The following is a 53,742-nucleotide window of genomic DNA, read 5'->3' as shown; positions in this document are numbered from 1 at the left end:
TGTTCAGCAGCCCGGACACCACGCCCTGGTCCTCGGCCGCGATACCGCTGGTCGCCACGATGCTGGAGCCGACGAACGCCGCCCCGAGCCCGGCGCCGAAGAGGAGGTAGCCGGGAAGGATGTCCGTCGCGTACGAACTGGCCGGGGTGATCTGGGCCAGCAGCGCCTCCGCGACGCCGACCACCACCAAGGCGCCCGCCGCGATGACGCGGGGCTGCACCCGCCCGGCCAGCCTCGTGGCCAGCGCGCTGCCGGCGATCGCCATGAGGCTCGACGGGAAGACGGCCAGACCCGTCTGGAGCGGCGAGTAACCCAGGATCCCCTGCATGAACAGCATCATGAAGAAGCCCTGGGCGCCCATCACGGCGGTCAGCGCGAGGATCGCCGTGTTCGCGCCCGTCACCGCCCGGTGCGACAGGATGCGCGGCGGGACGAGCGGGCTCCGGGAACGCCGCTGGACCAGCACGAAGACGATCAGCAGTACGGCCGCGGCAATCAGGATGAGCAGGGCGGCCGGTGAGGTGAACCCTTCCTGCTGCCCCCGGGTGAGCCCATAGATCAGCAGGCCGATGCCCGCCGTGGCACTCACCGCTCCGGGAAGGTCGAGCGAGCCGCCCCTGCCAGACGCGCCACGCCACGGTGCCGGGTTCTGGTCCGGTGGCAGGATTCGGGTCCAGGCCAGGGCGGCGAGGCCGATGGGGACGTTGACGAGGAAGACCCAGGGCCAGCCGAGCGCGTCGGTGAGCAGGCCGCCGAGAATGAGGCCCGCCCCGGCGCCGGTGGCTCCCAGGGCGCTCCACACGCCCAGCGCGCGGTTACGCCGGTCCCCCTCGTCGTAGATCGCCAGGAGGAGGCCGAGCGCGGTGGCGGAGATCAGGGCGGCGCCCAGGCCCTGCGCCGTACGCGCCGCCAGGAGGAGTGCGGGCGTGGTGGACAGGCCGCACGCGGCGGACGCGGTCACGAACAGCGCCGTCCCCCCGACGAACAGGCGGCGCCGTCCCAGCAGGTCGCCGGCACGCCCGGCGAGGATGAGGCAGCCGCCGAACGTCACCGCGTACAGGGTGATCACGTACTGCAGAGACGAGTCGGCCAGTTCCAGGGCACGGCCGATGGCGGGCAGGGCGACGTTGGCGATCGTGGTGTCGAGGATGACCATGAACTGGACGGCGCACAGGGGGGTCAGGACGCCGCCCCGCCGTACGGGTGCGCGGGTCGTCATGCCGTCAGGCCGCCGTCGAGCAGGATGCGCGTGCCGTGCAGATAGTCCGAGCCCGGCCCGGCCAGGAAGACCGCGGTGTCGGCCACGTCCCGCACCGTGCACAGGCGGCGGGCCGGGACACTGGGCAGGACGTGGGCCTCGACGTCCACCTGGGCGAGTACGGTGGCCGACATCGGGGCGTCCACGACGATGCTGGGGCTGATCACGTTCACGTTGACGCCCCGGGGGCCGTATTCGATGGCCCACGTGCGGGTGAGGTTCTCCAGGGCCGCCTTGGAGGAGTTGTAGACCGAGGCGCCCGCCCAGCTCTTGACCGCGCCGAGCGTGCCGATGTTCACGATCTTGCTGGTCTGGTTCGCGAGGAGGTACGGCAGCGCCGCCTTGGTCACGAAGAACGGGGCCCGGTAGTTCAGGACCGCGATCCGGTCGAAGTCGTCCTCCGTGACGGCGTCCGCCGGTCCGGCTCCGAAGGCGGCGGCGTTGTTGACCAGCACGTGCAGGCCCCCGAACGCCTCCGACGCGGACTTCACGACGCGCTCCGGCGCGCCCGGCTCCGTGAGGTCGGCCGCCAGGAACGCGGCCCTGGCGCCCTTCGCCCTGATCTGCTCGGCCACGCTCTGGCCCAGTTCGGCCCGCCGGCCGGTGAGGATCACGCTCGCTCCCTCGCGCGCGTACGCCCGGGCGATGGCCTCGCCGATCCCCGAGGTGGCGCCAGTGATGAGGGCGATCTTTCCGGCGAGTTGCCCGGCGGGCGTTGAGCGCCGCCGTACCAGGCTCAGTGATGCGGGCCTGGCGTTCCTGGAGGAGGCCCGGCGCACCCTGGCGCAGGCGGAGCGGGCGCGGTCGGTCGCCCGCCGCGCGGGCCAGGGCGACCTCGGCAGGCTCCGCGTCGGATACGTGCCGACCACGTCGTCCGCGCCGTTCCTGACCTCGCTGGCCACGTTCCAGCGCGACCACCCGGACGTCGAGGTGGACCTGCGTGAGCTCCCGCTCGGCACGCCGGTCGGGCTGCTGCGCGAGCAGGACGTGGACGTCGCGTTCATCGCCCGGCTGGGCCCGCTCGACGAATGCGTGGCGGACGGCATCGTGCTGCGCGAGCTGTCCATCGAGCGCTTCGTGGCGGCCGTCTCGGCGGGTCATCCGCTGGCGGGCCGCCCGGCCGTCGAGCCGTCGGAACTGGCGGGAGAGAGCTTCGTCCTGCTGGACCCGGAGATCTGCCAGGAATGGGACGAGACGGTGCACGGCATCTGCGCGTCAGGCGGGTTCACGCCCCGGGTGAGCCATCATGTGCGCGAGATCTCCACGCAGCTCCTCGTCGTCGCGGCCGGGCTGGCGGTGGCGCTGGTGCCAGCCTCGGCACAGGCACTGCGCGGCGAGGGGGTGGCCTTCGTGCCGCTCGACGGCCTGACCCCGCCCATCACGTCCGCCTTGATGTGGCGCGCGGACGACCGGTCCCCGGTGCTGCGGAGGTTCGTCGAATCCGGCACCCGGCACCCGGAGACGTCGTCCTGACACATCACGACATGTCATGATGCTCGGTGCGACCCGGGGGCGCCATCGGTCCGGCTCAGCCGGCGTCCCCCAGAACCACCCGGGAGGCGGGTGGGTGGGTCAGGTGTGGGCGCGCACCAGGGGGAGGAAGACCTGGTCGACGATCTCGGCGAGGATGTCCTCCGGGACGGTGGCCACGCCGTTGATGGCGTACTCGTTGCGGAGCAGATCGACCGCGACGGTGGCCACGCGGGGCGTCAGCGCCGCCGGGCCCGCCTCGCCGCGGGCGGCGGCGCGCGCCAGGATGGTCAGCCACGGCCCGGTGTTCCCCCGGACGAGTTGTTCGCGGAACTCCCGCACCCGCTCGGGGTCGCTCTGGATGTCGGCCAGCAGCTCGCGCAGGATCTTGCCCATCGGTGACGACATCCGGTCGTTGCCGCGGCGGAGCATGGCGAGCGCGTCCGAGCGGAGGTCGCCGGTGTCGGGGATGTCCTCGGGGGCGGCCGGGAGCATCCGCCGGTAGGCGGCGACGCACAGCGCGGCGCGGCTCGGCCAGCGCCGGTAGATGACGTTCTTGGCGGTGCCGGCGCGGGCGGCGACGCCGTCCATGGTCAGGCTCGGGTAGCCGACCTCGTCCAGCTCCTCGATCGCCGCACGCAGGATCGCCTCCTCCAGCGCGGCGCCGCGCCGCCGGGTCGCCCTGGCCGGCGCCTCCCCGCTCGCGGCGCCGGGTCCGCCGTCGTGCTCAACAGTCACGGGACCTCCATTTTGGATACCAGCAGTATTCCATAACGCAATCGTCTTCCAGGCAAAGAAGGCATATAGACTACTGCCAGTATCTTATTTTCGAGGCCGGCGGAGGTCGCCGGCCAAGGAGGCTTCCGCCATGGACAAGCGTGCGCTCCTCATGGGGCTGCTGTGGGACATCGGGCTGCCCGCGGCGGCCTACTACGCCTGCCGGGGACTGGGGGCCGAGGCCTGGCTCGCCCTGGTCGCCGGTGGGGCGGTGGCCCTGGCGCGGGTCGCCTGCATCGCGGTCACCCGGCGCCGGCTCGACGGGGTGGCCGCGATCGTGGCGGTCACTTTCGTGCTGCTGCTGGCCATGTCGGCGCTCACCGGCGACCCCCGCATCCTGCTGGCCAGGGAGTCGCTCCTGTCCGGCGCGCTCGGCCTGCTGCTGCTGGGCTCGTGCGCGGTCGGCCGGCCGGTCCTGTACGGCCTGGTGCGGCGCCTCAACTCCGGCAACCAGGAGCTGCTCGCCCGCTGGGACGAGCTGTGGCCGGCCCAGCCGTCGTTCCGCCGGGTCTTCGTCCTGCTCAGCCTCGTGTGGGGCACCGGGCTGCTGGCCGAGGCGGTCGTCCGCATCCCGCTGATCTACCTGCTGCCCGTGGACGCGGCGGCGGGCGTTTCGACCTTGCTCCAGCTCGGCACGATCGCGCTGCTGGTGGGCTGGTCCGTGTGGTACCGCGGCCGGCGGCTGCGCGCCGCGGCGGCCGCCTCGCACGACATGGCGGGCTCTCATGCGCGGTAAGGGGATCAACTACGACACCGGGGCCCGCGTACCGGCCGGGTGGACCCGGGAGGAGTTCGACGCCGCGGTGGTGCGGCGCGAGATGCGGGTCATCGCGGACGAGCTGCACTGCACCGCGGTACGCGTCTCCGGCAGCGACCCGGACCGGCTGGCGGTCGCGGCCGAGCAGGCGGCCGAGGCCGGGCTCGAGGTGTGGTTCGCCCCGTTCCCGTGCGACCTGACCACCGAGCGGTTGCTGGCGCTGTTCGCCGACTGCGCCGCCCGCGCCGAGAGCCTCCGCCGGAAGGGCGCCGACGTCGTCCTGGTCACCGGCGGCGAGCTGAGCATCTTCGCGCATGGTTTCCTGCCCGGCGACGACCTCCTCGCGCGTCTGGCACTCTTCGCCACCCCGGGGCCGGAGCTGCGGAGCCTGCTCAGCGCCGTTCCGGCCCGGCTCAACGCCTTTCTGGCCGAGGTCGTCCGCACGGTACGGCCCGCGTTCGGGGGCAAGGTCACCTATGCCGCGCTACCGGTCGAACGCGTGGACTGGACGCCCTTCGACTACGTCGCGGTGGACGCCTACCGCGGGGCGCACAACGCCGCCACCTTCCGCGAGGAGATCCGCGAACTGCACCGCCATGGCCTGCCGGTGGTGGTGACCGAGTTCGGCTGCTGCTCCTACCGCGGCGCCGCGGACCGGGGCGGGCGCGGCTGGATGATCGTGGACCGCGACCGCGAGCCCTGGCGGCTGGACGGCGACTACGTGCGGGACGAGGAGGAGCAGGCGTCCTACCTCCGCGACCTGCTGCGCGTCTTCGAGCAGGAGAACGTGGACAGCGCCTTCTGGTTCACCTTCGCCGGCTACAACCATCCCCACCACCCCGACCCCCGCTATGACCTCGACCTGGCCTCCTACGGGGTCGTCAAGATCCACCCGGACCTGAGCTGGGAGCCCAAGTCCGCCTTCCACGCCCTCGCCGCCGCGTACGGCAAGGGCGGCGCGTACTAGAGATCGGAGAACCCATGGTTGTGCGCCTGGCTGTCATCGGTGTGGCCCGGACGGCCCGCGGGCCGTCCGGGGTGCGGGCCATCAGGCGCAGGTGTAGCCGGATGGGAGGGCGGCGTCGCCGTTCGGGCGGCTCACCTGGAAGCCGACGCCGGTGGTGGCGGCTCCGGGGGCGAGGGTGCCGTTGTGGCCGACGTTCCTGATGGTCACGTTCTGGCCGCTGACGGTGCTGGTGCCGTTCCACGAGCCGGTCATGGTGTGACCGGCCGGCAGGGTGAAGGTGACCGTCCAGCCGGTGATCGTCGAGGTGCCGGTGTTGGTGATGGTCAGAGGCTGGATGACGTACCCGGTGGCCCATTGGGTCTGCACGGTCGGGGCGGCCGCGCACGCTCCGGTGGACGTGCCGGGCGAGGTCGTGACCGCCGCGGTGTCCGAGACCGGCGAGGCGTTGCCCGCGGCGTCCCGCGCCCTGACCTGGTAGCGGTAGGTGGTGCTCGGGGTCAGGCCCGTGTCGCTGTAGGAGGTCGTGGCCGAGGTGCCGACCTGGGTGAACGTGCCGCCGCTCGCGCCGGGCGCGCGCAGGATGTCGTAGCCGGTGACGCCGGTGTCGTCCGTCGAGGCCGTCCAGCTCAGGGTGGTGCCCGTGGCCGTCGTGCCCGAGGCGGCCAGGCCGGCCGGGGCCGTGGGCGGCGAGGTGTCGCCACCGCCGGTGGTCGTGGTGAACGTGACCGGTGACGAGTTGCCGGACAGGTTGCCGGCGCCGTCCCGCGCCCGCACGTACACCTGATACTGGGTGTTCGCGGTCAGGCCGGTCAGGGTGATCGAGTTGGTGGCGGACTGGCCGAGTTGCGGGTCGGTGGCGCCCTGCTCCCGGTAGACGTTGTAGCCGGCCAGGCCGGAACCGCCCTGGTCTGTGGAGGCGGCCCAGGTCAGTGTGGCGCCGGTGGCGGTCACGCCGGTCGCGGCCGGGGCGCCCGGCGTGCTCGGCGGCGTGGTGTCACCGCCGCCGTCGCCGAGGACCGGCGTCTGCCAGTCCCGCCATTCGGCCAGGTTGCCGGAGGCCCTGGACGAGATCCGGATCGCGCCGGCGGCGTTGCCCGTCTTGAGCAGGAACTTCTGGATGTTCTGCTGCAGCGGGGTCCGCCATTCGGCCCTGTTGGCGCAGTGGTTGCCGTCCTGGACGTCGGACCAGTAGGTGATGTTCTCCCCCGCGCCGAGCGCCTTGTAGACCTCCGCCCCGCCCAGGGCGGCCACGCTCGCGGACCTCGGGCCCAGGTTGGTGATGTGCGGGTTGTCCATGATGAATAGCCCGCGCGGCGCGACCATGGCCACCATCTCATGCGTGTCCACCGGCAGCCTGCCCGGGCTGCTCGTGAAGGAGCCGAACGCGTCGCCCAGCCATGGCTGCTCTCCATACGCGCTGCTCAGGCTCTGGGCGCCCTCCCCGGGAATCCCGCGGAAGATGGGAACCCCGGCGCTGCCCGACTCGATCGGCATGGTCAGCGCGATGCGCTGGTCGAACACCCCGGTCACGAAGGCGCCCTTGCCGAACCGCGAGCATCCCGTGACGCCGGTCGCGTCCGCTCTGAGGATGCTGCCGTCCGACTGCTCGATGACGTCGATGATCCGGCTCACGCCCCACCCCCAGGCGAGGAGCAGCCCGGTGCTGCTCGATGAGCCGTAGATGCTGTAGAACGCGCCCTGCTTGTTGTTGCGTGGCGTGCCCTCCCGGCCGACCACGTAGGGGTCGTAGCTGATGACGGCGGCACCGGCCGCCCTGATGGCGGCCGTGTCCGCACCGAACCCGCCCAGCACGACGACGGCCGGGAACGGCCCGGACCCGCTCGGCAGCGAGACGCCGGCCGAGAAACTGGAGCTCCTGCCGTTGTGGTTCACGTTCACCGTGATGCCGGTTCGCGTGACCGTCCCCGTGACGCTCGCCGGCTTCACCGGCTTCTCGCCGTAGACGAACCGCTCGGCCAGCCGTTTGATCTCCTCACGCCGGCATCGCCACTCGGACCTGGTGGTGATGCGCGTGCCGTCCAGCTTCCTGAAGGGGTCGGGCAGCCTGGAGTTGGTGGGCAGGGAGCCCGCGTCGGGCAGGCCGGTCACGACGCAGTCGGCGCCCTCGTTCTCCACGCCGGGGGCCGCGACGGCCTCGGTGGGTGTGAACGTCACCGCTCCGGCGGCCGAGAGCGTCGCCACCACCGCCAGCGCGACGACCTTCGAGCGGAGCTGCGAGCGGCCCAAGCCGGTGATCACCAGGGCTCTCCCTTCCGGATGGGGTGTTGGCGATCAGTTTGAGAACCCAGTCGAAACGTGTCAATAATCAGCCGAAATATTTCATAGCAAGGTCCGTCGATAGTGATTTCACCTGCAATGACGTGGCCCTACTTCACGAAACTTTCGGATATCAGCTGAAGACCCTGCTCTATTGCCTTCTTGGCTCAGGCGATGTCGAAAATTTCAGAGCCGGTGGCGGGCGTCAGGCGATCCAGTGGGGTCGCCGGGTGGCCGACCGCAGGGGGAGTCCGTCGGCCAGGGCGGCGAGCATGCGCTGCACGGCCTCGCGCAACGTGCCGGCGGAGGTGGTGTACGGGATGCGCAGCCGCTGCTCGAAGACGCCCGGGTCGGCGGCGAAGTGGCCACCGCCCTCGATCCGTACGCCATAGTCGAGGGCGCGCTCGGCGAAGGCCGAGGCGATCGGCTCACCGAGGTCCACCCACAGCGACAGCCCGCCGGGCGGCTGCCGCCAGGTCCACTGCGGGAGGTGCGCGGACAGCGCCTCCGACAGGGCCGCGCGCTGCTCGCGCAGGCGTTCCAGGCGGAGTGGCAGCAGCTCAGCGCTTCTGGCCAGCAGGGCCAGGGCCAGGAGTTGGTCCAGCACCGAACCGCCCAGGTCGTTGGCGATCCGCTGTCCGGCGAGCTCGGTCACGAGGCGCGCCGGGGCGCGCAGCCACCCGATGCGCAGTCCTCCCCAGTAGCTCTTGCTCATCGAGCCGATGGTGATGACCTGGCCGATCCCGCCGGGAGTGGCATGGGAGGCGAACGGCGGCGGGGCCGGGACGTCGAGGGCGAGGTCGGCCAGGGTCTCGTCGATGACCAGCCAGGTGCCGGCCCGCCGGGCGGCGCGCAGGACGCGTACGCGCTCCTCGACCGGCATGAGAAGCCCGGCCGGGTTGTGGAAGTCGGGGATCAGGAAGGCCAGTTTCGGCACCGCCTGCCGCAGGGTGGACTCGATGATCTCGACGTCCCAGCCGCTGTCGGTCACCGGCACCGAGACCGGGCGTAGCCGGGCGCGGCGCATGGCCTCCAGCGCGTTCGGGTAGGACGGGCTCTCCACCATGACCCGGTCGCCGGGCTCGCACAGGAGCCCCAGAACCAGCGTGAGCGCGTGCTGGGCGCCGGAGGTCACCAGGACCTGGTCGGGCACGGTTGCCAGGCCCCGCCGGGTGAACCGCTCGGCGACGGCGGCACGCAGCTCCGGCAGGCCGTAGGGGTGGTAGCCGGGAGTGTGCGCGTGCTCGGTCAAGCGCGGTCCGGCGCGGTCGAGAGCCTCGGCGAGCACCTGTTCCGGCAGCCCGGGGGCGGCCCTGGCCAGGTCGATCGCCGCGTCCGGGGGCGCCAGGGCGCGTGCGACGCCGCTGGGGCGGGCGCCCTCGGGCAGGGCCGTCCAGGTCCCGGCGCCCTGGCGGCTGTGCGCGTAACCGCTCTCGCGCAGCAGGTCATAGGCGGCCGTGACGGTCGGCCTGCTGATCTCCAGCGCGACGGCGAGGTCGCGTTCGGCGGGGAGCCGGACGTGCAACGCGATGCGCCCGTCCAGGATGAGCGCGCTGATCGCCTGGGCCAGGTGGCGGTAGACGGGCCTGGTCGTCCCCGGGTCGGGCAGCATGGCGGCCAGCCGCCGGCCCCCCAGCGTCCGCTCGACGCGGCCCACCCTGTCCACGGGCCGGAACGACGGCGAGCCTGCCATGCCACTCCCCCGTAATTGGTCATGCTCTTGCCGCCGATAACTGTACAAACTCTCCGCCAGTGGCATTGACGACGAGCATCGGTGGAGGGCACTGGCATGGCGCGGGGGATCACGGATCGCGGCGAGCGCGAACGCCGGCACGGTCATGTGGCGGGCGCCGCGGGCGACCCGCGGGCGGCTCCCGGCGCCCGGGTGAGGATCGCGCTCATGGACGCCGGCATCGGGCTGCTGGCGGCCGCCGCCGCGGTACGCCGCCTGCGGCCCGACGCCGACCTCGTGCTCGCCTCGGACCCCGACGGCATGCCCTGGGGGCCGCGTACCCCCGCCGACATCACCGCCCGCGCCCTGGCCGTCGCCGAAGCGGCCGCCGCGCACCACCCGGACGCGCTGATCGTCGCCTGCAACACCGCCACCGTGCACGCGCTGCCGGCGTTGCGGGCCCGGCTGGAACCCGGCCTGCCGGTCATCGGGACGGTCCCGGCGATCAAACCGGCGGCCGCGGGTGGCGGGCCGGTCGCCGTCTGGGCCACTCCCGCCACCGTCGGCAGCCCCTGCCAGCGCGGTCTCATCGACCGGTTCGCCGAGGGCGTGCGGGTCACCGAAGTGCCGTGCCCCGGACTGTCCGACGCGGTCGAGGCGGCGGACGGGGCGGCCGTCGGGCTCGCGGTGACCGCCGCGGCCGAGCTCACCCCGGACGACGTGCGGGCCGTGGTCCTGGGGTGCACCCATTACGAGCTCGTCGCCGGACGTATCGGCGCGGCCGTGCGCCGGCCCGGCCTGCCGCCGCCCGCGCTGCACGGCTCGGCCGGCGCGGTCGCCGCCCAGGCGCTGCGCCGCATCGGCGCGCGGCCCGCCCCGCAGGCGCCTGCCATGGGCACCCTGACCGTGATCCGCAGCGGGCGCGCGGCCGAGCTCCCGCCGGCGGCGCTGGCGTACGGCGAAGGCCGGCTGCTGCAGAGCACCGGAGCAGTGCTGGGGGGCCGTCCGTGAGCCGCGACGCGACGCGGCGCCGTGCTCGCGGCCTGGGGCATCGCGCCGTGGCGGTGCTCGCGGGCGGCAGCCGCCGCCCCACGCCCCACCTCGGCTACGTCTCCCTGCGCGAGCATCCGCTGAGACGCCTCCCCCAGTTGTTCGCCGGCCTCGCCCTCTACGGGCTCAGCCTCTCGGCGATGGTGCGGGCCGCGCTGGGCGTCAACCCCTGGAGCGTCCTGTACGAAGGGCTGGAACGCCACACGTCCCTCAGCTTCGGCACGATCAGCGCCGTCGTCGGCGTGCTGGTGCTCCTGCTGTGGATCCCCCTCAAGCAGGTACCGACGCTCGGCACCCTCGCCAACGTCGTCGTCCTGGCGGGCTCGTCCGATCTCGGCCTCCTGCTCATCCCCGAGCATCTCGGCCTCCCTGCCCGGATCGGCCTGCTGGCCGGAGGTGTCCTCCTCAACGGACTGTCCGTCGCCGTCTACGTCGGCGCACGCTTCGGACCCGGTCCCCGGGACGGGCTGATGACCGGCGCGTCCGCCGTGACCGGGCTCTCCATCCGGCTCATCCGCACCCTCATCGAGATCACCGTACTCGCCGCGGGCTGGCTGCTCGGCGGGAGCGTGGGGGCGGGCACCGTGCTGTACGCCCTCGCCGTCGGCCCGATCACCCAGCTCTTCCTGCCCTGGTTCGCCTACCACGGCAGCGCCGGGCCTCGGCACCCGTGACCGGGGCAGGCGGGCGTTCAGAAGACCAGGGTGCCTCCCCGCGTGCCGGTCTCCGCCAGACGCTCGATCCGCAGGGCGTCGATGTCGATGCTGTGCGCCCGCCCGTCCACCGCCTCCTCGGCGATCAGCCGGCCCACCGCCGGTGCCTGCATGACGCCGTGGCCGGAGAAGCCGCACGCGTTGATCCAGCCCGGCGCGCCCGGCATGGCCCCCAGGAAGGGCAGGTGGTCGGGCGTGATCTCGTACGTGCCCGCCCAGGACGCCGTCGGGTCGATCGGCACCTCGGCCAGCCACGGGAAGCGCCGCACGCCGGAGGCCAGCACGTGCTCCAGCCAGTCCCAGTCGATCCGGGTCGTGTATCCCGGCGCCTCGGCGGGATTGGCCCGCCCGAGCAGCAGGCGGGCCCCCTCGCCGCGCAGGAAGAAGCCGCTCGCCACGTCGATCGTCATCGGTGACGGCCGCTCGACGGCGCCCTGGGCGCCGGCGAACACCATCCGCCTGACGTGCCGCACCGGCACCCGCAACCCGGCCAGCGCCGCCAGCTCGCCGGCCCAGCCCCCGGCCGCGTTGACGACCTGCCGGGCGCGCACCCTCCCCTGCGCCGTGGCCAGCTCCCAGCGGCCGTCCCGCCGGTCGACGGAGACGACCTCCCGCCGGTAGGACACGCTCGCGCCGAGGTCGCGGGCCATCGCCAGGTACGTCGCCGTCACCAGGTGCGGGTCCACCACCCCGTCGCCGGGCCCCCAGGTGCACCCGCCGATCCCATCGGGGACGAAGCTCGCGTGCCGCTGCGCCTCCTCCGGCGAGAGCACCTCCACCGCCACCCCCAGCGAGCGTTGCAGCTCGACGGCCGCGAGCTGGGCCGCCCAGCGGTCCTCGGGGACGAGCAGCAGGTAGCCCAGCGGCCGGTAGCCGGCGTCCACGCCGTGCAGGGTGGCGAAGTCCCGGTAGGTCTGGATGCCGGCCCAGGACAGGCGGATGTTGACCGGATCCGTCCACTGGGCGCGCACCCCCGCGAACGAGCGGCCCGAGCTGCCCATCGCCGGTCCCTCGTAGGACTCCAGCACGGCCACCCGCACGCCGCGCCGGGCGAGGTGGAACGCGCAGCTCGCGCCGATGATGCCGGCGCCGACGACGGCGACGTCCACCGTCTGTGGGGTCTTGGCCAAGCTGTTGCCTGTCATGCGTCACCTCACGCTCAGGGGAACGGCCGACGGGCTCAGAATCTCACCTCGACGGGACGCACGAAAAGTCATGCATGAGTTATCGTGGAAGCGTGGCTGATGAATTTCTCGACCTGGCGATGGCCAAGGCGCTGGCCAATCCGGTGCGGCAGCGTATCCTGCGCGAGCTGGAGATCCTGGGCGAGGCCACCTCCACGGTGCTCGCGGACCGGCTCGACGTCACCACCGGAGGCACGAGCTACAACCTGCGGGTCCTGGCGGAGCACGGCTTCGTCGAGGAGATCCCGGAGCGGGCCCGCGGCAGGGAGCGCTGGTGGCGGCTGACCCGGAAGAGCGTCCTCTTCCCTCTCCCCAGCCGGCAGAGCCCGGAGTTGCAGGCGGCGATCGAGGAGCTCAACCGGCTGTGGCTGGCCGAGGACGCGGAGATCCTCGCCCGATTCCAGCACGTTCGCGGGCGGATGGGGCCGTGGGCGGACGCCGTGCCGTATTCGCGGGGTTCCATCCGGCTGACCCTGGACGAGCTGGCCACCTTCTTCAAGGACTACCTGGCACTGCTGGAGAGATACCAGCGTCCGGCCGAGGAGACGCCGCCGGAGGCCCGTACTGTCCTGACCCGTTTCGTCGCCTTCCCCGAGCCCGAGGAGGAGCCCACCTGACCCCTGACTGATCCTGGGCCGTCGAGCGGCCACTCGACGGCCCAGGGAGGCGGAAGCCATGACACCTCGCCTGCCGGCGAGGTCTTGATGCGTGTTGACCTCCGAGCAAAGGAGAGCACTTCGTGCTGCCCCGACGCAAATCCCGTACGTCAGGCCGCTGGATCGCGGCCCTGCTACTCATCCTGTCCCCGCTGCTGCCCCCGGCCGCGCCCGCGGCGGCGGCCGATGATCTCGTCGGCACCGAGGTCACCTTCCACAACGGCGCCGTGCGCCTGCACGGGACGGTGCTCGCGCCCGCCGCCGCGGGCGGCAGGCGCCCCGGGCTGGTGCTCATCGCGGGAGCCGGTAGCCGGTCCCGCGAGTCCTACCGCGCCGAGGCGGAGGCCTTCGCCAGGTCCGGGGTCGTGGTGCTGATCTACGACAAGCGGTCCGGCTACTCCCGGGCCACCAGCTCCTTCGCGGACCTGGCCGACGACGCCGTCGCCGGAGTCCGGCTGCTGCGGGCCCGCCCGGAGGTGAAGCCGTCGCTGGTCGGCGTCTGGGGCCACAGCGAGGGCGGCTGGGTGGCCCCGCTCGCCGCGGTCCGCTCCGCCGACGTCGGGTTCGTGATCACCGCGGGGGCCGGTGCGCTGCCCTCCGACAGGACGCAGCTCTGGAGCAACCGTACGTACCTGTCGCATGCGGGAGTGACCCGGTCCCTGCTGGAGCCGATCGGGGCGAACCTCAGCCGGATGCTGGTGGCCGCGGGCCTGTTCGGGGACACCGGCCATGATCCGGTGGCGACCCTGCGGCAGGTCAGGCAGCCCCTGCTGGCGGTCTTCGCCGAGCACGACCGCTCGACCGTGCCGGGAGAGAGCGTGCGCCTGTTCAAGCAGGCACTGGACCAGGGCGGCAACTCGCACTACGCGCTGCGGGTGATCCGCGGCGCCGACCACAACCTGCGGCGCAGCGCCGACGGATTCGCCCCCGCCCGGCCCATCGAGTTCGCGCCCGGTTACCTGGAGCTCCTCACGTCGTGGATCGCCTCCCTCGGCGGCGGCGCGCCCCGGGCGAGCGCGGACGCCCCGCCCGCCCAGGAGCTCGCGAGCGCGCCGGTCCGGGCGCCGGCCTGGTACGAGGCGGGCGCCCTGCAGGTCATGGTGGTGGCCGTCATGCTGATCGCGTTCCTCGGTTACCCGGTCGGCGCGCTGTTCCGCCGGAGGGCGCGCGGCAACCCGCCCGCCGCCGGGAGGTGGGCCGGCCGGTTGCTGGCCACGGGCGGGCTGGTGTGCGTGGTGCGGCGTCGTCGTCCGCTGGCTGCTCGGGCTGGTGGGCGCCGTGCCGCGGCAGCCGCTCGACGCGCCCGCCGGCCTGCTCCTGTCGCTCCAGGTCTGGTGGCTCAGGGGTTGACGCCGGGTGAGGGGTGGGTGCCCTCCTCCACCGCGCGCCGCACGGCCGCGCCGAGCCACATGGCGTTCTCGGTGAGACCGGTGATCACCACGACCCGGCGCCCGCCGGCGGCGGATCGCCGCCCGCCTGCTCGCGTGACGGTCATGTGTCAGGCTTCCCGCGGGGCGCGTTCGTCGCGCCGGGCCAGCCCCGGGATGAGGACGGCGCCGACGACCAGGTGCAGCAGGACCAGCACCAGCGTCGCGGCGGGACCGGCGGCGCTGCCGACCGGGCCGAGCAGGGACAGGACGAGCACGACCAGGGCGACGATCCTCCAGATCCGGCCGGGCCGGGCGGCCAACCGCTCCAGAACGGCCAGCAGCCCCCAGCCCGCCAGCCCGGCCAGCAGGCTCGTCACCACGACCAACACCGGCCCCACCGCCTGCGTGCCGCCGCCCATCCGCACGGTCAGCGTCGTCCCGGCCATCGGCACCGCCAGGGCCCAGACTGCCAGGGCGGCCGCGGGGGAGCCGATCACGGTGAGCAGAAGTCTTCTGATGGAGGTGTTCATGCCGGTCATCCTCACCTGCCGGCCCGGCCCGCCGCATCGGGCGGGCGGTCGCGCCCTGCCCTCCCCCGGAGGGGTACGGGTCCTACTTTGGTAGGTGATGGCGCCGCCGTACCGGCCACTACCCTGAGCCGGTGAGCGAGTTCAGAGGCCCGCATCCGGCCGCGGTGGCCATCGTGGTCGTCGGAGTGAGCGGGCTGGCCGCCGTGACGCTGTGGAGCCTGGCCGGCCAGCCTACCTGGGGACTGGACGTCGTGGTCGCGGCGATGAGCCTGGTCGCCGCGCTCGCCCAGCTCTGGTGGCCGGTGCCCGGGGCGCTGGCCGCCACCCTCCTGGCCACGCTCTCCCCGCTGGCCACACCGGCGGCGACGATGGGGGCGCTTCAGGTGGCCCAGCGCAGGCGCTTCCCCGTCGCGGTGGCGGTGGCGGTGGCGGGCGTCGCGGCCCATGTGATCCAGGGGCAGTGGCGGCCGAACTCCGGCATCTCCCAGCAGTGGTGGCTGCTGCTGATCTGCGCCTCCTACGGCGCGCTGCTCGGCTGGGGCGCGCTGGCCCGCTCCCGCCGCGCCCTGCTCATGTCGCTGCGCGAACGCGCCCGCCGCGCCGAGACCGAGCAGGGCAGGCGGGTCGCCGAGGCCCGCATGGCCGAACGCCGCCGGCTCGCCAGAGAGATGCACGACGTGCTGGCCCACCGCCTGTCGCTGGTGGCCACCCACGCCGGGGCGCTGGAATACCGCCCGGACTCCTCCCCCGACCAGATCGCCCGCGCTGCCGGAGTGGTGCGCGCCGGGGTCCACCAGGCGCTGGAGGAGCTACGCCAGGTGATCGGCCTGCTCCGGGAGCAGGACGACCAGCTCGACGACCTGGAGACCCGGCCGGGGCTGGCCGACCTGCCCGGCCTGATCGCCGACGCACACCAGGCCGGCCAGCCGGTACGGCTCCAGGAGGAGGTCGCCGACACCGGCACCCTGCCGGCGGCCACGGCCCTGACCGCGTACCGGGTCGTGCAGGAGGGGCTGACCAACGCCCGCAAGCACGCCCCGGGCCGGCCGGTCGAGGTGCTGCTGCGCGGCGCTCCCGGCACGCCCCTGCTGATCGACGTGCGCAACCCGCTGCCGCCGGCGGGCGCGGACCCGATCGCGCCGGGCAGCGGGCTCGGCCTGGTCGGGCTCACCGAGCGGGTACGCCTGGCCGGCGGGCAACTGGACCACCACAGCACCGGAGGGGAGTTCCGGCTCCAGGCCCGGCTACCATGGCCGGCGTGATCCGCGTGCTGCTGGTCGATGACGATGCCCTGGTCCGCGCCGGACTGTCCATGATGCTCGACGGTGCCGCCGGGATCGCCGTGGTCGCCGAGGCGTCCGACGGACAGGAGGCCGTCACGGCCGCCGACGCCCACTCCCCCGACGTCGTCCTGATGGACCTGCGTATGCCACGCGTGGACGGCATCACCGCCACCCGCCGGCTCCGCGCCCGTGCCCGGCCGCCCGAGGTGATCGTGCTGACCACGTTCGACACCGACGAGAACGTCCTGGGCGCGCTCCGCGCCGGTGCCGCCGGGTTCCTGCTGAAGGACACCTCGCCACCGCGGATCGTGGAGGCGATCACCCGGGTCGCCGCGGGCGACCCGATCCTGTCCCCGCGCATCACCCGGCGGCTGATGGAGCGCACGGTCGCCCAGGCCGGGGCCTACGAGCGGGCCCGCGCCGCGCTGGCCGGCCTCACCCCGCGCGAGCGCGAGGTGGCCCTGGCGATCGCGCGGGGCAGGACGAACGCCGACATCGCCGCCGATCTCACCATGGGGATCACGACGGTGAAGGCCCACGTCTCCAGTATCCTGACCAAGATCGGCCTGGACAACCGCACCCAGATCGCGCTCCTCGCCCACGACGCGGGCCTTGCCTGACCGGCATCCTCCCGCGGTCGACGGCCTGAGCGCGCGGCCGGGTCGCGGCCGGTCGGCGGCCGCACAGCGCGCGGGCGAACAGTGCCCGCCGCTCCGGCCGGTGGCCTCAGAGCGCGCGGGTGAACAACGCCCGCAGCGCGGTGAAGTGACGCTCGCAGCCGGCTTCGTCGTACATCGACGTGTCCGACATCGTGTAGCCGTGCGGCGCCCCGGCGTACACCTCGTTGACGGCCGTCAGCCCGGCGTCCTTCAGGGCCTGGCCGAGCCGCTCGATCGCGTCCGGCCCCATCGACGAGTCGTTGTCGGCGTGGCCGAAGACGAACTCCGCGCGTGCCGTGGCCAGGCTCAGGTGCGGGCTGGCGGGCTCCTCGGTGACCAGGCCGCCGCCGTGGAAGCCGCCGACGGCGGCGATCACGCCGGGGTGCGCGCCGGCCACCTGGACGGCGAGCCGGGCCCCCATGCAGTAGCCGACCGCCCCCACGGGCCCGTCGGCGACGCCGTCCAGGGCACGCAGGGTCCTCACGTAGCTCTCGTTGTCGGCCCGCACGCGCTCCGGCGTCATCGAGCCGATCCGGGGCCCGATGCCGGCGAAGAAGCTCTCCCTCTCGCCGGGCTGGCGCAGGTCGCCCTTCGGGGCCAGGTCCTCGACGGAGCCGTCGCGGTAGAAGAGGTTGGGCGCGAGCACCACGTACCCCCAGCTCGCGATCCGGTCGGCCATCTCCTGGATGCGCGGGCGCAGCCCGATCGCGTCCATGTAGAGCAACACCCCGGGATGGCCGGCGGAGTCGTCGGGGCGGGCGAGGATGGCTTCCGCCGTGCCGTCGGGGACTGAGATCTCGATCATCGTTTCCCGTTTCGTAAGCAAATGGCTTCACAAATAGTGGGCCGTGGGTCGACTCCCCCCGGCCTGCCGACCGCGGCGACGCCGGGACGAACGGGTCACGGTCAGCACGCCTCAGCCTAGCCCGGCGCCACTGTCACCCAGGCCCCCGCCCTGAGCGCGGTGGCGAACCGGAAGGCGTCCGCGGTCCTCGGCGGGCGGGCCCGCCGTGGACCGCGGGCGGGGATCAGCCCAGGTGCCGGGTGAAGAAGCGCAGCGTGTCCTCGGCCTCGGACCGCGGCAGGTCGCCGTGCTTGCCGGGGCTGGCGTGCATCGTCTTCTCCGCCGAGGCGAAGGCTTCGAACAGCGCCAGGCTGTGGGCCCGCGGCACCCGCTCATCGTCCCACTGGACCAGGAACCGCACCGGCACGGTGATCCGCGTGGCGGCCTCGGCCAGCGCGGGCGAGCCCTGCAGGCCCAGCACCGCGGCGCCGACCCGGGGCTCCGCGGCGACCAACGGGACGCCGAGCCCGCAGCCCATCGACACGCCCCAGTAGCCCACCGGGCCGGCGCCGACCTGGCCGAGCTCCTGGAGCGCGGTCAGGACCGCCTGCCATTCCGGGACGGCCTGCCTGGCCGCGAGCGCCTGCAGGGCGGCGACCAGCGTGGCCGTGTCCTCGCCGGCGGCGATCCGGGCCTGGTGCTCGGTCGCGATCCGGTCGAGTTCCTCGTTCTTCGGCCGCTCGCCGTGGTTGGGCGCGTCGATCGCGGCGACCGCGAAGCCGCCCTCGGTGACGAAGCGGTGGGCGCGGGCCAGGACGCCGGGGGCCTTCTTGTGCTGCCCGCCGCCGTGTCCCATCAGGATCAGGGGACGAGGACCGGGGGCGCCTTCCGGCGTCCACAGCACGCCGGGGATCTCGCCGAGGGTGAAGAGCTGTTCGGTGACGCCGTCCGACGACGTCAGGGAGGTGAAGCGCATGGCGTTTCAAGCCTTTCGGGATGCCTGCCGCGGGCGCTCCCTAGACCATGCACGGGAGGGAGCCCCGACCTGTCACAGCGTTGATCGGACTCACCTCCTCGGGTTCGCAGCGGTGCACGGCGCCGCCGAAGTTATCACAAAGGGCATCACGCGCGCCCCGCCGGGGCGAACGCCTCCGATGGGGTATTAGGGTTCGTCAACGTGCAGATCATCTCCCTGAACGCGTGGGGCGGAGCGATGTTCGACGAGCTCGCCCGCTGGCTCGACACCTGCGACAGCGACATCCTGTGCCTCCAGGAGGTCACCCGCACGCCTGCGGTCCACGGCTGGACCCGGTTCGACGACGCCGAGCGGTCGCTGCCGCAGCGGGCGAACCTGCTGGCCGACGTCCGCTCACGCCTCCCCCACCACCAGGACCTGTTCGCGGCCAGCGACTCCGGGCCGGTCCAGGCCCAGGACGGGGACCGCCGCTCGCACCGGCAGGACTTCGGGGTCGCCGCCTTCGTCGCCGAGCGGCTTCCCGTCGTCGGCATGCGGACCGCTTTCGTGCACGGGAGTTACGTCGAGCATCGCGACGAATGGCCGAGCGACGGACGCCCCCGCGCCGCCCTCGCCGTACGGGTCTTCGACCCGGAAGCGCAGCGGTTCGTCACCGTCGTCACCCTGCACGGCCTGCGGGACGCGAGCGGGAAGGCCGACACTCCGGCGCGCCGCGCACAGGCCGAGCGGCTCGCGGAGCTCGTCACCGGCGCCCGCGAGGACGGCGACCTGACCGTGGTGTGCGGCGACCTCAACCTGCTGCCCGGCAGCGAGACGTTCCGGATCCTCGGTGAGATCGGGCTGGTCGACCTGGTCCAGGAGGCCGACACCAGGACCTCCCGCTATCTCAAGCCCGTACGGCATGCGAGCTATCTGCTGGTTTCCGACCCCGCCGCCGTCAAGCGGTTCGAGGTCCTGGCGGCGCCAGAGGTCTCCGACCATCGCGCCTTGCTGCTCGACCTCCGGCCCTGAGCCCGCATGCCCCTTCGGAGACGTGCGGTGACACCCCTCGCGAATCGCGGCAGGTGGCAGGAAGCGGTCATCTGGCTGCACATTCCTGGCCGCTCGCGGGCCGATTCGGGAGACCTGCCCACCGCACGCTGTAAACACCGGAACATCTCCGATACCGAAGGGTGCGAATATGGCGGATGTTGCTTTTTCGGGTGCCCGCAAAACGGCGAATTGGCCACCACGCTGGCGGGAATTCGTTAATCACCGGGGCGGCAAAGCCGCCCACATCAAGTTGCGTTCGGACGAGCCGGGAATCCGCGGCCTGTTCCGCTACCGGCCGGACACGGCGGAGCCGCTGAACCTGCTCTCGGAGGTGCTCCTCCGTGGTGACGGCACGCTGAGCCGCGGGGAGCGCGAGCTGATCGCGGCCTATGTGTCGTCGCTCAACCGCTGCCGGTTCTGCTACCACACGCACGCGGCCTTCGCCGCCATCCGGGTCCCGGGCGGCATGACGCTGGTCGACCAGGTACGCGACGACCTGCCGAACGCCCCCGTCCCGGCCAAGCTCAAGGCACTGCTGGTGATCGCGGCAGCCGTGCAGCGCAGCGGCCAGGAGGTCACCGCCGAACTCGTGGAGACGGCCCGGCTGGAGGGGGCCACGGACGACGAGATCCACGACACGGTGCTGATCGCGGCGGCGTTCTGCATGTACAACCGCTACGTGGACGGGCTGGCCACGCTCGCCTGCGACGACCCCGAGCACTACGCCGAACGGGCCCGGCTGACCGGCGGATACGTGGCGACCTGGAAGGAGGCGCTGGACGAGGCCTGCTGAGCCGCGCCGAAGACCGCGGGGCCGCCCGCCCGGCCCCGTCCGGCGCCCCTGCCGCCCGTCAGGCGAAGAACTCGTCGACGGAGTAGGGATCGTACGGGAAGCTCGATCGTTCGCTGATCTTGCCGTCGCTCAGCCGGAAGAGCTGGAGGCCGTGGTCGTTGAGAGTGCGGCCGTCCCGCTCACCGTGGATCGTCAGGACGACGGCCACGCGGTCGGAGCCGGCCAGGTAGTCCTGCGGCTCCAGCCGCAGGGTGCTCGTCGTGGCCTCGGCCAGGTGCGAGAGGTAGCCGAGGACCGCTTCCTTGCCGCTGTAGTCCCGGGCCATCGGGCCGCGGCCGGGAACGTGGAAGACCACGTCGTCGGTGAGGAGGCCACGGAGGATGTCCAGGTCCCCCTTGGCGAGCGCATCGTAGAAACCGCTGGCGACAGAGATGTGGGGATTTTCGGTCATGGATTCCGTCCAGTCGGAAACAGGGCTTATAGCGCCGATCGCGACCTTACGCGGGGTAGATCCTTGATACAAGGAGGTGTCCAGCGGCACATGCGGGAAATGCGGAAGAGTCGGGGACGGCGTTGACAGTTGAGGAGCGGCGACCCGATCATGCAGGGGTCGGCCGACTCCATTAACTGAAAATGAGGAGCTTTGATGCCCCATGTCACCATCGATTCTGGTGAGCCCGGAATTCGGGGCCTCTTCGCCTTTCGCCCTGAGACCGCGGGGCCGCTGAACGCGCTGGCCGAGGTCCTGCTCCGCGGGGACAACACGCTGAGCCGCGGCGAGCGGGAGCTGATCGCGGCCTACGTGTCAGGGCTCAACGAGTGCCGCTACTGCACCGCCTCGCACTCCGCGTTCGCGGCCGCCCAGTTGCCCGAGGGCATGGACCTGGTCGACCGGGTACGCGCCGACGCGGCCGGCGCCGAGATCTCGCCGAAGCTCAGGGCGCTGCTGGCCATCGCGGCCGCCGTCCAGCGGGGCGGCCGCGAGGTCACCGGCGACCTGGTCGCCGCCGCCAGAGCGGAGGGAGCCACCGAGCTGGAGGTGCACGACACAGTGCTGATCGCGGCCGCGTTCTGCATGTTCAACCGGTACGTGGACGGCCTGGACACCCACGCTCCCGACGACCCGGCCGTCTACGCCGCGGCGGCCGAGCGCATCGTGACGCGGGGCTACGGCCACCCCGCCGCCGCCCGATCGACCGAGCAGGCGGGACACGGCGGGTGACGCACGACCACCGCTTCCTGGTCATCGGGGCCGGGCCGGGCGGACTCCAGCTCAGCTATTTCCTGCAGCGCGCCGGGGCCGACTACGTCACGCTGGAGCGGGAGGACACGCCCGGCGGCTTCTTCCGCCACTATCCGCGCCACCGGCGGCTGATCTCGCTGAACAAGGTGCACACCGGCGAGAAGGACCGCGAGATCCAGCTCCGCTGGGACTGGAACTCCCTGCTCAACGACGGCCCGGAGCTGATGTTCCCGAGCTATTCGCAGGAATACTTCCCGCACGCCGACGACCTGCTGCGCTACCTGGCGGACTTCCAGCGCGTGCACGGGCTGCGGGTGCGGTACGGCACGCCGGTGCTGCGGGTGGAGAGATCCGGGGGCCGGTTCGCCGTCCACACGGACGGCGAGGTCTACCGCGCCGACTGCGTGATCGTGGCGACCGGGTGGGGCGGCCCGTATGTGCCCGACATTCCGGGCATCGAACTGGCCACCGGCTATGAGGACGCGCCCGTCGGCGGGGAGGCGTACGCGGGGCAGCGGGTGCTCGTCCTCGGCAAGGGCAACTCGGCGTTCGAGACCGCCCAGGCGTTGCTGCCGTACGCGTCGGTGATCCATCTGGCCAGCCCCAGCCCCGTGCGGCTGACGTGGACCAGCAAGCATCCCGGGCACGTACGCGGCCAGTACGGCGCGCTGCTGGACAGCTACTGGTTCAAGACCCTGCACGCCGTCCTGGAGTGCACCGTGGACCGGATCTGGCGCGAGGACGGGGCCTATCGGGCCGCGATCACGTACACGCTGGCCGACGGCGAGCAGGCGGTGCTCGACTACGACGCCGTGCTGCGCTGCACCGGCTTCACCATGGACACCGGGCCGTTCGACGAGTCCTGCCGGCCCGAGCTGGCCCCGAACGGGCGCATCCCGGCCATCCGCCCCGACTTCCAGTCCGCCAACATCGACGGCCTCTACTTCGCGGGCACGCTCATGCAGGCCCGCGACTTCAAGCGCGCCTCCTCGGCGTTCATCGACGGCTTCCGCTACAACCTGCGCACGCTGGCCGCGCTGTTGCGCGAGCGCTACGACGGGGTGCCGCTGCGCTCGCAGGAGTTGCCCGCCGACCCCGGCCTGATCACGGAGCACGTGCTCGACCGCGTCAACTACAGCTCGGCGCTGTGGACCCAGTTCGAGTACCTGTCGGACGCGTACGTGATCGGCCGGTCGGCACGGCACTACGAGGACCTGCCGGAGGACTACGTCGTGTCCCGCTTCGGCCACGAGGACCTGCTGCTCACCGTCACCCTGCGCTGGGGGCGCCGCGACCACCCCGACGTGTTCGCCATCCAGCGGCACCCGACCCCCGAACGCGCCGACGAGTGCGCGTTCCTGCATCCCGTCGTACGGGTCTGGCGGCGCGGCGAGCCGGTCGCCGAGCGGCACCTGCTGGAGGACGTGCAGGCCCGCTGGCGGGACCCGGAACGCCACGTCACCCCGCTGCGCGCCTTCCTGTCCACCCACCTGCCCGGGCGGTGAGGCCCTGCCGGCGTGCCCTCAGGCGGGGAAGCGCACCACGAGATCGTCCACCACGCCCTCGAACGACCCGTGCGCCTTCAGGGCGGCGCGCTGCCGGGCGGCCCCGCTCCCGGCGGCACGCAGCCACCGCCAGCTCCGCAGGACCGCCTCCAGGTCGCCGGTGTCCTCCAGGGCCGGTCGGACGTGCTCCAGCAACCCCTCCACGACCTCCGCCGCCGGAACCTGCCGCCCGGTGTACGGATCGGCACCATACCCGTCGAGCCCGTCCCTGGCCGCCCGCCAGTACGCCACCCGCAGCAGCTCCTGCGGCGGCCGCGGCCCCGGGTCCCCGGCCTCCACCCGTCTCAGCGAGACCGTCACCAGCGCCCTGACCAGGAGCGCCAGGAGCACCGACTCCTCCACCGAGGCCGGCACGTCCGTCACCCGCACCTCCACGGTGGGCAGCCGCAACGACGGCCGCGCGTCCCAGAACATCGTCGCCGGGTCCACCAGCGCCCCGCTCGCGGTCAGCGCCGCGACCAGGCCCTCGAAGTGATCGAGGCTCTCCAGGTACGGGGGCGGCCCGGCGACCGGCCATTTGCTCCAGGACAGGATGCGCCAGCCCGCGTACCCGGTGTCGCGGCCCGTCCAGAACGGCGAGTTGGCCATGAGCGCGATCAGGGCGGGCAGCCAGGGCCGCAGGTGGTTGCAGACCAGCAGCGCCCGCTCCCGGTCGGGCAGGTGGACGTGGACGTGACCGGCGCAGATGGCCTGCTCGTCGTGGAGCGCCCGGTAGTTCTCGATGCCGAGGTCGTAACGCGGGTCCTCGGTGATGGGCGGCGGCACCGCGGGGCCCAGCACGGGGGTGCCCGAGGCGACCACGGCCAGCTCCTCGGCGCGCGCGGCGGCGGCGACCACGGCCCGCATCCGCCGCAGCTCCCGCTCCAGCTCGGCCGGCCCGGCGCAGGGCGACGTCTTGGCCTCCACCTGGAACCGCGTCAGCTCCGTACACACCCGGTCAGCGAGCTCGCCGGCGGCCTCCCGGACCACCACCCCGGCCCGCGGCGCCACCTCCCGGGTACGGGGATCGACGACCAAGTACTCCTCCTCGACCCCTACCAGCGGGCGGACGGGGTCGAACGACGTGGATGTCGCCGATGCGGCCGTCGAGGTCATGAGATCCCTTTCCCACACGGGACACGACATCTCCGATCTTGCCCGCCCAGCCCCCCACCCGGCACCCCTATCACCCAACCCGACACCACCCTGTCGCGTTGGGCGGACGCGGCCGGTGGGCGCGGTGCGTGGTGAGGGGCGGCGTCCCGCATAGCGGTGTAGTTGCCCACCCACTCAGCCACGGGCGGCCTCCGGCCGAGCAGACCGCCCTGGCCGAGACGGCGTCCCTTCGCCCCCGCACCAGCAGATCCGCCGCAACGTCGAGGATCGCCTCCGCTTATTCGGCCTGCACATGCATCGATGTTAACCGGTATTCGCCACAACCGATAATTGTTCCGCTAACTCCCTATTGTTATCGGTTTACGACAGTGATAACTTGCAAGTGTTAGCAGGCGAGCCAGGAGGTTGTTCATAACACCACATTGCCCTGACGAACGCCCGCCGCACCGGCGAATCCGGAGTGGCGATCAGACACACACCCAGGCATCTACGCCGATCGTCCCGTGGCCCCTTTCTGCCAGTTCCGTCCTTTCCTCGGCGGCCAGGAGGTAGCCGATTTGGACCAGGCGGCTGCGCACGCGCGCGGGGACTGCCGCAGGTCGCGGCAACCGTTCGGCGCCCAGTGAGATGTCGGCGGGGCAGCAACGCGGCTCCGCGACATATTCACCGAACTCATCAATGCAGATGCTTCCACTGCCACAATCCGCAGCAAAGGAGAACCTCCATGAAACGAATCGCCAAACGGGCGGTCCTGGCCGCCTTAGCGTCAATCGCGGCGACGGCCTCACTTACCGTCGCCACCTCGACGCCCGCGTACGCGATCAATGAAGTCCCATGCGCCGGCCGGACCGACTTCCTGCGCGCCACAATCCACCAGACCAACCACCGGTCAGCCGACTACTGTTACGCCAACGCCGGAACGGATTACTACGCCATGCCGCACTGGTGGGTCACCCGGATCTCGACTGGCAACAACCGCGTCCAGTGGCTCGGGGACGGAAGGTGGCAGCCTGATCAGCCGATCCCGCAGTACACCGTGTTCACCTGGCCGAACCACCCCGGCGGGGTCCGCATAGACGGGATCAGGATCCTCTGAACCACCGGAGACATCGGGGGCGGCGGTCCTGCCCGAGCCGCCGCCCCCGCCGCTCCTCCAAGTGCCCGCGCGGATGGTGATCTCGGCTGGGCGGAGACGGGCGCGGGTTGTGCTGATCTTCCTGGCTTCCTTGGTTTGAGTTAGTCAAACCACTGACTATGGACATGGCGGGTGCGGTAGGGTTCTCCCGTTAGAGCGAGTCAGCCAACTAACTATCAATGGAGACAGGCATGATTGTGGTGACGGGTGCCACGGGTAACGTCGGGCGGGCGCTGGTGCGGGTGCTGGCCGAGGCGGATGAGCCGGTGACGGCCGTGTCGCGGAAGATCACCGAGCACGACGTCCCGCAGGGCGTACGGGCCATCGCCGCCGACGTGGCCGACCCGGCGAGCCTGCGGCCCGCCCTCCACGGCGCCGCCGCGCTGTTCCTGCTGATCTCGGGGGATCTCGTGTCAGCGGTCGGCGACCCGGGCGGCGTCGTGCGGGACCTCCTCAAGGACGCGCAGACCGGCGGGGTGGCGCGGGTGGTGTTGTTGTCCTCCCAGGGAGTCGCGACCCGGCCGAACTCTCTCTCCCACGGGAGCCTGGGCGGGTCCGTCGAGGACGCGGTCCGGCAGTCGGGCCTGGAGTGGACGATCCTGCGGCCCGGCGGCTTCGACTCCAACACCTTCGCCTGGGCCGAGGAGATCCGTGCCCGGCGGGCCGTCGCCGCCCCGTTCGGTGACGTCGGCCTGCCGTTCATCGATCCGGCCGACATCGCCGAGGTCGCCGCCGTGACCCTGCGCGAGAGCGGGCACGCGGGGCAGACCTACGAGCTGACCGGGCCCGCCCTCGTCACGCCCCGGCAGCGGGCCGAGGCGATCGGGGACGCGCTCGGGGAGCCGATCCGGTTCGTCGAGCAGACCCGCGCGGAGGCGCGCGCGCAGATGTCGCGATTCATGCCCGAGTCCGTGGTCGAGACCACCCTGGCGATCATCGGCGAGCCCACCTCCGCCGAGCGCCGGATCAGTCCCGACGTGGAAAAGGTGCTCGGCCGCGCGCCCCGCACCTTCGCCGACTGGGCGCGGCGCCACCTCGCCGCCTTCCGGTAGGGGCCGTCACGGGCGGGCAGCGGGATAGCCTTGCGGCATTTGCCGCGCACTGTCGCCGGTCGAGGTGATACCGATGGCGATCGACCGCTCACCCTCCGCTCCACGAGGAGCACCGTCCGCCGCCAGGCCCGCAAATCCGACATGTCGGGCCATCTGCGGGCCGATTGGGGCCCCCGGCGGTAGAATGGTTGGGCGATGTAGGGTTCATCCGCTTCGGCGGAGATTCGCACCCGATGCTCATCGCCAATCAGCCTGGAAGGCAAGCTCATGGTCCGGCTCCAGCTGCACCTCAGCGATGGTCCAGGACGCTGCGACATTCTCCGCCTGGAGGGCGAGCTCGATCTCAGCACCGAGATCACCCTCGGGAAGGCCTGCGCCGACCTCTTGGAGCGCCGCCACTCCAAGATCGTCATAGACGCCAGCGGGCTGGAGTTCTGCGACTGCAGCGGGCTCAGCACCCTGATCCACGCCCAGCGCGAAGCCGAACGCCAGGGCGGCTACCTGCGCCTGATCGGCGTGCACGGCCAGCTCGCCCGGCTGCTGACGGTGGCCGGCCTGGTCGACAGTTTTCCACCGTACGAGGACCTGCGGCAGGCCTGCGGCTGACCGCCGGATCGCCCTGGCCGTCGGCGACGTGACCGGGCACGGCAGGCCATCCGCCGCCCTGTCCCCCGGAGGGCTCCCGCTGGAGGACCTCTGCGACACGGTGATCGACGCCATGGTGGCGGATTCCTCCGAGGACGACGTCGCCCTCCTCCTGGCCCGCACGTGAGCCCTCGGGCTGCCCCGGCGCCCCTACAGTGAGTCAGGGATGGAGGGACAAGTGGTTCGAGCCGCGACAGCCGATGACATGCCTGCCGTGCGGCAGGTCGCCCAGAAGTTCGGCCTGCTCGGCGGATGGTCGGGAACGCCCGACTTCCTGGACGCCGAGCGTTCCTTCGGCGCGCTGCTCCTCGCCCCGGACGGCGCCGGTGGAGCCCTCGGCTTCGGCGGCACGCTACGCCGTGGCGCCGTCACCCACCTGGGCGACCTGTTCGTGCTGCCCGAGCACCAGTCCTCGGGGGTGGGCCGGGCCCTGCTCACGGAGTTGCTGCCAGGGGACGGGCCGAAGGTGACGTTCGCCTCGTCCGACCCGCGCGCCGTCGCCCTCTACGTCCGGCACGGCCTGCGGCCATGGACCCCACTGCTCTACCTGACCGGACCGGCCACGGGACTGCCCACGCCCTCGGCACGGCCGACCCAGGCAGAGGACGTCGCAGCACGGCCGACGTGGGCAAAGGACGTCGAGGCGCGTCCGGTGCGGGCGGAGGACGTCGCGGCACTGGATGCCCACGCTTCCGGAGGGGCCCGCTCCGACACTCTCGCCTGGTACGCCGGCCTGCCTGGCGTCACCATGTACGCGACGGACGGAGGTTACGCCGCCGCCCGCCTGACCGGCCCCGACGTCGTGATCGGGCCGGCCGGTGGGGAAACCTCGCAGGACTGCGCGGACGCGGTGCTCGGCGCCCTTGCCGGCACTCGGGCGCGTTCCGCCCGGATGGCGGTCCCGGGAACGCATCCGCTCGTTCCCGCGCTGCTCGGCGCCGGGTGGCGCATCGCCGACATGGACACCTTGATGGCCGACGACGCCGTCCTCGCCCTGATCCGTCCGGACCGCTACGTCCCCCATCCGGACCTAGGCTGAGCCGATCCCGAGCCGGTCTACCCGAGCGCCGGCATACCCCCGCTCGGTGCCCTCGGCAGGGCCGGGTGGGTGTTCAGAGGTGCCTGCGGAGGAAGTCGAGCTGGTGCAGCAGCATGCCCTCGAAGAGGTCGGGGTCGGAGGTGGGCGAGTGCTCGGTGCCGGTCAGCGGCAGCAGCTCGTGCGGGCGGCCGGCTGCCAGCAGTGCGGCGGACAGCAGCAGCGTGCCGGCCGGGAACACGTTGTCGTCGGCCAGGCCGTGGATCAGCAGCAGCGGCCGGGCCAGCCCGGCGGCCTCGGGCAGCGTGGAACAGTCCTCGTAGCGGTCCGGGTGGTGGTCGGGGTGGCCGAGGAAGCGTTCCCTCCAGTGGGTGTCGTACAGGCGCTGGTCGCTCGTGCCCGCCCCGGCCACCGCAACGTGAAACACCTCGGGCCGGCGCAGCACGGCCATGACCGCGAGCGTCCCGGCGTAGGACCAGCCGCGGATCGCCACCCTGTCCAGGTCCAGGTCGGGGTAGCGGGCGGCGACGGCACGCAGCGCGGCCACCTGGTCGTCCAGCACGGGGCCGAAGATGTCGCCGTGGACCTCGCGCTCCCACTCCGGTCCGCGTCCCGGGGTCCCGCTGCCGTCGGTGACGAGCACGGCGAAGCCCTGCTCGGCGAACCACTGGGAGACGAACGCCATGGGCGCCTGCTCGGCGGTGACCCGCTGCATGGCCGGGCCGGCGTACGGGTCCACCAGGACGGGAAGCCGGGGACCGCCTGGACGGTGCCAGGACGGGAGCAGCAGGTGGCTGCGCAGCTCGCGCTCGGTGGTGGTGAGCGTGAGGGCGCGCAGGCTCAGCACCGGCCGCTCGGCGTGGCCGGGGACCGGGACGGCGGCCCGGCCCGGTCTCCGGACCGTGACCGTGGCACCGGGCCGACCCGGGGTGCGGACCACGTGCACCAGCGTGCCGGCCCGCCACACACCGGTGTGCACACCGGGCTCGGCACTGACCCGCCGCAACCCCACCGACCCACCGCCGAGACCGCCGGTCGCGCCCGCACCGCCTTCCTGGGATCCGCCGCCGGTCGCGCCTTCCCGGGATATGCCCTCGACCGGGTCCGCGCCGCCCTCTTGGTGGAGCCACAGGTGGGTCTCGGTGGGGTCGGTGGAGGCGGTGAACAGGATGGTGTCGCCGTCCACCGAGAGGACCTCGCGGAGCTGCACTCCGGGTGGGGTGACGGGGACGCCGCCAAGAGTGAGCCGGCGGGTGCCGTCCGTGTCGGTGTGGGTCACCAGCGTGCCCGTCGCCGTACGCGCGGGGGTGCCGCGGACGAGCTGCACCCAGTGGGCGTCCTGCTGCTCGGTCAGCAGGTGGGTCCGCCCGGAGGCCGGATCCACGCCGAGTACGCGTACCGTGCGCTGGTCCCGGCTCTGCACCGCCAGGTAGGGGCCGTGGGCGTCCCAGCCAGCGGACGTGACGTACTCGAAGGCCGCCCGGTCCCAGCGGACCTCGGTGCGCGTGCCGTCCAGCGCCACGATCCACAGCGTGACGTCGGCGTTGACCTCCCCGGCGGCCGGGTAGCGCACCGGGCGCGGCGGGCGGGCCGGATCGGCGGGGTCGGTCACATACCACAGGGGCACGGCGGCCTCGTCCACCCGGGCCACCAGCAGCCGCTCGCCGTCGGGCGACCACCAGTGGCCCCGCGTGCGGCCCATGGACGACGCCGCGTACTCCGGGACGCCGAACCGGACCTCGGGCCCGTCCGGCACCGCGACGGCGTGGTCGGCCGGGCGGTTGATCTCGGTCACGCGGAGGGTGCCGCCGCCGCTAACGTACGCGACGCGCCGGCCCGCAGGATCGGGGCGCGGGTCGCTCACAGGGCCGCAAACCGGCAGCTCGCGCCCGGCGCCCTCGGTGACGTTCACCACCCACAGCCGCCCGGCCAACACGAAGGCCGCCGTCCGGCCCTCCTCGTCGGTGGCGTACCCGGAGATCCCGGCCGTCCCCCCGCCCAGCAGCTCCGCCGGGTCGGCGAGCAGCCGCTCGGCACCCGAGTCCGGGTCCAGCGCCCACAGGCAGTCGACCGGGTCGGCGCCGCCCCGGCTGCGCAGGAACAACACGGTCGCGCCGTCCGCCGACACGGTGAACGCGGCGGGCGCCCCAAGGCTGAACCGCCTGGTACGGGCGAACTGCCGGGGCAGGCCGCCCTCCCCCACGGAACGCGGGGCCGGACCGTTTCCGGGCATGCCGATCATGCGTGTGTCCTCTCGATCGATCGAAGGCACGCCGGAGTGGCAGTGGGCGTGCGTGAAAGGTGGGGCCGGCGTCCGCCGGCCGCGAGGGCGGAGGCTGGGCCGTCCGCCGGGGAGGCGCCTGCCGGGCCGATGAAGGCGATCAAACGCTGCGGCATCGTAGGCATACTTCGCGGGCAAGGGCAAACAGCCCGTGGCGGACGGCGTTACACGATGGTGCGATCGGGCTGACGGTGCGGGGCCGCCTCGCAGATGGGCAGGCGCAGGACGAACCGGGCACCCCGTTCGCTGTCCTCGATGGTCAGGGTGCCCTCGTGGGCCGCGGCGATCTCCCTGGCGATGGCCAGCCCCAGCCCGGTCCCTCCCGCGTCGCGGCTGCGCGCGGCGTCCAGCCGGGTGAACCGGTCGAAGACCAGCTCCCGGTACTCGGCGGCGATCCCCTCGCCGTCGTCGGCCACCTCCATGATCGCCGTCGGGCCTTCGGCCCGGACGCTGACGACGATCTGCGAGTTGGCGTGCCGTTCGGCGTTGTCGAGCAGGTTGACCAGCACGCGGGTGATCCGCATCCGGTCGCAGTCGATGCAGACGGGCCCCGGCAGGCCCTTGACGATCTTCTTCTGGTACGTGCGGCGGCCGAGCTCGGCCTCCACCAGCTCGGACAGGTCGGTCGGAGCGCGTTGCAGCGGGGCGTGCGCGTCCAGCCGCGCCAGGGTGAGCAGGTCGGCCGCGACGCCCTGCAGCCGGTCCACCCCGGCCAGCACCGCCCGGGTCATCTCGGGCCAGTCGGTGTCGCACTGGTGCAGGAGCGCCTCCTCCAACTGGGTCCGCATGGCGGTGATGGGGGTACGCAGGTCGTGTGAGGCGTCCGCGGTGAACCGCCGTAGCCGGGTGTAGGCGCTCTCAAGCCGGTCCAGGGTGTCGTTGACGGTCTCCGCCAGGGCCTTGATCTCGGCGTAGTCGGTGTGGACCGGCACCCGCCGGTCCAGGTCGGTGACGGTGATCTCGGCGAGCTCCGCCCTGATGGCGTTCACCGGGTCCAGGGCCTTGGTCAGGTCGCGGAACACCCACGCGGCCATCAGCGCGGTCACCAGCAACGACACGCCGAGGGCGATCAGGACCGCGGTGGTCTGCCCGTACCAGGGGACCACCGGGACCGCCACATAGAGCAGCCAGGCGCCCTGCGGCTGGTAGATCTTGTAGGAGACGACGGTCATGCAGCCCGCCAGCCCGGGTGGGGAGCACAGCACGCGTGCGGCGCTCACGCTCGTGCGGGGTGCGCGGAAGTCGGCGATCGGCGGCCTGCCGGCGAGCTCCGGGGTGGCCGCGACCACCCGGCCTCGCGTGTCCACGACCTCGATCCCCTCCACTCTGCCCTTGCGCAGGGTCGGGGGGAGCGGCCCCTGCCGGACGAGGGGCACGACCCGGTTCCAGGCCTCGGTGACCCGGGACTGAGCGGCGTCGGCCGCCTGGTTGCCGGTGTACATCAGGAAGAGCACGCTGACGACAGCGCACACCAAAGCCGTGACGACACCCGTCGCCACCGTCCTGCGCGCCCGGAACGACGGCAGATACCAGCTCAGCATTCCACCACCCAGAGGTCAGGGACTCACCGCCCCCGGCTACGTGCCGCCCTCGTCGCGGCCGGGGCCGTTGTCGTCTTCGCGGGCTTGCCGACCGAGCGGGGCGAGCCCGCACGCGGAGGGGCCGGCGGGGGCGGCCTGGATGGCGACCCGTTGCCGGCCGGCGGGGGCGCTCCGGTGGGTGGGCCGGGCCGGCGGCGCGACCTCCTCACGCCGCTGTCCTGGCGTCCTGCGATGCCCGGCGGGCCGGGCAGGGGCGGTCACCTTGCGCCGCGCCCGTTGGGGTTCGCCGAGCAACCTGTCGTTACCCATACATGAAAGATATGTCCGTTTAGTTCCATTTGAGTAGGTGTATCACGGTTAGTCACTTTATCCGTGGTTGGCGGAGGGCCCCTGAGCAGGGGCACGGGTGAGCAGGTCCCGCAGGGCCCGGGCGACCTCCGCGGGCGCCTCCTCGGCCATGAAGTGGCCGTACGAGACGGTCTCGTGCCGCAGGTCGGGCGCCCAGGCCCGCCACAGCGCCGCCGCGTCGTAGCCGAGGGCCGCGCCCCAGTCCTGCTGGAGTACGGTGACCGGCATCCGCAGCCGGTGGCCGGCCGCCCGGTCGGCCCGGTCGGCCTCGGCGTCCACGCCCGCGGAGGCGCGGTAGTCGGCGACGATCGAGGGGATCGCGCGGCGGCAGGCGTCCAGGTAGGCGGCGCGTACGTCGGCGGGCAGCGCCCGCGGGTCGCCCGCCCACAGATCCAGGAAGTGGCCGAAGAACAGGTCCGGAGCGGCGGCGATCAGTGCTTCCGGCAGGCCGGGCGCTGCCCCGGCTGGCGCAGGCGCTGGGCTGGTGGCGCGGCCCGGCCTACGCCGAGTTCGCCGGCCAGGGCTGGGCCCGCTCCGAGCGGGCGCGGCTGGCCGAGCTGCGCCTGCGTGCCGTGGAACGGATGGCCGAAACCCGGCTGGCGCTGGGGCTGGCCGGCGAGGCGGTGCCGGACCTCGACGCGCACGTGGCCGAGCATCCCTGGCGGGAGGACGCCTGGCGGCTGCTGGCCCTGGCGCTCTATCGCACGGGCCGTCAGGGGGACGCCCTGGCGGTGCTGCGCCGGGCACGTACGCTGCTGGCCGAGCACCTGGGACTGGACCCGGGCCCGGCCCTGCGCCGCCTGGAGTCCGACATCCTGCGCCACTCCCCCGACCTCGGCTCCCCCGGCCTCCACCTCTCCGGCCCCGACGACGCGGCGGGGCGGGTGTGGGCGCGGGCGGCGGCCGCCTTCGACCGCAGCGTGCCGTCGGGCTCCCGAGCGCGGCTGGAGTCGACCATCACCCTGCTGCGCGACCTGGCTGTGACCGGCGGCAGCGGTCTGGAGGCCGCCCGCGGGCACCGTGCCGCGGCCGTCGCGGCGGCGGTGGAGCTGGGCGACCCAGAGCTCACCGCACGCGTGATCGGCGCCTACGACGTCCCGGCGATCTGGACGCGCTCGGACGACCCCCGGCAGGCGGCGGAGATCGTGGCGGCGGCCGAACACACCCTGGCCGCCCTGCCGCCGGGCTCGCCCGCCGCGACCCGGGCCCGGCTGCTGGCCACGATCGCCCTGGAGTCACGCGGCACCCACGCCGCCCGCGCGCCCCTGGCCGCCACCCAGGCCGAGGAGATCGCCCGCCGGCTGGCGGATCCGGCGTTGCTGGCGTTCGCGCTCAACGGGGTCTTCATGCAGAGCTTCCAGCGTGCCGGTCTCGCCGGCCGCCGGGACGAGGTGGGCGCCGAACTGGTCGCATTGTCGGCCCGGCACGGGCTGGCGTCGTACGAGGTGCTCGGGCACCTCATCCGCATGCAGGCCCGCGGCGCGCTGGCGGATTTCGCGGGCGCCGACCGGCACGCGGCCGCCGCCGAGGACCTGGCGGAGCGGCACGAGCGGCCGCTGGTGGGGGTGTTCACGGAGTGGTACCGGGCGCTGCGCCTGGACGCGGCCGGCGACGCCCCGATCGGCGCGGTGGCCGCCGCCTACCGGCGGGCCGCGGACCGGCTCCACGGCGCCGGCATGCCCGGCCTGGAGCACGGCCTGCTCCCGCTCGCCCTGCTCTGCGCGCGGGTGCGGCGCGGCCTGCCCGCCGAGGACCCCGAGGACGCCGAGGGTGGCGGCTGGGGACCGTACGAGCCGTGGGTGCGCCCGCTGGCACTGTTGCACCGAGGACGGCCCGCGCAGGCCGCCGCGGCGCTGGCCGAGACTCCGGAACCGCCGCGTGACCTGCTGCTGGAGGCCCTGTGGTGCCTGACCGCGCAGGCCGCCGTCGGCGTCGGCGACCGGGAGACGATGCGCCGAGCCCAGACCGCGCTCGCGCCCGCGGCCGGGGAGCTGGCCGGGGCGGGCAGCGGTGTGCTCACGGTGGGCCCCGTAGCCCGGCACCTCGACGGCCTCGCCGCCGCCCTGCGCTCCTGAGCGCCGCCCCGCGCTTCACACGTCCTGATCATCCAGCTTGAGGGCCCGCTCACGGAGGCGACGAGGCACAGCCTGCAGATGTACCCGATCACGAGGCGGGTGCCGCCCGCGTTGATCGTGGACGTCAGTGAGGTGACCGAGGCCGGCCGGCGACGTCTTCGGGGCGGTAGCTGCCCCGTGCAGGCGCTCACCGTCGAGGACTGACCCGGTCACCTTCTCGCGCTTCCATCCGTCATCGAGGGGAAAGCACGATGACGGCTCCAGGAGGAGAACATCATGGAAGCTCGGATGAAGGCCCCCACGGCGATCCTGCCCGAGGCGACGAAGGGGATCCAGTCCATCCTCAAGGCGGTCTACCAGGGCGGCGCCCCGCAGAGGACACTTGAGCTGGTCCACCTGCGGGTGAGCCAGATCAACGGTTGCAGTGCCTGCGCGTACGGCGGCGTGGACAGCGCCAAGAAGGCCGGCGAGACCGATGAGCGGTTGCACGCGGTGGCGGTCTGGCGCGAGTCGCCCCTGTTCAGCGAGGCCGAGCGGGCCGCGCTGGCGCTGTCCGAGGCGGCCACCCGGATCGCCGACAGGTCCGGGGACGCGGTGCCGCAGGAAGTCTGGGACGAGGCCGCCGACCACTTCGACGAAAGCCAGCTGTCCGCCATCATCCTCATGATCGCCACGACCAATCTCTTCAACCGCCTCAACGCCGTCACCAGGCAACCGGCCGGCGCGACCTGGGCCTGAACCCCTCCGGCCCGGCGCCGGGCGCACCCGGCCGGGGCCCCTGCGGCAGGGACCCGGCCGGGTGATGGACGAGGTCAGGCCGGCAAGGCGTCCAGGTCAGGGCGGTCGAGGAACCGGCCCCGAGGACGAGTGCCCGGATCTCGCGTGAGTGGGCGATATCCTCCAGCGGGTCGCCGCCGAGGACGACGAGGTCGGCGACCTTGCCCTCCTCGACGGTGCCGAAGGGCGACGCTCAGCGAAACAAGGGACTGCTGACGTGTTTTCACGAAAGGACAGCTTTTGGGTCTAAATCACCTCAACCCGGTAACGACACGCCGATGGCCCTCGAGATCGACCCGCCGTCGTGGGCCGCGCCCGGTGAGGTAGTCTCGATCAAGACGTCCGGTCATATTGCGGGAGGTAGCGTGCCCAAGCCGTCCAAGCGAGAGGACCTGCTGGCGTCGGCCCTTGAGGTGTTCCACACCCGCGGTTTCCACGGGACCGGCATCAAGGAGATCGCCGACGCGGCCGGGGCGCCGAAGGGGTCGTTCTACAACCACTTCGCCAGCAAGGAGGAGTGCGCCGTGGCCGCGCTGCGCCGTTACGGCGCCGAGCGTCGCTTCGACATCCTCACCGACACCGCGCTGCCGCCGCTGGAGCGGATCCGCCGCCACTTCGAGTACCTGCGGGACGAGAACATCCGGCGCGACCTCACCCGCGGCTGCCTGGTCGGCAACTTCGCCACCGACGTGGTGGACCACAGCGAGCCGATCAGGTCCGCCGTCGCCGGCGGCCTGCGAGCGTGGTATGACGTGATCGCCGACAACCTGACCGAGGCGCGCGGCGACGGCGCCGTGCGGGCCGGCCTCGACCCGCAGGCCACGGCGCACTTCCTGGTGAACGCGTGGGAGGGCACCCTGATCGAGGCCCGCGCCACCAAGTCCACCGCGTCCTTCGACACGTTCTTCCAGTTGGCCTTCGACGTGGTGCTCCGCTGACGTGGACCCCGGCGTCACGGCCCGGCGGGCGCCTCTGCGACGGCGCGCCGCCGCAGGATCGAGCGCCACACGACCAGGACCTTCCTGTACGTGGTCGGCGCGCTCGTGCTCACGGCCGCCTTCGGCCTCCCTCGCCACGCGGCCGGGGACGCACGAGGAAGCCCGCCCCTGCGCCCGTCCCTCGTGGTGAGCTTCCCCGGCGAGGCCGTGGCCGTGGCCCGCCGCGCCCTCCGGCTCTGCGTGCCGTACGCCCCCGAGCGCGGGCGGTCAGGGTGATGCCTCCCAGACGGGGCGGATCTCGATGCCCGCGCCCAGCGGGCAACGGCGGGCGCTCCTGCGGGATGATCGCGACTCCGGCCTCGTCGTCGAGGTCGAAGACGTCGGGGGCGGTCAGCATGCAGTTGCCGTACGCCTGGCGGTTCCGGCCGCGATCGCCGCGGCTGCGGTGGAGCGGCAGGTAGCTGCGTACCGCGAACTCGTTCTCACACTCGCCCCAGGCGACCTTCACGTTGGTGACGAACCGGCGGGTGAACGACGGCGGGTCCTCCGCCCAGGCCACGTTGGTGCCCAGCCGGCGTACCCGCAGGCCCAGGCTGAGCTTGTTCTCGTCGAAGCGGAAGATGTCGTCCACCACGTCCGGGTGGCCGATCCGCCGGGTGATCCGTACCGGGACGCGGTATTCGGTGTCGTCGGTGAACTGGGCCGGCCACTCCTTGGAAGGGATCCCGTCATGAAGGAGAAAGCGCTGGCCGGCGTGCCGGCCCGGCTGCTGTCGGAGCAGATCGGGGAAGGGCTGTTCTTCTTCCGGGTCGGCTCGGAGCACCACAACGTGGGCGTGCGCGGCGGGTCCGAGCGTCCCGACGCGCACCACCTGGCGTTCGAGGTGACCGGCTGGGACAGCTACCGGATGATCTGCGACCATCTCACCGACCTGGGCCACAAGGTGGAGTACGGCCCCGGGCGGCACCGCCCCGGCCACAACTTCTTCGTGTACGTCCGCGACCCGTCGTCCGGGCCGCGCCTGGAGCTCTACAGCGACATGGCGCACCTCCATGACGAGGCGTCCTACACACCGCCGCGCTGGGAGATGAGCGACCGGGGCAACACGGTCAACCGCTGGGGTCCGGCGCCGCCGGAGAGTTTCCTGGCCTGACGGTCAGGGCGTGGTCGCGGCGAAGGCGAGTGAGGCCGCGGCCAGCGCCAGGAAGCCGCCGGGGAAGGGGATCTTGGCGAGTACGCGGGCGCGGATGTGCACGATGATCGCGCCGGCGAAGAACAGGACGAGCCCGGCCGCGGCGGCGACGCCGACGTACGGGACGCCCGCGAGCCCGAGCAGGAGCCCCGCGGCTCCGGCGGCCTTCAGCCCGCCGAGCAGCGGAAGCCATGATCGTGACAGCCCGAGCTGGTCACAGTTGGCCAGGACGAACTTCGCCCGCGCGAAGTCGGCGACGGCCGCTCCCGCGTTGACGACGACCGTGGCAAGGGTGACGACGAGATAGGCGGTGCTCAAGGGCTCGGTCTCCGTTCGGGGGCTTACCTGTCCTCGTCTAACCTCTCCGCATTCACCCGTTGGCGTCCAATACTTGGATCTATAACCTCTTGGCATGGATGTCGACACGCGGCTGCTGCGCTACTTCGCCGCTGTGGCGGAGGAGGGGACCCTCACCCGGGCCGCGGAGCGGCTGTTCGTGTCACAGCCGGCGCTGACCAAGCAGATCAAGCAGCTGGAGGCCCTGCTCGGCGTGCGGTTGTTCACGCGCTCCCGGGCCGGCATGGCGCTGACCGAGCCGGGCCGGGCGCTGGCGGAGCGGGTGCCGGCGCTGCTGGCCGACTGGGACGGGATGTCGCGGGAGGCCAGGCGCGCGGCCGGCCGGGAGGCCCGGGTGCTGCGTGTCGGATTCCTGGCCAGCGCCGCGAATGAGGCCACCCAGGACATCGTCGCGGCGTTCGCCCACCACCGGCCGGGCTGGCGGGCCGAGATGCGGCAGGCCTCGTGGGGGAACCCGACCGCCGGGCTCGCGGACGGGAGCGTCGATGTCGCCCTGCTGCGGCTGCCCTTCCCGGGGCAGGACTCGTTGCGGGTGAAGGTGCTGTTCGCCGAGGATCGCTGGGTGGCGCTGCCCGCGTCGCACCGGCTCGCCGGCCGGGATCTGATCCCCTTCCGGGAGCTGTGGGACGAGCCGTTCGTGGCGGCCCCGGCCGAGACGGGGCGGTGGCGGGAGTGGTGGCTCGCCACCGACGAGCGCGACGGGCGCCCGGTCAGCGTGGGCGCGGTCACGGACCAGCCCGACGACTGGCTCAGCGCGATCGCCAACGGGTACGGCGTCGCCCTGGCCCCGGCCTCCGCGGCCCGCTTCTACGCCCGTCCCGGGGTCGTGTACCGGCCGGTCAGCGGGGTCAGCGAGACCCGGGTCGCGGTGGCCTGGACACCCGCCGACGACACCAACCCGGCCGTCCGCGACTTCGTCCGGTGCTGCATGGAGCACGCCGGCTCGCCCTAGCCGCGAGACGGCCGGTGCCGGAGACGGCTACAGGACGGGCACCGGGTTGCGTGCGGCGATGGAGTCGGCCAGTTGCTTGACGGCCCGCTCGGTGGGGCTGTCCGGCTCGGAGGCCAGCACGACGAGCTGTTGCGAGGTGCCGCTGACGGTCAGCACCTCCCAGGTGAAGGTGAGCTCGCCGAGCTTCGGGTGGCGGAAGTCCTTGACCTCGTTGGCCCGCATCCGCACCTCGTGCCTGGCCCAGTGGCGGCGGAACTCCTCACTGTGCAGGGACAGCTCCTCCACCAGCCCGTGCAGGTACCGATCCTCCGGATCGGTCGCCAGCGCGGCGCGGAGCTGCGCCGTCTTGGCGCGGGCGGCCTTCTCCCAGTCGGGGTAGAGCTCGTCCGCCCCCGGGCTGAGGTAGATCATGCGCAGGCAGTTGTCCACGTGGGTCATGCCCTCGTACACGGCCTCGGCCAGCGGGTTGGTGGCCAGTATGTCGAGCCGGCGGCCGATCACCAGGGCCGGGATGTGGTGCCAGCGGTTGACGAGCTGGAACAGGCTCGGGCTGACCTTCTCCAGGGCCGCGGCCGGCACCTGGGGCCGAACCCAGGGATGGGCGAGCGTGTAGAGGTACTCGGTGGCGTCGGCATCCAGGCGGAGCACCCGGGCGAGGGCCGCCAGGACCTGGGTGGAGGGGTGGCGTTCGCGCCCCTGTTCCAGCCGGATGTAGTAGGAGGTGCTGACTCCGGCGAGCAGGGCGACCTCCTCCCGCCGCAGCCCCGGTGTGCGGCGCGAGCCGGCGTGCAGGAATCCCGCCTGCGCCGGAGAGGTGACCTCGCGGCGAGCGCGTAGGAACTCGCCGAGCAGCTTGCTGCTGTCCATTTCGACTCCATTTATAGGTAAATATCCGTTTCCCCCGGGAACGGACGGTCCAGTCCTTATGGCACGGCAGCGGTGGCCGTGCGCCCCCTCGAGGCTTTGTGCTTGCTGTTCCGCACCGGCCCAGCGGCTTCGCCGGCGGGTCGTGCGGCCTCATGCCGCGGGCCGGGGTCGCGCCGCGGGGAGCGCGGCTCCACGGCCGAGGCGGGGTCGGCCTGCGGGCTGCGCGGCTCCGCGGCGCCGGTCGCGGTCGCGGGGCGCCGCTGCCGGGAGATGTCCTCGCCGAGGCGGGCGAGGGCACCGCTGGCGGTTCGGGCCAGCTCCGCGATCTCGCCGTCCCCGGACGGGACGGGGAGGCCGCGGCCCAGGTCGTTCAGGGTGATCCGCGCCAGTTGGTCACGCAGGGCCGCGACGGGGCGCAGCACCCGGCCGACGGCGGCCCAGGTGACGGCACCGGCACCGGCGGCCAGCGCCAACACCAGGCCCGCCAGCAGGTCTTCGAGGTGGTGCCCGCGGAGCACAGCGGGAATCGGGCGAACGACCAGCACCTCCGGGGTGGTGCCCGACCGGATGGCGACCAGCAGGTTCTGGCCGTCGGACAGGTGTCTCACCGGGTCGTCGGGAGTCGGGTGGAGGCTGGTGAGCGGGGCCCTGCCGCGGGCGGTGGCGCTGGCGGCCAGCACCGTGCCCTGGTCGTCGATGATCTGGACCAGATCCACGTCGCCGGAGACGGGCAGCGGGTCGGGCAGGCCGGCCGGCGGGGTGGTACGCGCGGCGGCGATCCACTGGCTGGCCACGTCCTCGGCCTGGTCGTAGAGCCGTTCCGACGCGATGGTGCGGATGGCCAGGCCGGTGGTGGCGCCGAGCGCGGCCAGGACGACCAGCGCCAGCAGTGACACGGTCACCGCGCAACGCCCGCGGATGGATCGGGGGCGGTGGATCACGGTCACGGTTCTCCTTTCAGGGACGCACACCCGGCGGTGACGGCCGGCTCAGATCGTGGTGGTGACGGCGAGGCTGCCCAGGAGCGCGAGCGCGTGCTCGGAGGGGCTGTCGGGTTCGGCCTGGAAGACGATGAGCTGATGGCCGGGCAGGCGGTGCACGTCGAACACGTCACAGATCAGGGTGACGTCGCCGATCTCGCGGTGGCGCATGCGCTTGAACCTGTGCGCGTCGGTGACGAGGTCGTGCCCGGCCCACAACCGGCGGAAGTCACGGCTCTCCCCGGACAGCTCGCCGATCAGCGCGGCCAGCTCGGGATCGTCGGCGCCGCCCGGCACCGCGCGCAGGGAGTCCGTCGCGGCACCGGCGATGTGATGCCACTCCTGGAAGAAGTCCGGCGCGGCCGGATCCAGGAACACCAGCCTGAAGAGGTTGTCGGCGTGCTCCAGCCCGTCGAGCAGGGCGGCACCCAGGCAGTTGGTGGCCTCCACGTTCATGAGGCGGTCGCAGAGCAGGGCCGGCGTGTCCACCCAGCCGTCGATCAGGCGCCGCAGGTGGGGGCTGACCGGCTTGACCGCGCTCGTCTCCGGTCGCGGGCACAGCAGCGGACGGGCCAGTTCCCACATCCGTTGCGTGGCGGCGGGGTTGAGCTGCAGCACCCGGGACAGGGCGTCGAGGGTCCGTTCGGACGGGCGGCGCTCCGTCCCGTCCTCCAGGCGGGTGTAGGCGGCGGCGCTGATCCCGGCCAGCATGGCCACCTCGGCCCTTCCCGGTCCACCAATGGAGCACACGGACGCCAGGGCCTCACGACGGGTGCGGAGGAATTCACCAAGAAGCTGGCTTTTGTGCATTTTGTCACCGTACGTCGGATTCTAAAGTCCAGGGTGACCGTGCGGCACCCAGGCAGCCCGGGTTTGAATCCGCACGTCAGCGGCAACGTAGCCCTTTCTGAGCCCCTGAGGCCGCCGGAGGATCGGCAGCCGAGACTGCACACCCCAAGTTGCACAGTCCAGGCTGTCGACCTAGGGTAAAAATATGGATATAAGGGACGATACCGTCTCCGAAATCGCCGCTCAGGCCGCGCAGGACGTATGGGTGGTGCTCAGCCGCCTGCGCCGCCGGCTCGCGGCGCTGGACGGAGCGGGTGACCTTTCCCCCGCCCAGTCCTCGGTACTGGTCCGGCTGGACAGGAACGGCCCGGCCTCGGCCAGCGAGCTGGCGGTGGCCGAGCAGGTCCGCCCGCAGTCGATGGCCAAGATCGTCATCGCGCTGGAGGAGGCCGGCCTGGTGGTCCGGCATCCCGACCCCCTGGACGGCCGCCGCCAGGTGGTCACCCTGACCGAGCTGGGACGCGAGCGGCGCCTGGGCGACCTGCGGGCGCGCCAGGCGTGGCTGGCGCGGGCGATGCAGGAGCGGGGCTCGGAGGAGCGGTTGCGCGCCGTCATCACGGCGATGGAGCTGCTCGACGAGGTGGCGCATTCATGATGCGGGTCGCGGAGCGGCTGCGCGGGTCGCGCACGACGGGCACCGGCGGGTTCAACCGCAAGCTGATCGCGCCGATGATCCTGGGTTCGGTCCTGAACCCGATCAACTCCTCGATGCTCGCGATCGCGCTGTTCAGCAGGCCGCCGTGCGTGTTGACGGGCAGCCGCACGCCGAGCCTGATCCCGTCCGTGAGGATCAGCCCGGCCACCGTCGAGGGCGCGGCGATGGGGCTTGGGAACCGCCGTTTGCGCTGTCGGCGAAGGCGTTCCGCTCGTCCGCGCTGCGGCGCAGGATAAGGGCCTGACCGCCGCGTGTGCGGTCGCGCCGACGGCGCCCCGGCCCTGGGGGCAGTGACCGGGTGGCCGGTGGTCAGTCCCTGGTCGGCAGGGCCGCGCGGGCGACTGCCCGGCGTTCGGTCGCCTCGCGTTCGGCGGCCTCCTGCTCGGCTGCCGCGCGCCTGTCGTAGGCGGCGCGGGCCGTGGCGATGGCGCTCTGATGCTCCTCGGTCCAGACGACGAGGGCGCGGATGGTGCTGTGCAGCGTCTGGCCCATCGGCGTCAGCTCGTAGTCCACGCGCGGCGGGACGGTCGGATGCACCGTCCGGCTCACCAGGCCGTCGCGTTCCAGATGCCGCAGTGTACGGGTCAGCATCCGCTGGCTGACCCCGTCGATGGCACGGCGCAGCTCGGTGAAGCGCAGGCTCTGCCTGTCGAGCAGCGCGATCACCAGGAGTGACCACTTGTCGGCGATGCGATCGAGGATCTGCCGCACCTCGCAGTCCGCGCGCTGATCCCACTGGAGAACGTCCTCGTCGAAGCTGGTTTCCGCGCAGTAACCGAGGAACTCGGAAGTGCCGTCTTCCATGCTCACCGGTAGTGCCTGACGATGCTGTCGGTTACAAGAGGGAACTGGCAGGCACTCGGGAAATCGCCCCGGGACCGGTTCCCGGAAGAGATGGGGTCAGGCTCTGATGTCCAATTCCGTCAGCGGATCCAGCCGTCCCGCCCGCATGACAGGGCGGGCGTGGGGAGTGTTGCTGGTGCTCTGCGGCGCGATCTTCCTGGAGGGGATCGACGTGGCGATGCTGAATGTGGCGCTGCCGTCGATCCGCGCCGACCTGGGGCTGTCCACCGGCACGCTCAGCGGCGTGGTCAGCGCGTACGTGCTCGGCTACGGCGGGTTCATGCTGCTGGGCGGGCGCGCCGCCGACCTGCTGGGATACCGGCGGATGTTCGTGCTGTGGCTGACCGTCTTCCTGGTCTTCTCCGGGCTCGGCGGGCTCGCCACCGAAGGCTGGATGCTGCTGGCCGCGCGGTTCGCCACCGGGGTCGCGGCCGCGTTCATGGCCCCCGCCGGGCTGGCGCTGATCACATCCAACTTCCCCCAGGGGCCGATGCGCACCAAGGCACTCGGCGTGTACGCGGGGACGGCGGCGGGCGGATTCTCGCTCGGCCTGGTCGCGGGCGGCGTGCTCACCTCGTTCGGCTGGCGGTGGGTGTTCTTCGCGCCGGTCATCCTGTCCGTGCTGATCCTGGCGGCGGCGCTGGTGCTCCTTCGCGAAGCGGGTGGCGAGCGGCCCACGGGCGGCTTCGACGTGGCGGGGGCGTTCGCCATCACGGGGACCATGTTGCTGCTGGCGTACGGGGTGGTCCGGTTGGAGCGCCCTGGCGACGGCCCCGGCCTGACCGTCGCCACGTTCGCCGCGGGGCTGGCGCTGCTGGGGTTGTTCATCGCGATCGAACGGCGGTCGTCCTCGCCCCTGGTGCGGCTGGGCATCCTGCGCACGGCGCCGCTGGTGCGGGTGAACGTGGCCGCGCTGCTGTTCCTGTTCGCGTTCGCGGGCTTCCAGTTCCTGGCCACCCTGTACTTCCAGGAGTTGCGCGGCTGGAACACGATGCAGACCGGGCTGGCGGCAAGACCCTCGTCGACGCCGAGACCGTCAGGGCGGACAACGCCACGGTCACGCTGTCGCTCGAACTGGCCGATCCGACCGGGGTCACCGCCATCGACCGGGTGGTCGTGCAGGTGTGCCGGTTCAGCGACGCACCGATCGGGATCAGCTACTGCGGCGGCGCCACGGAACACCCGATGCCCTGAGCCGTGACCGGGGCGGGCGTTCAGGGTTCCGTCCGCCCCGTACTCCGGAGGTCGTCCCGGGAACCGTTGCAACCTTTCGTCCGGTGGCCGCGTTCGAGTTCCCCGAGCACATGAAGCGCACGCTCACCCAGCTCGAACACCAAGACCAGGCGCACGCTGCGGAAGGTGCCCATCCGCGGCCTGCCGAGCACCAGGGGCAGCGGCATTTACGGCACCGGGCTGTGGCGGGGCACGTCGGAGGTCACGATCATCTACACGCACGACGGCGCCACCGGCCTGTACGGCATCGACGTCAACACCGGCCAGGCCCGCCCGCTGGCCGAATACCCCGACCCGATGAGCCTGCCGGTGCTGCCGGGGATCGTGCTCAACTGAGGCCGGCGGCGGACGGGCCGCGCCCGCTGTCGTAAGATCACGAGTTCGCCCGCTGCCGACCCTCCAGGGAAACGATGAACGCCTTCACGTACGCCGAACCGTCCGAGTCCCAGCCCGAGATCCCGCTCCTCGGCGGTGACGTCACCGAGGGGGTCGTACAGGTCGGCGACACCGTGCGCCGCCCGGTCGGCCCCCACACGCCGCTCGTCCACGCGCTGCTGCGTCATCTGGAGGAGGTGGGGTTCGCGGGCGCTCCGCGGCTCCTCGGCATCGACGCGGCCGGTCGGGAGGTGCTGACCTTCGTGTCCGGCGAGGTCGCCGGGCGGCCGCGGCCCGGCTGGATCGCCGACGAGGAGCGCCTGGCCTCCGTCGGGCGGCTCGTACGCGACTACGACGACGCCGTCGCCGGTTTCGTCGTGCCCGCCGGGGTCCGGCCCGGCCAGGGGGTCTCGCCGCCGCCGGGGATGCCGCCCGCGCCGCCGTACCCGGCCGAGCTGGTCGGGCACATGGACTACACGCCGGACAACATCGTGTTCCGGGACGGCAGGGCGGCCGCGCTGATCGACTTCGACCTCGCCAAGCCGGTCCCCCGGGTGGACGAGGTGTGCAACGCGATGTTGTACTGGGCGCCGTTGGGCGACCCCGCCGACGCCGACCCGCTGCTGCGGGGGGTGGACGTGCCGCGCCGCTGCCGGATCCTGGCCGACGCCTACGGGACGTCGGACGTCGACCGGTCGCGGCTGGTCGAGGTGGCCGTGCTGCGGACGCGGCGCGCGTGGTTCTCGATGAAGCAGATCGCCGAGGAGCGGGGCGGCGGCTGGGCGCGGATGTGGGAGGAGGGCGTCGGCGACGAGATCAAGCGGCGCGAGGCGTGGCTGGAGCGCAACGGCGCGACCATCCACGCGGCGCTGACCGCGCCCTGATCCGCGCCGGCCGGCCGGTCCGCGCAACGGGGGGTCATACCGTGATGACGACCTTGGCTCGGGCGTGTCCCCGCTCGACGTACTCGATCGCCGCCGGGACCTCGCTCAGCGGATCGAGCAGTATCGGCCCACCCTCCTGCTGGAGATCGAGCAGCGCCACCTCGACCGGTAAGGCAGGACCACCGGCGAGGTCTCCGGGTCGCTGATCGAGCGCGGCTACCGCATGCACGTCTGGCAGGGCGGCGGCTGTATCGAGATCATTCTTGGCATCAGCCCAACCGGCGAGGCCCGCATCAATAAAGGCGGCACCCGCGACCCCCTGCCGCTTCCGCATCTGGCGACGGGCCGGCCATGCGCGTCCCTCCGTCATCACGGACCTACCGAAGGGTCGGCCGAGCGACCAGTGAGATCGGCCGAACGTCCGATGGCCGTCGGCGCGAGTGCTTGTTCACCGCCGGGTGAGGTGGGCCGCCGGTAACGATCGCCGTGGTGGGCAGAGGGCGAGCCTCATTGAAAAAATCTTGAAGTGGTGTGTCGATGTGCGGGAGGAGTGTTCGACGCGTTGTCGGAAGCACATCCGAGATGAAGGGAAAGCACCATGCAGAAGGTCACCACGTTCCTCTGGTTCGACGACCAGGCCGAGGAGGCCGCCACCTTCTACACCTCGCTGATCCCGGGCTCGCGCGTCGTCGACGTGCAGCGCCAGGGTGAGGAGGGGCCGGCGATGGTGGTCACGTTCGAGCTGGCGGGGCAGCGGTACCAGGCGCTGAACGGCGGCCCGCAGTACACGCTCACCCCGGCGATGTCCCTCTACGTGGACTGCGAGTCGCAGGAGGAGGTGGACGAGCTGTGGGCCAAGCTGACCGAGGGCGGCAAGGAGCTGCAGTGCGGCTGGCTGACCGATCGGTTCGGGCTGTCCTGGCAGATCATCCCGAGGCAGTTGCCAGAGCTGCTGGCCCACCCCGACCCGGTCAAGGCGCAGCAGGCCATGCAGGCGATGCTGGGCATGCGGAAGATCGACATCAAGGGCCTGCAGCAGGCCGTCGGTCTCTGACACCCGGCACGGGCCGCCGCCTCACGGCCTCGCTTGTCACCGCCCCTCCGGCTTCATTCCGGCCGGTGGGGCGCGCTGGCCGGTGGGGCGTGACCGCGTGACAGATGCGTACGGGTTCGGGCACGCTGGTCGGGTGGTTCGGTGGCGGGGGCGTGCGTGAGGCCCCGCGACGGCGCGGTCCCGGGAGTCGCGGATGATCAGGTTCGGCTATGCGGACACCCGTTTCGGCCAGATCCACTACGCCTCGTGCGGCGCGGGCGAGCCGGTGCTCCTGTTGCATCAGACGCCGCGCTCCTGGGACGAGTACCGCGAGGTCCTGCCGCTGCTGGGGCGTACCCGGCGGGCCATCGCGATGGACACGCTCGGCTTCGGCAACTCCGCCCCTCCCCCGCGCCACTCCATCGGGGACTACGCCGCCGGCGTGCTCGCCCTCATGGACGCGCTCGGCCTGGCCGTGGCCGCCGTGGCCGGGCATCACACGGGAGGCGTGGTGGCGGTCGAGGTGGCGGCGCGGGCGCCGGAGCGGGTGTCGCGGCTGGTGCTGTCGTCCACGCCGATGATCGACCAGGAGGGCCGGACGCACCGCCGCGACCGGCCGCCCATCGACGCCGTCAGCGTGAGTGCCGACGGTTCCCACCTGACCGCGATGTGGCGCAACCGGGCGCCGTACTATCCGTGGCGGCTGCTCAACCGCTACGTCCGCGACGCGCTCACCGTGCTGCCCGAGGTGGAGCGGGGGCACCAGGCGGTGGCGGCGTACCGGATGGAGGAGCGGGTGGGGCTGGTCCGCTGCCCGGTGCTGCTGGTCGGGGCCGCCGGGGATCCGTTCGCCTTTCCCGAGCTGGACCGGCTGGCCGCCCGGCTGCCGGGCAGCGAGAGGGCGGTGATCGAGGACGGGATGATCCCGCTGGAGCACCGGGCGGCCGAGTTCGCCGCGATCGTGGCGGGTTTCCTGGAGCGGTGAGCCGGGTTCCTGGCGGTGTGGGCCGGGTTCCGTTCAGCGGGCCAGGAGATCGGCGAGTTCCGTCCTGCCGGACACCCCGAGCTTGGCGTAGGCGCGGCACAGGTAGTTGTCCACCGTGCCTACCGAGAGGCCGAGTCTGCGGGCGATCTCCCGGCCGGTGCGTCCTCGCGGCGGCCGTCTCGGCCTCGGCGGCGTGCAGCCACAGGCCGAGCCGCTGGAACACGCCCGCCCCCGTTTCCGGCGGCCCCGCCGCGCAGCCGGCCAGGCCGGCCGCACCTTCGAGCTGAGCGCGGCGGAGATCACCAGGGTCAACGGGATCGTCGACTCCACCTACCCCGACGCCGTCCGTGAGACCGACGCGACCCGCAAGTACAACTGCCACGCCTTCGCCTGGTACTCCACCTCGCCTTTCGGGAACGTGTGGATGAACGACCCGGGCGACAACACGTACTGGCTGGACGGCATCGTCTCGAAGTGGGGCCAGTGGGCACGCGTGCGCCACGCCTGGCACGACAGCCCCTACAACGACTCGGTGATCTACCGGTACTGGCGCAACTGGTGACCGGTCAGCCGAAGTCCAGGAAGACCGTCTCCTTCTCGCCCTGCAGGTGGATGTCGAAGCGGTGGACGCCCGGGCGCTCCCGCACGGGCACCAGGGTCTGCCGACGCTCGGGGGGCAGCGAGTCGAGGAAGCGGTCGTGGCCGAAGTAGATGCGGGTGTAGAGGTGGTGCAGCAGGCCGCGGGCGAAGACGCAGACGCTGATGTAGCCGTTGCCGGGCTCCAGCGTCCGCAGGGTCCAGTGCCCGTCGAGGTCGGTGGGCACCCGGCCGAACCCGGTGAAGCGCACGCCGTCCCGGCCCAGCACGGCGCCGTTGACCGGGTCGCGCCGCAGCGTACCGGGACTGCCGCGGAGCGATCCCGAGGGGTCGGGCTGCCAGAACTCCAGCAGCGCGTCGGGCACCGGCTCGCCCGCGCCGTCGTAGACGTGGCCGTGGACGACGATCCCGCCGGTGGCGAGGTCGCCCCCGCCGGGGAAGGGCAGCGCGAAGCCGTAGAAGGGGCCGACGGTCTGCGAGGGGGTGGGGTTCATCGGCCTTCCTCCATCCAGGTTGCGGTGGGGCCGTCCAGGACGATGTCCCAGCGGTAGCCGAGGGACCACTCCGGCTTGGACAGCTCGTGGTCGTAGGCGGCGACCAGCCGTTGCCGGGCCTGGTCGTCGGTGACCGACTGCATGATCGGGTCCAAGGGGAACAGCGGGTCGCCGGGGAAGTACATCTGGGTGACCAGGCGCTGCGTGAACGCCGTGCCGAAGAGGGAGAAGTGGATGTGCGCGGGCCGCCAGGCGTTGAGGTGGTTGCGCCACGGGTAGGCGCCGGGCTTGATCGTGGTGAAGGTGTAGGTGCCGTCCGCGCCGGTCAGGCAGCGGCCCACGCCGGTGAAGTTGGGGTCGAGCGGCGCCGGGTGGTCGTCGCGCTGGTGCAGGTAGCGGCCGGAGGCGTTGGCCTGCCAGATCTCCACGAGCTGGCCGCGCACGGGACGGCCGTCGCGGTCGAGCACCCGGCCGGTGACGGTGATGCGCTCGCCGAGCGGCTCGCCGAGGTGCTGCTTGGTGAGGTCGGAGTCGAAGGCGGTCACGTCGGTGGCGCCGAAGACGGGGCCGGCCAGCTCGGCGGCCTCGGGATCCTTGATCGGGACCAGCGGTTGCCTGGGGTGGCGCAGCCGGGTGCTGCGGTACGGCGCGTAGTCGCGGGAGGGGTGGTCCCCGCCGCCCTCCGCGCGCAGTTCAGCGATCTGCCGGTCGATGTCAGCCTGCTTGGGAGGTTGGTGCATGTCGCCTACCTTTCGAGGATGAGGGCCAGGCCTTGTCCGACGCCGATACAGAGTGTGGCCAGCCCGGCCCCCGAACCAGCCGCGGCCAACCGGTGCGCCACCGCGCCCGTGATCCGAGCCCCCGACGCACCCAGCGGATGCCCCAACGCGATCGCCCCGCCATCCGGATTCACGATCGCCGGATCCAGGTCAGGCAACTCGGCCAGACACCCCAGCACCTGCGCCGCGAACGCCTCATTCACCTCGGCGGTCGTCAGCTCCCCGAACCCCTTGCCCGTCTTGGCCAGCACCCTGCGCGTGGCCTCCACCGGGCCCAACCCGAAATAGCGTGGTTCCAACGCGCTCACCGCGCCGGCCACGATCCGGGCCAGCGGCTCCCGCCCCCGTAGCCCCTCCTCATCGGTCAACAGCAGGGCGGCGGCGCCGTCGTTGAGCGGAGAGGCATTCCCCGCCGTCACTGTCCCTCCCTGCTTGCGGAAGGCCGGCTTCAACTTCGCCAGCGCCTCCGGCGACGTGTCCGGACGGATCCCCTCATCCCGCACCAGCGCGCCGACCGGGACGATCTCCCGCTCGAACGACGCCTTGGCCGCCTTCTGATGGCTGGCCAGCGCGAACGCGTCCTGTGCCGCCCGCTCGATCCGATACCGGTCGGCGATCAACTCCGCCCCCTCCCCCAACGGGACGGTGTGCTCGGCCGGCATCCGGGGGTTGACCAGCCGCCAGCCGAGCGTGGTGGACACCAGCTCCTGCCCGCCGGCCGGGAACGCCCGCTCCGGCTTGGGCAACACCCACGGCGCCCGGGTCATCGACTCCACCCCACCCGCGATCATCACGGAGGCGTCACCCACCGCGATCGCCCGGAAGGCCTGGATGACCGCCTCCATGCCGGAGCCGCACAACCGGTTCACCGTCACCCCCGGCGTGGTCACCGGCAGACCCGCCAGCAGCGCGGCCATCCGAGCCACGTTACGGTTCTCCTCCCCCGCCCCGTTGGCGTTGCCCAGCACCACCTCGTCCACGGTGTCCTGGCCGGTGCGTTCGACCAGCGCCGTCAGCACGTGCGCGGCCAGGTCATCGGGGCGAATGCCGGCCAGCGCGCCGCCGTAGCGGCCGAACGGCGTGCGCACGGCGTCGACGATGTAGACGTCCTTCATGCGGCGACCTCCGCATCCGTACGGTCGCGCAGTTCCTGCGCGCTCACCCCAGGCGCGCACTCGACCAGTGCCAGCCCCCGGTCGGTGACGTCGAGGACGCCGAGGTCGGTGATGATCCGATGCACGCACCCCTGCCCCGTCAACGGCAGCGAACACCGCTCAACGATCTTCGGCGAGCCGTCCCTGGCCGTATGCTCCATGATCACCAGCACCTTACGGGCCCCGTGCACCAGATCCATCGCCCCGCCCATGCCCTTGACCAACCGGCCCGGCACCATCCAGTTGGCCAGATCCCCGCCGGCCGACACCTGCATCGCGCCGAGCACCGCGACGTCGATATGGCCGCCGCGGATCATCCCGAACGACAGGGAGGAGTCGAAGAACGACGCTCCCGCCCGCACCGTCACCGTCTCCTTGCCCGCATTGATCAGATCCGGGTCCACCGCGTCCGCCGCCGGATACGGGCCCACCCCGAGAATGCCGTTCTCCGAATGCAGCACCACCTCCACCCCCGGCGGCAGGAACGACGGAATCCGGGTGGGCAACCCGATACCCAGATTGACGTAGTCACCGTCACGCAACTCGGCCGCCGCCCGGGCGACCATCTCATCCCGACTCCAGCTCACGACCCCACCCCTCCCTTCGGCTCGGTGATGGTGCGCTTCTCGATCGCCTTGTCCGCCGCCTGCTCAGCGGTCAGCGGCACCACCCGCTGCACGAACACCCCCGGCAGGTGCACCTCATCCGGATCCAGCTCCGTCAACTCCTCCACCTCGGCGATGGTGACCCGCCCCGCCATCGCCGCCAGCGGATTGAAGTTCCGCGCCGCCTTGGCGAACACCAGATTCCCGAACCGATCCCCTTTCGCCGCCCGGACCAGCGCGAAATCGGTGGTAATCGCGTGCTCCAGCACATAGGCACGACCGTCAAAGGTGCGCACCTCCTTGGCCGGGGACGCCAGCGCGACCGACCCGTCCGGATGGTGACGCAGCGGCAACCCGCCATCGGCGACCGGCGTGCCCACCCCGGCCGGGGTGTAGAACGCCGGGATCCCCGCACCCCCGGCCCGCAACCGCTCGGCCAGGCTGCCCTGCGGAGTCAGCTCCACCTCCAACTCCCCCGCCAGATACTGGCGGGCGAATTCCTTGTTGTCACCGATGTAGGACGCGGTCACCCGGGCGATCCGGCCCGCGGCCAGCAGCACACCCAGCCCACCGCCGTCCACCCCGCAGTTGTTCGACACCACCCCGATACCGGTGACCCCGCTGTCATAGAGGGCCCGGATCAGAACATTGGGGATACCGCTCAGGCCGAAGCCGCCGACCGCGAACGACGCGCCGTCACGCACGCCCGCCAGCGCTTCCCCGGCCGTCGCGACCACCTTGTCTGTGCGCACGACGCTCCGTTCAGCCGATATGTTCGCTCAGTGAACTAAAGTTCATTTATCTTATGATCGAGTATGTTCACGCGAAGGCGCTCATGTCAAAGCTCCTTCGAAGGGGGAGACGATGGAACCGGCCGGAACCCTGGAGCGCGGGCTGATGGTGCTGCGCGCCTGCGCCGCCGATCCAGGCCGGCGCACCCGCGCCACGGACCTGGTCCGCGCCACCGGCCTGGCCCGCGCCACGGTCGACCGCGCGGTGGACACACTCGTCCGGCTCGGCTACCTGCGGGCCGAAGGCCGCGACGTGCTGCTCGCGCCGCGCCTGATGGAGCTCGGCGAGGCCTACCTGACCGGCGGCGGCCTGCGTGACGCCCTGGCGCCCCTGGCCGGGGAGCTGGCCCGCGAGCTGGCCGAGCCGGTGTCGCTGGCCGTGCAGGACGGCGACGCGGTGCGCTTCATCGCGCAGTTCACCCGGCGGCGCACGATGTCGATCGTCTTCCGGGTCGGCGACCGGTTGCCCGCCGACCGTTGCGCTGCCGGGCTGGCCCTGCTCGACCCGGCCGCGCCGTGGGCCGAGGACGACCAGCTCATCGAGCCGGGCCTGATCGCGGTCGCGCTGCCCGTACGCGGCCCGGACGGCAAGGCGGTCTGCGCGCTGAGCGTGGTCAGCCACACCAGCAGGCACACCGTCGCCGGGCTGGCCGCCCACGCCCTGCCCCGCATGCGCGAGACCGTCGCCCGCATGGAGGCCGCCCTGGCCGGCCCGCCCCCCGAGCCCCGCCCGGCCGTCCGCGCCGCCGGCCCGGCCGACGGCGGTCTGCAGTCGCTGGCCCGCGGTCTGTCCGTGCTGGTCGCGCTCGGCTCGGCCGTCGGCGGGGCGAGCCTCGCCGACGCCGCCCGGACCACCGGCCTGCCCCGCGCCAGCGTGCGGCGGGCGGTCCACACGCTCGAACGCCTCGGGTACGCCGCCGCCGACGGCAACCGCTACGTGCTGCTGCCCAAGGTGCTGGAACTCGGCTACGCCCCCCTGTCGGCCCGCACTCTGCGCGAGATCGTCCAGCCACACCTGGCCGACCTGGTGGCGCGGGTGCGCGAGTCGGCCTCCGTCGCCGTGCTGTCCGGCGACGACGTCGTCTACGTGGCCCGCGTGCCCACGGTGAGCATCATGAGCGTGGACATCACCGTCGGCACCCGCTTCCCCGCGTACGCCACCTCGATGGGCCGGGTGCTGCTGGCCGACCAGCCCGCCGAACGGCTGGCCTCGATCGTGCCCCGTCCGCTGTCGCGCTACACCGTCACCTCCCCCGCCGAGCTGGGCGCCGTGATCCGGCAGGCCGCCGCCGACGGCTACGCCCTGGTGGACCAGGAGCTGGAGGAGGGCGTGCGCTCGATCGCGGTGCCCGTGCGCGGCCCCGGCGGGCGGACCGTCGCGGCCGTCAACGTCGCCACCCACGCCAGCCGCGCCACCCCGGCCGACCTGCTGCGCGACGTCCTGCCCGCGCTCGCCGAGGCCGCCGCCCGGATGGAAGCCGACCTGACCCACGTCCGCGACCACCCGCACACCCTCGCCGAGGAGGACGGGCCCGACGCGCCCAGGTCCTCCTGAGCTCGGCGGTTTCCAGGGGGAGCCGCCAGGACGATCCCAAGGCTGCTCCCGGAGACGGGTGAACGCGGCGGCTCCTGACGTCTGCTGATATACGTCCGGGGAGCCACATGACGTAGCGACGGGTGGCACGGCGATGAGCACGCGGGAGAGTGCGGGTGGCGGCCAGATCGGCGAGGCGGCCGCCTCCGCGAGCGCCTTTACAACGTAGATCCCTTAGGTGAGGTGATCAGGTGCCATAAGCGTCGCGCCTCCTGCACGAGCCGGCTCGATCCCGTACGTGCCGCCACCGCCGCCACCTCAGGAACCTCCGCCCGGACCCCCGCGATCCTGGCCGCCCTGGCCCCCGCCGCCAGCAGGTCCGCGACCCCGGCGCGCGGCCGCTCGCCCTCCGCGGGCAGCAACCCCGGCAGGACCCGTACGACCACCTCCCACACCACCTCCTGGGCCCCGGCCTGCGTGGCGTCGTCGAGCACCGCGACCACCCGGTTGAGCTTGAGGAAGTCGGCCCGCACCAGCCGCGTCACCGCCTCCGCCAGCGCCACCACCGGCACCTCCCCCCGCGCCGCCAGGGTGAGCAGCGCGTCGGTGGCCGCGCCGCGGTCGGCGGCGTTCTCGTGGCCCAT

The 53,742-nt window shown here is 72.5% G+C and carries 60 protein-coding genes and 2 pseudogenes (2 of these 62 only partly in view); 33 read left to right on the top strand and 29 right to left on the bottom strand.

Translation table 11 applies throughout. From position 1 onward, the window contains the following. Both ABGB18_RS25590 and ABGB18_RS25585 read right to left on the bottom strand, forming a co-directional pair. Positions 1-1,219 carry the 5' portion of an MFS transporter gene (locus tag ABGB18_RS25590; RefSeq protein WP_347698122.1) on the bottom strand. The gene continues 197 nt to the left of window position 1, outside the view, so the window shows 1,219 of its 1,416 coding nt (coding positions 1-1,219); it begins with the start codon at positions 1,217-1,219; the stop codon falls past the left edge of the window. Further along, positions 1,216-2,037, bottom strand: coding sequence for an SDR family oxidoreductase (locus ABGB18_RS25585; protein ID WP_347698121.1), 822 nt, complete (start codon positions 2,035-2,037; stop codon positions 1,216-1,218). The genes ABGB18_RS25590 and ABGB18_RS25585 overlap by 4 nt, the downstream gene beginning before the upstream one ends. Here ABGB18_RS25585 and ABGB18_RS25580 point away from each other — a divergent pair. Further along, positions 1,937-2,731, top strand: coding sequence for a LysR family substrate-binding domain-containing protein (locus ABGB18_RS25580; RefSeq protein ID WP_347698120.1), 795 nt, complete (start codon positions 1,937-1,939; stop codon positions 2,729-2,731). The genes ABGB18_RS25585 and ABGB18_RS25580 overlap by 101 nt on opposite strands. A 99-nt stretch (positions 2,732-2,830) precedes the next feature. Here the strand turns inward: ABGB18_RS25580 and ABGB18_RS25575 are convergent, their stop codons facing one another. Further along, positions 2,831-3,466: a TetR/AcrR family transcriptional regulator gene (locus ABGB18_RS25575; RefSeq protein ID WP_347698119.1), complete on the bottom strand. Its 636-nt coding sequence runs from the start codon at positions 3,464-3,466 to the stop codon at positions 2,831-2,833. A gap of 130 nt (positions 3,467-3,596) precedes the next feature. On the opposite strand from ABGB18_RS25575, the gene ABGB18_RS25570 reads away from it, so the two are divergent. After that, a complete protein-coding gene (locus tag ABGB18_RS25570; RefSeq protein ID WP_347698118.1) occupies positions 3,597-4,241 on the top strand; it encodes a VC0807 family protein in 645 nt (214 codons plus the stop codon). Further along, positions 4,231-5,229 (top strand): hypothetical protein, encoded by a 999-nt coding sequence (locus ABGB18_RS25565; protein ID WP_347698117.1) that lies wholly within the window; start codon positions 4,231-4,233, stop codon positions 5,227-5,229. Before ABGB18_RS25570 ends, ABGB18_RS25565 begins: the two co-directional genes overlap by 11 nt. A gap of 81 nt (positions 5,230-5,310) precedes the next feature. Here ABGB18_RS25565 and ABGB18_RS25560 read toward each other — a convergent pair whose 3' ends face one another. Continuing rightward, positions 5,311-7,488 carry a fibronectin type III domain-containing protein gene (locus tag ABGB18_RS25560; RefSeq protein ID WP_347698116.1) on the bottom strand — a complete coding sequence of 726 codons (2,178 nt, stop codon included), beginning with the start codon at positions 7,486-7,488 and terminating at the stop codon, positions 5,311-5,313. 223 nt (positions 7,489-7,711) lie between these two features. Beyond that, on the bottom strand, positions 7,712-9,199 hold the full coding sequence (locus ABGB18_RS25555; protein WP_347698115.1) for a PLP-dependent aminotransferase family protein: 1,488 nt from the start codon (positions 9,197-9,199) through the stop codon (positions 7,712-7,714). Positions 9,200-9,391: 192 nt separating this feature from the next. Between ABGB18_RS25555 and ABGB18_RS25550 the strand changes: the two genes are divergently transcribed. Both ABGB18_RS25550 and ABGB18_RS25545 read left to right on the top strand, forming a co-directional pair. Continuing rightward, positions 9,392-10,189: an aspartate/glutamate racemase family protein gene (locus tag ABGB18_RS25550; RefSeq protein ID WP_347698172.1), complete on the top strand. Its 798-nt coding sequence runs from the start codon at positions 9,392-9,394 to the stop codon at positions 10,187-10,189. After that, positions 10,186-10,902, top strand: a complete 717-nt coding sequence (locus ABGB18_RS25545; protein ID WP_347698114.1) for a hypothetical protein — start codon at positions 10,186-10,188, stop codon at positions 10,900-10,902. Before ABGB18_RS25550 ends, ABGB18_RS25545 begins: the two co-directional genes overlap by 4 nt. 17 nt (positions 10,903-10,919) lie before the next feature. On the opposite strand, the gene ABGB18_RS25540 is transcribed toward ABGB18_RS25545, so the two are convergent. After that, positions 10,920-12,086 carry an FAD-dependent oxidoreductase gene (locus ABGB18_RS25540; RefSeq protein ID WP_347698113.1) on the bottom strand — a complete coding sequence of 389 codons (1,167 nt, stop codon included), beginning with the start codon at positions 12,084-12,086 and terminating at the stop codon, positions 10,920-10,922. Between the two features lie 92 nt (positions 12,087-12,178). Between ABGB18_RS25540 and ABGB18_RS25535 the strand changes: the two genes are divergently transcribed. Beyond that, complete coding sequence (locus ABGB18_RS25535) at positions 12,179-12,742, top strand: helix-turn-helix domain-containing protein (protein WP_347698112.1); 564 nt, start codon at positions 12,179-12,181, stop codon at positions 12,740-12,742. Positions 12,743-12,864: 122 nt separating this feature from the next. Continuing rightward, positions 12,865-13,680 (top strand): annotated as a pseudogene (locus ABGB18_RS25530) (hypothetical protein); the annotation flags it as partial. A gap of 599 nt (positions 13,681-14,279) precedes the next feature. Here the strand turns inward: ABGB18_RS25530 and ABGB18_RS25525 are convergent. Further along, positions 14,280-14,681: a DUF6069 family protein gene (locus ABGB18_RS25525; RefSeq protein ID WP_347698171.1), complete on the bottom strand. Its 402-nt coding sequence runs from the start codon at positions 14,679-14,681 to the stop codon at positions 14,280-14,282. Between the two features lie 131 nt (positions 14,682-14,812). Between ABGB18_RS25525 and ABGB18_RS25520 the strand changes: the two genes are divergently transcribed. Both ABGB18_RS25520 and ABGB18_RS25515 read left to right on the top strand, forming a co-directional pair. Beyond that, positions 14,813-15,943, top strand: a complete 1,131-nt coding sequence (locus tag ABGB18_RS25520; RefSeq protein WP_347698111.1) for a histidine kinase — start codon at positions 14,813-14,815, stop codon at positions 15,941-15,943. Continuing rightward, on the top strand, positions 15,931-16,584 hold the full coding sequence (locus tag ABGB18_RS25515) for a response regulator transcription factor (protein WP_347698110.1): 654 nt from the start codon (positions 15,931-15,933) through the stop codon (positions 16,582-16,584). The genes ABGB18_RS25520 and ABGB18_RS25515 overlap by 13 nt, the downstream gene beginning before the upstream one ends. Before the next feature lie 106 nt (positions 16,585-16,690). On the opposite strand, the gene ABGB18_RS25510 is transcribed toward ABGB18_RS25515, so the two are convergent. Together ABGB18_RS25510 and ABGB18_RS25505 are read right to left on the bottom strand one after the other, a co-directional pair. Next, on the bottom strand, positions 16,691-17,428 hold the full coding sequence (locus ABGB18_RS25510; RefSeq protein WP_347698109.1) for a dienelactone hydrolase family protein: 738 nt from the start codon (positions 17,426-17,428) through the stop codon (positions 16,691-16,693). A gap of 223 nt (positions 17,429-17,651) precedes the next feature. After that, entirely contained in the window at positions 17,652-18,383 is a 732-nt protein-coding gene (locus ABGB18_RS25505) for an alpha/beta hydrolase (protein ID WP_347698108.1), read from the bottom strand. Between the two features lie 201 nt (positions 18,384-18,584). On the opposite strand from ABGB18_RS25505, the gene ABGB18_RS25500 reads away from it, so the two are divergent. Both ABGB18_RS25500 and ABGB18_RS25495 read left to right on the top strand, forming a co-directional pair. Continuing rightward, positions 18,585-19,394 (top strand): endonuclease/exonuclease/phosphatase family protein, encoded by an 810-nt coding sequence (locus ABGB18_RS25500; RefSeq protein WP_347698107.1) that lies wholly within the window; start codon positions 18,585-18,587, stop codon positions 19,392-19,394. A gap of 271 nt (positions 19,395-19,665) precedes the next feature. Beyond that, positions 19,666-20,208 carry a carboxymuconolactone decarboxylase family protein gene (locus tag ABGB18_RS25495; protein WP_347698106.1) on the top strand — a complete coding sequence of 181 codons (543 nt, stop codon included), beginning with the start codon at positions 19,666-19,668 and terminating at the stop codon, positions 20,206-20,208. A 58-nt stretch (positions 20,209-20,266) separates the two neighbouring features. Here ABGB18_RS25495 and ABGB18_RS25490 read toward each other — a convergent pair whose 3' ends face one another. Continuing rightward, complete coding sequence (locus ABGB18_RS25490) at positions 20,267-20,659, bottom strand: nuclear transport factor 2 family protein (protein ID WP_347698105.1); 393 nt, start codon at positions 20,657-20,659, stop codon at positions 20,267-20,269. 195 nt (positions 20,660-20,854) lie between these two features. Here ABGB18_RS25490 and ABGB18_RS25485 point away from each other — a divergent pair, with 195 nt between their 5' ends. Then, the gene (locus ABGB18_RS25485) at positions 20,855-21,430 is read left to right on the top strand and encodes a peroxidase-related enzyme (RefSeq protein ID WP_347698104.1); all 576 of its coding nucleotides are present in this window, start codon (positions 20,855-20,857) and stop codon (positions 21,428-21,430) included. Continuing rightward, complete coding sequence (locus ABGB18_RS25480; RefSeq protein ID WP_347698103.1) at positions 21,427-22,956, top strand: NAD(P)-binding domain-containing protein; 1,530 nt, start codon at positions 21,427-21,429, stop codon at positions 22,954-22,956. The genes ABGB18_RS25485 and ABGB18_RS25480 overlap by 4 nt, the downstream gene beginning before the upstream one ends. An 18-nt stretch (positions 22,957-22,974) precedes the next feature. Here the strand turns inward: ABGB18_RS25480 and ABGB18_RS25475 are convergent, their stop codons facing one another. Beyond that, complete coding sequence (locus ABGB18_RS25475; RefSeq protein ID WP_347698102.1) at positions 22,975-24,111, bottom strand: glutamate--cysteine ligase; 1,137 nt, start codon at positions 24,109-24,111, stop codon at positions 22,975-22,977. 724 nt (positions 24,112-24,835) lie between these two features. On the opposite strand from ABGB18_RS25475, the gene ABGB18_RS25470 reads away from it, so the two are divergent. From ABGB18_RS25470 to ABGB18_RS25450, 5 genes are all read left to right on the top strand, one after another. Next, positions 24,836-25,207, top strand: coding sequence for a beta/gamma crystallin domain-containing protein (locus tag ABGB18_RS25470; RefSeq protein WP_347698101.1), 372 nt, complete (start codon positions 24,836-24,838; stop codon positions 25,205-25,207). A gap of 230 nt (positions 25,208-25,437) precedes the next feature. Beyond that, positions 25,438-26,298, top strand: a complete 861-nt coding sequence (locus tag ABGB18_RS25465; RefSeq protein ID WP_347698100.1) for an NAD(P)H-binding protein — start codon at positions 25,438-25,440, stop codon at positions 26,296-26,298. 267 nt (positions 26,299-26,565) lie between these two features. Then, positions 26,566-26,904, top strand: a complete 339-nt coding sequence (locus ABGB18_RS25460; protein WP_347698099.1) for an STAS domain-containing protein — start codon at positions 26,566-26,568, stop codon at positions 26,902-26,904. A 28-nt stretch (positions 26,905-26,932) separates the two neighbouring features. Then, positions 26,933-27,070, top strand: coding sequence for a hypothetical protein (locus tag ABGB18_RS25455; protein ID WP_347698098.1), 138 nt, complete (start codon positions 26,933-26,935; stop codon positions 27,068-27,070). Between the two features lie 78 nt (positions 27,071-27,148). Then, positions 27,149-27,982 (top strand): GNAT family N-acetyltransferase, encoded by an 834-nt coding sequence (locus ABGB18_RS25450; RefSeq protein WP_347698097.1) that lies wholly within the window; start codon positions 27,149-27,151, stop codon positions 27,980-27,982. Between the two features lie 73 nt (positions 27,983-28,055). Here the strand turns inward: ABGB18_RS25450 and ABGB18_RS25445 are convergent, their stop codons facing one another. The 4 genes and pseudogenes from ABGB18_RS25445 to ABGB18_RS25430 all read right to left on the bottom strand — a co-directional run. Further along, complete coding sequence (locus ABGB18_RS25445; RefSeq protein ID WP_347698096.1) at positions 28,056-30,221, bottom strand: prolyl oligopeptidase family serine peptidase; 2,166 nt, start codon at positions 30,219-30,221, stop codon at positions 28,056-28,058. A 203-nt stretch (positions 30,222-30,424) separates the two neighbouring features. Continuing rightward, positions 30,425-31,801, bottom strand: coding sequence for a HAMP domain-containing sensor histidine kinase (locus tag ABGB18_RS25440; protein ID WP_347698095.1), 1,377 nt, complete (start codon positions 31,799-31,801; stop codon positions 30,425-30,427). Positions 31,802-31,837: 36 nt separating this feature from the next. Beyond that, complete coding sequence (locus tag ABGB18_RS25435; protein ID WP_347698094.1) at positions 31,838-32,110, bottom strand: hypothetical protein; 273 nt, start codon at positions 32,108-32,110, stop codon at positions 31,838-31,840. 57 nt (positions 32,111-32,167) lie between these two features. Beyond that, a pseudogene (locus ABGB18_RS25430) lies at positions 32,168-32,602 on the bottom strand (alpha/beta hydrolase); the annotation flags it as partial. Here ABGB18_RS25430 and ABGB18_RS25425 point away from each other — a divergent pair. From ABGB18_RS25425 to ABGB18_RS25410, 4 genes are all read left to right on the top strand, one after another. Then, positions 32,584-34,224, top strand: a complete 1,641-nt coding sequence (locus tag ABGB18_RS25425; protein WP_347698093.1) for an AfsR/SARP family transcriptional regulator — start codon at positions 32,584-32,586, stop codon at positions 34,222-34,224. The pseudogene ABGB18_RS25430 and the gene ABGB18_RS25425 sit on opposite strands and share 19 nt — an antisense overlap. Before the next feature lie 78 nt (positions 34,225-34,302). Continuing rightward, entirely contained in the window at positions 34,303-34,428 is a 126-nt protein-coding gene (locus tag ABGB18_RS25420; RefSeq protein WP_347698092.1) for a hypothetical protein, read from the top strand. 72 nt (positions 34,429-34,500) lie between these two features. Continuing rightward, positions 34,501-34,962, top strand: a complete 462-nt coding sequence (locus tag ABGB18_RS25415; protein ID WP_347698091.1) for a carboxymuconolactone decarboxylase family protein — start codon at positions 34,501-34,503, stop codon at positions 34,960-34,962. Positions 34,963-35,366: 404 nt separating this feature from the next. Continuing rightward, positions 35,367-35,939, top strand: a complete 573-nt coding sequence (locus ABGB18_RS25410; RefSeq protein ID WP_347698090.1) for a TetR family transcriptional regulator C-terminal domain-containing protein — start codon at positions 35,367-35,369, stop codon at positions 35,937-35,939. A 109-nt stretch (positions 35,940-36,048) separates the two neighbouring features. On the opposite strand, the gene ABGB18_RS25405 is transcribed toward ABGB18_RS25410, so the two are convergent. Next, positions 36,049-36,762, bottom strand: coding sequence for an aromatic-ring-hydroxylating dioxygenase subunit beta (locus tag ABGB18_RS25405; protein ID WP_347698089.1), 714 nt, complete (start codon positions 36,760-36,762; stop codon positions 36,049-36,051). On the opposite strand from ABGB18_RS25405, the gene ABGB18_RS25400 reads away from it, so the two are divergent. Further along, the gene (locus tag ABGB18_RS25400; RefSeq protein WP_347698088.1) at positions 36,670-37,092 is read left to right on the top strand and encodes a VOC family protein; all 423 of its coding nucleotides are present in this window, start codon (positions 36,670-36,672) and stop codon (positions 37,090-37,092) included. The two genes, ABGB18_RS25405 and ABGB18_RS25400, sit on opposite strands and share 93 nt — an antisense overlap. Positions 37,093-37,095: 3 nt before the next feature. Here the strand turns inward: ABGB18_RS25400 and ABGB18_RS25395 are convergent, their stop codons facing one another. Further along, a complete protein-coding gene (locus ABGB18_RS25395) occupies positions 37,096-37,449 on the bottom strand; it encodes a DoxX family protein (protein WP_347698087.1) in 354 nt (117 codons plus the stop codon). A gap of 94 nt (positions 37,450-37,543) precedes the next feature. Between ABGB18_RS25395 and ABGB18_RS25390 the strand changes: the two genes are divergently transcribed. Then, entirely contained in the window at positions 37,544-38,440 is an 897-nt protein-coding gene (locus ABGB18_RS25390) for a LysR family transcriptional regulator (protein ID WP_347698086.1), read from the top strand. A gap of 27 nt (positions 38,441-38,467) precedes the next feature. Here ABGB18_RS25390 and ABGB18_RS25385 read toward each other — a convergent pair whose 3' ends face one another. The 3 genes from ABGB18_RS25385 to ABGB18_RS25375 are packed head-to-tail and all read right to left on the bottom strand — an operon-like array spanning position 38,468 to position 41,097. Beyond that, positions 38,468-39,307: a helix-turn-helix transcriptional regulator gene (locus ABGB18_RS25385; RefSeq protein ID WP_347698085.1), complete on the bottom strand. Its 840-nt coding sequence runs from the start codon at positions 39,305-39,307 to the stop codon at positions 38,468-38,470. A gap of 56 nt (positions 39,308-39,363) precedes the next feature. Then, the gene (locus ABGB18_RS25380; protein WP_347698084.1) at positions 39,364-40,254 is read right to left on the bottom strand and encodes a hypothetical protein; all 891 of its coding nucleotides are present in this window, start codon (positions 40,252-40,254) and stop codon (positions 39,364-39,366) included. Positions 40,255-40,296: 42 nt separating this feature from the next. Next, positions 40,297-41,097, bottom strand: a complete 801-nt coding sequence (locus ABGB18_RS25375; RefSeq protein WP_347698083.1) for a helix-turn-helix transcriptional regulator — start codon at positions 41,095-41,097, stop codon at positions 40,297-40,299. 184 nt (positions 41,098-41,281) lie between these two features. Here ABGB18_RS25375 and ABGB18_RS25370 point away from each other — a divergent pair, with 184 nt between their 5' ends. Together ABGB18_RS25370 and ABGB18_RS25365 are read left to right on the top strand one after the other, a co-directional pair. Further along, positions 41,282-41,731, top strand: coding sequence for a MarR family transcriptional regulator (locus ABGB18_RS25370; protein WP_347698082.1), 450 nt, complete (start codon positions 41,282-41,284; stop codon positions 41,729-41,731). After that, entirely contained in the window at positions 41,728-42,027 is a 300-nt protein-coding gene (locus ABGB18_RS25365) for a hypothetical protein (RefSeq protein WP_347698081.1), read from the top strand. The genes ABGB18_RS25370 and ABGB18_RS25365 overlap by 4 nt, the downstream gene beginning before the upstream one ends. A 73-nt stretch (positions 42,028-42,100) precedes the next feature. Here the strand turns inward: ABGB18_RS25365 and ABGB18_RS25360 are convergent, their stop codons facing one another. Next, positions 42,101-42,595: a helix-turn-helix domain-containing protein gene (locus ABGB18_RS25360; protein WP_347698080.1), complete on the bottom strand. Its 495-nt coding sequence runs from the start codon at positions 42,593-42,595 to the stop codon at positions 42,101-42,103. Positions 42,596-42,701: 106 nt separating this feature from the next. Here ABGB18_RS25360 and ABGB18_RS25355 point away from each other — a divergent pair, with 106 nt between their 5' ends. The 3 genes from ABGB18_RS25355 (at position 42,702) to ABGB18_RS25345 (ending at position 45,126) form a co-directional block, all read left to right on the top strand. Beyond that, a complete protein-coding gene (locus ABGB18_RS25355) occupies positions 42,702-43,835 on the top strand; it encodes an MFS transporter (RefSeq protein ID WP_347698079.1) in 1,134 nt (377 codons plus the stop codon). 158 nt (positions 43,836-43,993) lie between these two features. Next, entirely contained in the window at positions 43,994-44,203 is a 210-nt protein-coding gene (locus ABGB18_RS25350; RefSeq protein ID WP_347698078.1) for a hypothetical protein, read from the top strand. A gap of 74 nt (positions 44,204-44,277) precedes the next feature. Further along, entirely contained in the window at positions 44,278-45,126 is an 849-nt protein-coding gene (locus ABGB18_RS25345; protein ID WP_347698077.1) for a phosphotransferase, read from the top strand. Positions 45,127-45,160: 34 nt separating this feature from the next. Here the strand turns inward: ABGB18_RS25345 and ABGB18_RS25340 are convergent, their stop codons facing one another. Then, positions 45,161-45,460 carry a hypothetical protein gene (locus ABGB18_RS25340; RefSeq protein WP_347698076.1) on the bottom strand — a complete coding sequence of 100 codons (300 nt, stop codon included), beginning with the start codon at positions 45,458-45,460 and terminating at the stop codon, positions 45,161-45,163. A gap of 264 nt (positions 45,461-45,724) precedes the next feature. Between ABGB18_RS25340 and ABGB18_RS25335 the strand changes: the two genes are divergently transcribed. Continuing rightward, complete coding sequence (locus ABGB18_RS25335) at positions 45,725-46,180, top strand: VOC family protein (protein WP_347698075.1); 456 nt, start codon at positions 45,725-45,727, stop codon at positions 46,178-46,180. Positions 46,181-46,373: 193 nt separating this feature from the next. Then, on the top strand, positions 46,374-47,144 hold the full coding sequence (locus tag ABGB18_RS25330; protein ID WP_347698074.1) for an alpha/beta hydrolase: 771 nt from the start codon (positions 46,374-46,376) through the stop codon (positions 47,142-47,144). 33 nt (positions 47,145-47,177) lie between these two features. Here the strand turns inward: ABGB18_RS25330 and ABGB18_RS25325 are convergent, their stop codons facing one another. Beyond that, positions 47,178-47,291 carry a LuxR C-terminal-related transcriptional regulator gene (locus ABGB18_RS25325; RefSeq protein ID WP_347698170.1) on the bottom strand — a complete coding sequence of 38 codons (114 nt, stop codon included), beginning with the start codon at positions 47,289-47,291 and terminating at the stop codon, positions 47,178-47,180. Here ABGB18_RS25325 and ABGB18_RS25320 point away from each other — a divergent pair. Beyond that, positions 47,260-47,706 carry a hypothetical protein gene (locus ABGB18_RS25320; protein ID WP_347698178.1) on the top strand — a complete coding sequence of 149 codons (447 nt, stop codon included), beginning with the start codon at positions 47,260-47,262 and terminating at the stop codon, positions 47,704-47,706. The two genes, ABGB18_RS25325 and ABGB18_RS25320, sit on opposite strands and share 32 nt — an antisense overlap. Before the next feature lie 4 nt (positions 47,707-47,710). On the opposite strand, the gene pcaG is transcribed toward ABGB18_RS25320, so the two are convergent. The 5 genes from pcaG to ABGB18_RS25295 are packed head-to-tail and all read right to left on the bottom strand — an operon-like array spanning position 47,711 to position 51,525. Continuing rightward, complete coding sequence (gene pcaG / locus ABGB18_RS25315; RefSeq protein ID WP_347698073.1) at positions 47,711-48,235, bottom strand: protocatechuate 3,4-dioxygenase subunit alpha; 525 nt, start codon at positions 48,233-48,235, stop codon at positions 47,711-47,713. After that, a complete protein-coding gene (pcaH, locus tag ABGB18_RS25310; RefSeq protein ID WP_347698072.1) occupies positions 48,232-48,975 on the bottom strand; it encodes a protocatechuate 3,4-dioxygenase subunit beta in 744 nt (247 codons plus the stop codon). The genes pcaG and pcaH overlap by 4 nt, the downstream gene beginning before the upstream one ends. A gap of 5 nt (positions 48,976-48,980) precedes the next feature. Continuing rightward, the gene (locus tag ABGB18_RS25305; RefSeq protein WP_347698071.1) at positions 48,981-50,129 is read right to left on the bottom strand and encodes an acetyl-CoA C-acyltransferase; all 1,149 of its coding nucleotides are present in this window, start codon (positions 50,127-50,129) and stop codon (positions 48,981-48,983) included. Further along, positions 50,126-50,755 (bottom strand): CoA transferase subunit B, encoded by a 630-nt coding sequence (locus tag ABGB18_RS25300; protein ID WP_347698070.1) that lies wholly within the window; start codon positions 50,753-50,755, stop codon positions 50,126-50,128. The genes ABGB18_RS25305 and ABGB18_RS25300 overlap by 4 nt, the downstream gene beginning before the upstream one ends. Beyond that, the gene (locus tag ABGB18_RS25295; protein ID WP_347698069.1) at positions 50,752-51,525 is read right to left on the bottom strand and encodes a CoA transferase subunit A; all 774 of its coding nucleotides are present in this window, start codon (positions 51,523-51,525) and stop codon (positions 50,752-50,754) included. The genes ABGB18_RS25300 and ABGB18_RS25295 overlap by 4 nt, the downstream gene beginning before the upstream one ends. A 112-nt stretch (positions 51,526-51,637) precedes the next feature. On the opposite strand from ABGB18_RS25295, the gene ABGB18_RS25290 reads away from it, so the two are divergent. Continuing rightward, on the top strand, positions 51,638-53,119 hold the full coding sequence (locus ABGB18_RS25290; protein ID WP_347698068.1) for an IclR family transcriptional regulator C-terminal domain-containing protein: 1,482 nt from the start codon (positions 51,638-51,640) through the stop codon (positions 53,117-53,119). Positions 53,120-53,316: 197 nt separating this feature from the next. Here ABGB18_RS25290 and ABGB18_RS25285 read toward each other — a convergent pair whose 3' ends face one another. Further along, a protein-coding gene (locus ABGB18_RS25285; protein WP_347698067.1) for a DUF6493 family protein crosses the window boundary here: on the bottom strand, positions 53,317-53,742 show its end. Its footprint extends 2,211 nt past the window's final position; only the last 426 of its 2,637 coding nucleotides appear in the window; the start codon falls outside the window, past its right edge; it ends in the stop codon at positions 53,317-53,319.

This window comes from Nonomuraea sp. B12E4 (assembly GCF_039871825.1).
GTDB lineage: Bacteria > Actinomycetota > Actinomycetes > Streptosporangiales > Streptosporangiaceae > Nonomuraea.
Note: the sequence above shows the minus strand (reverse complement) of the source record. Positions and strands in the feature narration are given on the sequence as shown.

Coding starts and splice junctions, on each gene's coding strand:
- ABGB18_RS25580 (WP_347698120.1), top strand. CDS start 1,937: ATGAGGGCGATCTTTCCGGCGAGTTGCCCGGCGGGCGTTGAGCGCCGC.
- ABGB18_RS25570 (WP_347698118.1), top strand. CDS start 3,597: ATGGACAAGCGTGCGCTCCTCATGGGGCTGCTGTGGGACATCGGGCTG.
- ABGB18_RS25565 (WP_347698117.1), top strand. CDS start 4,231: ATGCGCGGTAAGGGGATCAACTACGACACCGGGGCCCGCGTACCGGCC.
- ABGB18_RS25555 (WP_347698115.1), bottom strand. CDS start 9,199: ATGGCAGGCTCGCCGTCGTTCCGGCCCGTGGACAGGGTGGGCCGCGTC.
- ABGB18_RS25540 (WP_347698113.1), bottom strand. CDS start 12,086: ATGACAGGCAACAGCTTGGCCAAGACCCCACAGACGGTGGACGTCGCC.
- ABGB18_RS25525 (WP_347698171.1), bottom strand. CDS start 14,681: ATGAACACCTCCATCAGAAGACTTCTGCTCACCGTGATCGGCTCCCCC.
- ABGB18_RS25515 (WP_347698110.1), top strand. CDS start 15,931: ATGGCCGGCGTGATCCGCGTGCTGCTGGTCGATGACGATGCCCTGGTC.
- ABGB18_RS25510 (WP_347698109.1), bottom strand. CDS start 17,428: ATGATCGAGATCTCAGTCCCCGACGGCACGGCGGAAGCCATCCTCGCC.
- ABGB18_RS25505 (WP_347698108.1), bottom strand. CDS start 18,383: ATGCGCTTCACCTCCCTGACGTCGTCGGACGGCGTCACCGAACAGCTC.
- ABGB18_RS25490 (WP_347698105.1), bottom strand. CDS start 20,659: ATGACCGAAAATCCCCACATCTCTGTCGCCAGCGGTTTCTACGATGCG.
- ABGB18_RS25485 (WP_347698104.1), top strand. CDS start 20,855: ATGCCCCATGTCACCATCGATTCTGGTGAGCCCGGAATTCGGGGCCTC.
- ABGB18_RS25475 (WP_347698102.1), bottom strand. CDS start 24,111: ATGACCTCGACGGCCGCATCGGCGACATCCACGTCGTTCGACCCCGTC.
- ABGB18_RS25470 (WP_347698101.1), top strand. CDS start 24,836: ATGAAACGAATCGCCAAACGGGCGGTCCTGGCCGCCTTAGCGTCAATC.
- ABGB18_RS25465 (WP_347698100.1), top strand. CDS start 25,438: ATGATTGTGGTGACGGGTGCCACGGGTAACGTCGGGCGGGCGCTGGTG.
- ABGB18_RS25460 (WP_347698099.1), top strand. CDS start 26,566: ATGGTCCGGCTCCAGCTGCACCTCAGCGATGGTCCAGGACGCTGCGAC.
- ABGB18_RS25450 (WP_347698097.1), top strand. CDS start 27,149: ATGCCTGCCGTGCGGCAGGTCGCCCAGAAGTTCGGCCTGCTCGGCGGA.
- ABGB18_RS25445 (WP_347698096.1), bottom strand. CDS start 30,221: ATGATCGGCATGCCCGGAAACGGTCCGGCCCCGCGTTCCGTGGGGGAG.
- ABGB18_RS25440 (WP_347698095.1), bottom strand. CDS start 31,801: ATGCTGAGCTGGTATCTGCCGTCGTTCCGGGCGCGCAGGACGGTGGCG.
- ABGB18_RS25435 (WP_347698094.1), bottom strand. CDS start 32,110: ATGGGTAACGACAGGTTGCTCGGCGAACCCCAACGGGCGCGGCGCAAG.
- ABGB18_RS25420 (WP_347698092.1), top strand. CDS start 34,303: ATGTACCCGATCACGAGGCGGGTGCCGCCCGCGTTGATCGTGGACGTC.
- ABGB18_RS25415 (WP_347698091.1), top strand. CDS start 34,501: ATGGAAGCTCGGATGAAGGCCCCCACGGCGATCCTGCCCGAGGCGACG.
- ABGB18_RS25400 (WP_347698088.1), top strand. CDS start 36,670: ATGAAGGAGAAAGCGCTGGCCGGCGTGCCGGCCCGGCTGCTGTCGGAG.
- ABGB18_RS25390 (WP_347698086.1), top strand. CDS start 37,544: ATGGATGTCGACACGCGGCTGCTGCGCTACTTCGCCGCTGTGGCGGAG.
- ABGB18_RS25385 (WP_347698085.1), bottom strand. CDS start 39,307: ATGGACAGCAGCAAGCTGCTCGGCGAGTTCCTACGCGCTCGCCGCGAG.
- ABGB18_RS25375 (WP_347698083.1), bottom strand. CDS start 41,097: ATGCACAAAAGCCAGCTTCTTGGTGAATTCCTCCGCACCCGTCGTGAG.
- ABGB18_RS25370 (WP_347698082.1), top strand. CDS start 41,282: ATGGATATAAGGGACGATACCGTCTCCGAAATCGCCGCTCAGGCCGCG.
- ABGB18_RS25365 (WP_347698081.1), top strand. CDS start 41,728: ATGATGCGGGTCGCGGAGCGGCTGCGCGGGTCGCGCACGACGGGCACC.
- ABGB18_RS25360 (WP_347698080.1), bottom strand. CDS start 42,595: ATGGAAGACGGCACTTCCGAGTTCCTCGGTTACTGCGCGGAAACCAGC.
- ABGB18_RS25355 (WP_347698079.1), top strand. CDS start 42,702: ATGTCCAATTCCGTCAGCGGATCCAGCCGTCCCGCCCGCATGACAGGG.
- ABGB18_RS25345 (WP_347698077.1), top strand. CDS start 44,278: ATGAACGCCTTCACGTACGCCGAACCGTCCGAGTCCCAGCCCGAGATC.
- ABGB18_RS25340 (WP_347698076.1), bottom strand. CDS start 45,460: ATGCGGAAGCGGCAGGGGGTCGCGGGTGCCGCCTTTATTGATGCGGGC.
- ABGB18_RS25335 (WP_347698075.1), top strand. CDS start 45,725: ATGCAGAAGGTCACCACGTTCCTCTGGTTCGACGACCAGGCCGAGGAG.
- ABGB18_RS25330 (WP_347698074.1), top strand. CDS start 46,374: ATGATCAGGTTCGGCTATGCGGACACCCGTTTCGGCCAGATCCACTAC.
- pcaG (WP_347698073.1), bottom strand. CDS start 48,235: ATGAACCCCACCCCCTCGCAGACCGTCGGCCCCTTCTACGGCTTCGCG.
- pcaH (WP_347698072.1), bottom strand. CDS start 48,975: ATGCACCAACCTCCCAAGCAGGCTGACATCGACCGGCAGATCGCTGAA.
- ABGB18_RS25305 (WP_347698071.1), bottom strand. CDS start 50,129: ATGAAGGACGTCTACATCGTCGACGCCGTGCGCACGCCGTTCGGCCGC.
- ABGB18_RS25290 (WP_347698068.1), top strand. CDS start 51,638: ATGGAACCGGCCGGAACCCTGGAGCGCGGGCTGATGGTGCTGCGCGCC.